Raw genomic sequence first — 45,561 nt, 5'->3', positions numbered from 1 at the left:
ACGACGAATTCAAAAGAATTCTGTCCCTCTCCCACTTTTAAATAATTATAAAGTTAATGCTTTGATTAAAATATCAGTATGCTCTTTAAGCTGATGATTGGGAATACCACCGAAACCAATAATAAACTTTGGGAGTGGTTCAATTTGATCATCATAGTTGTAGATATTTAATTTTAATTTTAGTTCTTCCGCATTGTGCAGGCATTGAGACATGGTAAGTCCATTATTTACTGTTAGTGTGAAATGCATTCCTGTTAATGCGCCTTCAATGTTTAGTTGTTCCTTATAGGGTTCCAATCGTTGCAATATATAATTTAGTTTCTCTCTATAAATTTTTCTCATTTTATTTAAATGACGTTCAAAACTTCCAGATGACATAAAATTCGCAATGATTTGTTGGATATGAACAGGGACGGTATTACTCTCTTTATAAGGCATAGATAAATAAGATTGTAATAATGTTTGAGGCAAAACGATATAAGCAATACGACAACTCGGATAAAGTGATTTTGAAAATGTACTAATATAGATTACTTTGTCTTTTTTATCTAAACTTTGTAAAGCAGGAATTGGTTTACCGTAATATCTGAATTCTGAATCATAATCATCTTCAATAATATATCTACTATGTTTCTGATGAGCCCATTTAATGAGTTGGGTACGTTTTTTTAAGTTCATGACATAGCCAGTTGGGAATTGATGAGATGGTGTGATATATACAATATCATTATTAGAATTAAGTACGTCAGTCATGTTTATTCCATCTTTCTCAACAGTTGCTTGAATATAATCGTGATTGTTTTTATCCAAAACATGTTTAATTGGTGGATAACTTGGTTTTTCTATTATGAATGACGATGTTTTAAGAATATCAGTAATCATGTTAAGTAATTGCTCAGTAGAAGACCCAATGATAATTTGATTTGGATGACATGACACACCTCTACTATTAAATAGATAATGTGCGATTTGTTGTCGTAAATTTAGTTCACCTTGTATGTCTCCTTTTTCTAAAAGCGCTAATTCATTATCTTCAAATGCTTCCTTTGCAAATTTTCTAAATAGATTTAGAGGGAAATATTCGGCATCTATCTCTGCTAAATTAAATGCATACTTATATTGGTTAGTGTCAATTGGATGCGCTTCTGTTTCAATAGATGGGCTATTAACATTAATGACAGGGAGAGACTGTATATCAGATACATAATAGCCGGAGCGGGGTTTAGAGTATATAAAACCTTCATCTAAAAGTAGTTGATAGGCATGCTCTATAGTTGTATGGCTAAGTGATAAATGTTCACTTAATTGGCGCTTTGATGGAAATTTATCTTGTGTTTGATATTGACCTTCGATAATTTGATTTTTCAGCTGCTCATATAATGCTATATATAATTTTTGCTTTTTCATTTTAAACTGACCCCTAATTTTATAAATAAATTGTACCTTTTTAAATATCAGTTTATAACTTAAAATGAATTTAATCAAATGTGAAAAGGGGTTAATATTATGTCTAAAATCGTAGGATCAGATCGAGTTAAACGAGGAATGGCTGAAATGCAAAAAGGCGGCGTTATTATGGACGTTGTTAATGCAGAACAAGCTAAAATTGCTGAAGAAGCTGGCGCAGTTGCCGTTATGGCTTTGGAACGTGTACCATCTGACATCAGAGCAGCTGGTGGGGTAGCACGTAGCGCTAATCCTAAAATTGTTGAAGAAGTAATGAATGCTGTTTCAATTCCAGTTATGGCAAAAGCACGTATCGGTCACATTACTGAAGCACGTGTATTAGAAGCTATGGGTGTAGATTATATTGATGAATCTGAAGTATTAACACCTGCAGACGAAGAATACCACTTAAGAAAAGATCAATTCACTGTTCCGTTTGTGTGTGGTTGCCGTAACTTAGGAGAAGCTGCACGTCGTATTGGTGAAGGTGCTGCGATGTTACGTACTAAAGGTGAACCGGGTACAGGTAACATCGTTGAAGCTGTAAGACATATGAGAAAAGTTAATTCAGAAGTTAGTCGTTTAGTTGTTATGAATGACGATGAAATTATGACTTATGCTAAAGAATTAGGTGCACCATATGATGTGTTAAAACAAATTAAAGATCATGGACGCTTACCTGTTGTTAACTTTGCAGCTGGTGGTGTTGCTACACCTCAAGATGCTGCTTTAATGATGGAATTAGGCGCTGATGGTGTATTTGTTGGTTCAGGTATTTTTAAATCAGAAGATCCTGAGAAATTTGCTAAAGCAATTGTTCAAGCTACGACGCATTACCAAGATTATGAACTTATCGGTAAATTAGCTTCAGAATTAGGCACAGCAATGAAAGGTTTAGATATTAATCAAATTTCATTAGAAGAACGTATGCAAGAGCGTGGTTGGTAATTTATGAAGATTGGTGTATTAGCATTGCAAGGTGCCGTACGTGAACACATTCGTCATATTGAACTTAGTGGTCATGAAGGTATTGCAGTTAAAAAGATTGAACAATTAGAAGAAATAGATGGATTAATTCTTCCAGGTGGAGAATCTACTACACTAAGAAGATTAATGGATCTATATGGTTTTAAAGAAAAGTTACAACAGTCTGATTTACCAATGTTTGGTACATGTGCAGGCCTTATCGTACTTGCAAAAGATGTCGAAGGTGAAACTGGCTATTTGAAAAAGTTGAATATCACTGTTGAACGTAATTCATTTGGCAGACAAGTGGATAGTTTTGAAGCAGAGTTAGATATTAAAGGTATAGCTGAAGACATTGAAGGTGTATTTATTAGAGCACCTCATATTGCTAGTGTTGAAGAGGGCGTAGAAATATTAAGCTCTGTGGGCGAAAAGATTGTAGCAGTCAAACAAGGAAAATATTTAGGTGTATCATTCCATCCTGAATTAACGGATGATTATAGAGTGACACAATACTTTATCGATCATATGGTCAAATAAAAGAATAGTAGGTAATGGAGAGACGCATTTGAGTGTTTCCATCTATGAAAATACCCTAGAACTTCTAATCGTCAGAAGTTCTAGGGTATTTAATTTCAATATTAGATAAAGAATCCAGCGATTGCTGCTGAAATAAATGATACCAATGTTGCACCTAATAATAATTTAAGTCCAAAACGTGCTACGACGTCACCTTTTTCAGAGTTAAGTGATTTGATAGCACCTGAAATGATACCAATTGAACTGAAGTTAGCGAATGATACTAAGAATACTGATGTAACACCTTTAGCATGTTCAGAAATATCTTTTAAGTTTCCTAATGATTGCATTGCAACGAATTCATTAGATAATAATTTAGTTGCCATAATTGAACCAGATTTAACTGCATCTTCCCATGGTACACCAGCTAAAAATGCTAATGGTGCGAAGACAAATCCAATTAACGTTTGGAAATCCCATGTAATTGCGCCACCAGAAACAAAGCTAAAGATACCACTAACGATACCATTTAATAATGCGATGATGGCAATATAACCTATTAACATCGCACCAACGATTACTGCAACTTTGAACCCGTCTAAAATGTATTCTCCCAACATTTCAAAGAATGATTGCTTTTTAGTTTCGCTTTCGTCTACTAATAGTTTATCGTCTTCTTCATTAACTTTATAAGGATTGATGATAGAAGCAATAATGAAACCACCAAATAAGTTTAATACTACTGCTGTAACAACGTATTTAGGCTCAATCAATGTGAAGTAAGCACCGATAATTGACGCTGATACTGTCGACATTGCTGAAGCGGTCAATGTGTACAAACGTTGTTTAGGTATGTAAGGTAATTGTTGTTTTAATGAAATAAACACTTCCGATTGACCTAAGATTGCAGCAGCTACTGCGTTATAAGATTCTAAACGTCCCATACCATTAATTTTAGAGATTAAGAATCCTAAAACATTAATAATCCATGGTAAGATTCGAGTGTATTGCAAGATACCAATTAATGCTGAAATAAATACAATTGGTAGTAATACGCTAAAGAAGAATGGTGGGTTTTTTGGATCGACAAATTTGAATCCGCCAAACACAAAGTTAACCCCTTCTGCAGCTTTTTGTAATAAGTAGTTAAATCCTTCCGAAATGCCCCCAATAACTGTAATACCTGCTGTCGTTTTTAATAAAATAAACGCAAATACAAGTTGGATGACTAATAAAAGACCAACATATTGCCAGCGAATATTTTTTCTGTCAGAGCTAAACAAAAATGCAAGTGCCAAAAAGAAAATTATCCCAATAATCCCAATAAGAATATGCATAATTCTACTCCTTTAAATTTTTCTTAATTAATATAATACATTAAATTCTTGCATGTAACATCATTATTTTAGAAAATTAAAAAACAAATTGGTTGAAAAAGGTCAAAGATGCTCATATAATATAGTCAAAGAAGGTCAAAAGAGGTGGTAAATCATGCACAACATGTCTGACATCATAGAACAGTACATTAAAAAGTTATTTGAAGAAAGTAATGAAGACGTGGTAGAAATTCAACGAGCTAACATTGCTCAGCGTTTCGACTGTGTACCTTCTCAACTAAATTATGTTATTAAAACTAGATTCACAAATGAACATGGTTATGAAATAGAAAGTAAACGTGGTGGCGGAGGTTATATCCGAATCACTAAAATTGAAAATAAAGATGCAACGGGGTATATTAATCACCTATTGCAAATCATTGGGCCATCTATTTCTCAACAACAAGCGTATTATATTATAGATGGTTTGTTAGATAAGGGACTCATCAGTGAAAGAGAAGCAAGAATGATTCAAGTAATCGTAGATCGTGAAACATTAAAAATGGACGTGGTTGCTCGAGATATCATTAGAGCCAACATATTAAAACGCGTATTACCAATCATTAATTATTATTAGTAGAAAAGCGAGGTGTCTATGTGTGCTTTGTGAAAACTGTCATTTAAATGAAGCAGAGGTTAAACTCACAGTAAAAAGTAAAGAAGGCACTTCTGAGAAATGGGTATGTTCTATATGTGCGCAGGGTGAAAATCCTTGGCAACAAAATGAAAATACATCGCCACATTCTCAGTTTCAAGACGATATTGAAGAAGCTTTCGTCGTCAAACAAATATTGCAACATTTAGCAACTAAGCATGGAATTAATTTTCATGAAGTGGCTTTTCAAGAAGAGAAGCGATGTCCAACATGCAACATGACTTTAAAAGATATTGCACATGTAGGGAAATTTGGTTGTGCAAATTGTTATGCTACATTTAAAGATGACATTGTAGATATAGTAAGACGTGTGCAAGGTGGGCAATTTGAGCACGTAGGTAAAACGCCTCGTTCTTCTCATAAGAAACTTGCCATCAAAAAACAAATCGAAGAAAAAACGAAGTATCTCAATGTATTAATTGATGAACAAAACTTTGAAGAAGCTGCTATCGTTAGAGACGAAATAAAAGCATTGAAAGACGAGAGCGGGGTGGAACGTAATGAGTGATATGAATACGCATATCAGTGAATGGATGAAGCAAACGGAAGAATCTCCAATTGTGATGTCTTCCAGAATCCGATTAGCTAGAAATTTAGAAAATCACGTCCATCCACTCATGTTTCCCTCAGAACAAGATGGCTTTAGAGTGATAAATGAAGTGCAAGATGTATTGCCTGATTTGTCTCTCATGCGATTAGATACAATGGATCAACAAAACAAGATGAAACTTGTTGCTAAACATTTAATTAGTCCTGAACTTATTAAACAACCGGCATCAGCAGTGTTATTAAATGAAGACGAATCAATCAGTATTATGATTAATGAAGAAGACCATATACGCATACAAGCAATGGGAAATGATTTGTCATTACATGATTTATATAACAAAGCGAGTGATATTGATGATACGTTAGATCAATCGCTAGACATTAGTTATGATGAACATTTAGGGTATTTAACAACATGCCCAACCAATATTGGTACAGGTATGAGAGCAAGTGTAATGCTACATTTGCCAGGGTTATCCATCATGAAACGTATGAATCGTATTGCACAGACCATTAATCGTTTTGGTTTTACGATTCGAGGTATATATGGAGAAGGCTCGCAAGTTTATGGCCATATCTATCAAATTTCAAATCAATTAACACTTGGTAAAACTGAAGAAGAAATTATAGATAACTTAACTGAAGTTGTTCAACAAATTATAAATGAAGAAATGCAAATTCGTGAACGCTTAACGCATTATAATGAATTGGAAACGTTAGACCGTGTTTATCGGTCGTTGGGTATCTTACAGAACAGTCGAATTATTTCAATGGAAGAAGCTTCCTATCGTTTAAGTGAAGTGAAATTAGGTATCGATTTAGGGTATTTAACATTGAAAGACTTTAAATTTAATGAATTAATGGTAAGTATTCAATCAGCGTTTATTTATAACGATGAAGATGAAACAATCTCTGTAAATGAGAAGAGAGCAGATATATTAAGAGAATATACACAATAGGAGGTACAGAAATATATGCTATTTGGTAGATTAACTGAACGTGCACAACGTGTCTTAGCACATGCGCAAGAAGAAGCTATACGTTTAAATCATTCTAATATAGGTACAGAACACTTACTACTTGGCTTAATGAAAGAGCCAGAAGGTATAGCCGCTAAAGTATTAGAGAGTTTCAATATTACCGAAGATAAAGTGATTGAAGAGGTTGAGAAATTAATCGGCCATGGACAAGATCAAACAGGAACATTGCATTATACACCTAGAGCCAAGAAGGTAATTGAACTTTCAATGGACGAAGCTAGAAAGTTACATCATAACTTTGTAGGTACAGAACATATTTTACTAGGTTTAATTCGTGAAAATGAGGGCGTAGCTGCGCGTGTGTTTGCTAATCTAGATTTAAATATTACAAAAGCGCGTGCTCAAGTGGTTAAAGCATTAGGAAGTCCTGAAATGAGCAATAAAAACGCTACAGCAAATAAATCAAATAATACACCTACATTAGATGGATTAGCACGTGATTTAACTGTGATTGCCAAAGATGGAACACTAGATCCTGTTGTGGGTAGAGACAAAGAAATTACGCGTGTGATTGAAGTATTGAGTCGTCGTACTAAAAATAACCCAGTACTAATTGGCGAACCTGGGGTAGGTAAAACTGCAATTGCAGAAGGTCTTGCACAGGCGATTGTTAATAATGAAGTGCCTGAAACATTAAAAGATAAACGTGTCATGTCACTTGATATGGGAACAGTTGTAGCAGGTACTAAATATCGTGGTGAATTTGAAGAACGTTTGAAAAAAGTAATGGAAGAAATCCATCAAGCTGGTAACGTTATTCTATTTATTGATGAATTGCACACATTAGTTGGTGCTGGAGGTGCAGAAGGCGCAATTGATGCATCAAATATATTAAAACCAGCATTAGCTCGTGGTGAATTACAATGTATTGGTGCTACAACATTAGATGAATACCGTAAAAACATCGAGAAAGATGCAGCGTTAGAACGTCGTTTCCAACCCATTCAAGTTGATGAACCTTCTGTTGAAGATACAATCGCAATTTTAAAAGGATTACGAGATCGTTATGAAGCGCATCATCGTATTAATATTTCTGATGAAGCACTTGAAGCGGCTGCTAAATTAAGTGATCGCTATATATCTGATCGTTTCTTGCCTGACAAAGCAATTGATTTAATTGACGAAGCAAGTTCCAAAGTAAGACTGAAAAGTCATACAACACCTAACAACTTGAAAGAAATTGAGCAAGAAATTGAAAAAGTAAAAAATGAAAAAGACGCTGCAGTTCACGCTCAAGAATTCGAAAATGCGGCTAATTTACGTGATAAACAAACGAGACTTGAAAAACAATATGAAGATGCTAAAAATGAATGGCAAACAACGCAAGGTGATAAATCTACATCACTATCTAAAGAAGATATTGGCGAAGTGATTGCAGGCTGGACAGGCATACCACTTACAAAAATCAATGAAACAGAGTCAGACCGATTATTGAATCTTGAACAAACATTACATGATAGAGTGATTGGTCAAAATGACGCTGTAACATCTATAAGTAAAGCAGTACGTCGCGCACGTGCAGGATTGAAAGACCCTAAACGTCCAATCGGTAGCTTTATCTTCTTAGGACCAACTGGTGTAGGTAAGACGGAACTAGCTAGAGCGTTAGCAGAATCAATGTTTGGCGAAGAAGATGCAATGATTCGTGTTGATATGAGTGAGTTTATGGAAAAACATGCAGTGAGCCGTTTAGTTGGAGCGCCTCCTGGCTACGTAGGTCATGATGAGGGTGGCCAATTAACTGAAAAAGTTAGACGTAAACCTTATTCAGTTATTTTATTTGATGAAATTGAAAAGGCACATCCAGATGTGTTTAACATCTTATTACAAGTGCTAGATGATGGTCATCTAACGGATACTAAAGGACGTCAAGTTGATTTCCGTAATACTGTGATTATTATGACATCAAATGTTGGTGCACAAGAATTACAAGATCAACGCTTTGCAGGTTTCGGTGGTGGCTCTGACGGTCATGACTATGAAACGATTCGCAAGACAATGTTGAAAGAATTAAAAAATTCATTCCGTCCAGAATTCTTAAACCGTGTAGACGACATTATCGTATTCTATAAACTTTCTAAAGATGAATTGAAAGAAATTGTTACAATGATGGTTAATAAATTAACACAACGTCTTTCTGAACAAGATATTAATATTGTAGTAACCGACAAAGCGAAAGAAAAAATTGCGGAAGAAGGTTATGATCCAGAGTATGGTGCACGTCCATTAATCAGAGCTATTCAAAAAACAGTTGAAGATAACTTAAGTGAATTAATTTTAGATGGCAACCAAATCGAAGGTAAAGAAGTCGTGATTGATCATGATGGCGATGAATTTAAATATAATATCAATGAAAAAAATAATAATGTTTCAGATTCAGACGAAGATAGTGACGTAACTGAAACAGAAGCATAATTTAATAAAATGAACGTTAGGCCTAGCTGTTTTTAGGATAAAAATAGTATAGGGTTATAACGCAAAGTACGTGCTAACTAATGAAGATGAGATAATATTTATATAGTGCGTTTCTTAGCACTCGTCATTTATCTGGGAGTGGGACATGAATTCTTAATGGATTCTGTTCCACTCCTATTACTTTTTGAAATATAATGTAATGATTTCAACTGAAATAAAATGATTATCTATATACGTCATTTCGAACAATAAATATCAATATATTTATATAAAATGCTTAAGTTTACATTTGTCATTGTGCAACGTTACATATAAAATAGATTTGTTCAAAGAAAAATCGGAGGTGCAATTTTGGCCAAAAAGAAAGTGATTTTTGAGTGTATGGCTTGTGGCTATCAATCTCCAAAATGGATGGGAAAATGTCCTAATTGTGGTTCATGGAATCAAATGGAGGAAATTGTTGAAAAAGCTTCAAATCCCAAACACGGCGTTAAGACATCAACATCTAGCGCAAAGGTCCAGAAATTAAATGATATTAAGAATGAAGTGACGCCAAGAGTTCAGACAGAATCAAAGGAATTTAACCGCGTTTTAGGTGGTGGTATTGTAAGTGGTTCTTTAGTGTTAATAGGTGGAGATCCTGGTATTGGGAAATCAACACTATTACTACAAATTTGTGCATCACTATCACAAAAATTAAATGTACTGTATATTACGGGTGAAGAATCACTTAATCAAACTAAATTACGAGCTGATCGTTTAGATGAAGATTCTAGTAATTTAAACGTGCTGGCAGAAACGGATTTAGAAGTGATATATCAAACGGTTCAACAAGCACAGCCAGATATTTTAGTGGTCGATTCGATCCAAACCATATATCATCCAGAGATTAGTTCGGCACCTGGCTCTGTATCTCAAGTTCGAGAAAGTACGCAGAGTTTGATGAATATTGCCAAACAAATGAATATCGCCACATTTATCGTTGGTCATGTAACCAAAGAAGGTCAAATTGCAGGACCACGTTTATTAGAACATATGGTTGATACTGTGTTGTACTTTGAAGGAGATGAGCATCATGCTTATCGTATCTTGAGAGCAGTTAAGAACCGTTTTGGTTCTACTAATGAAATGGGCATATTTGAAATGAAACAAAGCGGATTGAAAGGGGTACATAATCCGTCAGAAATGTTCTTGGAAGAGCGGTCTACTAATGTACCTGGATCAACAATTGTAGCAACGATGGAAGGTACGCGACCATTGCTAATAGAAGTTCAAGCGTTAGTGACACCTACCACATTTAATAACCCTAGACGTATGGCTACAGGAATTGATCATAATCGTTTGAGTTTATTAATGGCAGTATTAGAGAAAAAGGAAAATTATTTATTACAACAACAGGATGCTTATATTAAAGTGGCAGGTGGTGTTCGATTAACAGAACCAGCAGTTGATTTAAGCGTTATTGTAGCGACAGCTTCAAGTTTCAAAGATAAGGCAGTGGATGGACTGGATTGTTATATTGGAGAAGTAGGTTTGACTGGTGAAGTGAGACGTGTTTCTCGAATTGAGCAACGTGTTCAAGAAGCGGCTAAATTAGGGTTTGAACGAGTTGTTATTCCACAAACTAATATTGGTGGATGGCAATTCCCTGAAGGTATTAAAGTAGTAGGCGTCTCTACTGTACATGAGGCGCTTAAATATGCTTTTAAAGCGTAACATAAGCTGAAAAAGAGGTGAGACTTTTGAAAGTATTAAAAGGCATTGTAATCATTATATATATTATCTTAGGTATGGCACTTGGTATTTTGCTAATACCTGAAATACTCAAAGATTTTAATATTAATGGTTATCCATTTTTAAATAATTATTATATTGACGGCTTAATAGGTATCGTAGTATTTTTCTTGATTTTTGGCTTCTTTATTAATAAAGTAACAAGAACTTTCAAAGCCGTTGAACATTGGATTATGCAACGTAGCGCAGTTGAAATTTTATTTGCAACACTCGGACTTATCATTGGCCTATTTATTTCAGTAATGGCCTCGTTTATTCTAGAAATGATTGGAAATACGATACTGAATCATCTTATACCACTTATTATTACTTTATTGCTATGTTATTTAGGCTTCCAATTTGGTTTGAAGAAGCGTGACGAAATGCTCATGTTCTTGCCGGAAAACATGGCGCGTTCTATGTCTAAAAGTAATATTAGTGCCGTACCTAAACTATTAGATACAAGCGCAATTATCGATGGTCGTATCTTAGATGTCATTCGATGTGGTTTTATCGATGGCGAAATACTTATTCCGCAAGGTGTCATTAATGAACTTCAAGTCGTTGCTGATGCGAATGATAGCGTGAAGCGTGAAAAAGGGCAACGTGGATTAGATATATTAAATGAATTATATGATTTAGATTATCCGACACGTGTGATACATCCACAAAAGTCTCACAGTGATATCGATGAACTATTAGTGAAATTAGCACAGAAATATCATGCGCATGTGATTACTACCGATTTTAATTTAAATAAAGTATGTCACGTTCAAGGAATTAAAGCGTTGAATGTGAATGACTTGTCTGAAGCAATTAAACCAAATGTACATCAAGGCGATCGCATTAATATTCTATTGACTAAAATGGGTAAAGAACCTGGTCAAGGTGTTGGCTATTTAGATGACGGTACAATGGTAGTGGTTGATAATGCGAAACCACTTGTTGGTAAGCATGTAGACTTAGAGGTCATCAGTTTATTGCAAACATCATCAGGTCGTATTATTTTCGCTAAAAAAGTTGACGATTCGGAATCATGATTCATAGAATAGGTTTGATGATGACAATAAAATATGTGTAAATGACTAGGTTTCATGTGAAACGCTAAATGTTGAGCGTACGCTTTTCAAATAGCAAAGCATGAAACCTATTTATGTAATGTGAGTGAATGTGCAACTAAGTGTGGTAAGTGGAAACATGTGACTTATCAAAGTATTGATTTAATGCTACAATAATGAAGAAATGCGAACTTTTATCTAAGATGAATGTAAAGTGGAAAGTTATTCGGAAACACGTCTAAAATGATAGTTTGGAATAACTTTTTTCTAATGGTTTGAAGATGTTTCTGAATGGTGTATGACTGCTCGGTTAAATTACAGAGCGCGTCACCTATATTAGATAAAGCGTATGAATTCGATGGTAAAACAGAATTAATAATTATAGGAGTGAATACGATGAGTGAACGCATTAGAGTGAGATATGCGCCAAGTCCAACTGGATATTTACACATTGGTAATGCAAGAACTGCATTATTTAACTATTTATTTGCTAAACATTACGATGGTGATTTCGTAGTGCGTATTGAAGATACAGATAGTAAACGTAATCTTGAAGATGGTGAGTCATCTCAATTTGATAACTTGAAATGGTTAGGTTTAGATTGGGATGAATCTATCGATAAAGATAAAGGTTATGGTCCTTATCGTCAATCTGAACGCGGTGACATCTATAATCCACTTATCCAGCAATTATTGGATGAAGATAAAGCTTATAAATGTTATATGACTGAAGAAGAACTTGAAAAAGAACGTGAAGAACAAATTGCACGTGGTGAAATGCCACGTTATGGTGGCCAACACGCACATTTAACTGAAGAGGAACGTCAACAATTTGAAGCTGAAGGACGTCGCCCATCAATTAGATTCCGTGTGCCTCAAGATCAAACGTATACGTTTAATGACATGGTGAAAGGTGAAATTTCATTCGATTCAAATAACATAGGAGATTGGGTTATCGTTAAAAAAGACGGCATACCTACGTATAATTTTGCTGTAGCCATCGATGATCACTATATGGAAATTTCTGATGTTATTCGTGGGGATGACCATGTTTCTAACACACCTAAACAACTTATGATTTATGAAGCGTTTGGTTGGGAACCACCACGTTTTGGTCATATGTCATTAATTGTTAATGAAGAACGCAAAAAACTAAGTAAACGTGATGGTCAAATTTTACAATTTATCGAGCAATATCGTGACTTAGGTTACTTACCAGAAGCATTATTTAACTTTATTACATTATTAGGTTGGTCTCCAGAAGGCGAAGAAGAAATCTATTCTAAAGAAGAATTTATTAAGATCTTTGATGAGAAACGTCTTTCTAAATCACCAGCAATGTTCGATAGACAAAAATTAGCTTGGGTTAATAACCAATATATGAAAACGAAAGATACGGATACTGTATTTGAACTTGCATTACCGCATCTTATCAAAGCTAATTTAATCCCAGAATCTCCAAGTGAAGCTGATAGAGAATGGGGTCGCAAATTAGTTGCACTTTACCAAAAAGAAATGAGTTATGCAGGCGAAATTGTACCGTTATCTGAAATGTTCTTCCATGAAATGCCTGAATTAGGTGAAGAAGAGCAAGAGGTTATTAATGGGGAACAAGTACCAGAATTAATGTCACATCTATATGGTAAATTAGAAGCTTTAGAACCATTTGAAGCGGGTGACATCAAAAAGACAATTAAAGAAGTACAAAAAGAAACAGGTATTAAAGGTAAACAATTATTCATGCCAATTCGTGTTGCCGTAACAGGTCAAATGCATGGTCCTGAATTACCAAATACTATTGAAGTACTAGGTAAAGACAAAGTATTATCACGATTAAAAAAATACGTGTAAATGGTGTAAAGCATATACGTGAACAAGATGAACTTTTCATTTAGCTAACACTTGAAATTTTACATTAAAGCAAATAAGATAAAGTTAAACATGGTAAAGTCATGTTAATGTTGATATTACAAGCGCAAAGGATTAGTAAATATTAGACTATGATTTCAGAGAGTGTACGGTCGCTGCGAGTACACCATAGACGATATTGAATGCACCTTTGTTTGATCAACTAAATAAAGTCAATGAGTATGATAAAGTTAACTTTATCACCTATAGGTAGGGTGAAGTACTAGCTTAATTTTATCTAGAATACAGAGTGGAACCGTGCAGTAGCGCCTCTAGCATCTTAGTGTTAGGGGTGCTATTTTGTTTATCTATTATGTATATCAGTAGTGTGTATATTGATTTTGATAAATTTTTAACTTTTTAAAAAACTGAGGGGGCGACAGTCTTGATAAAAAGAATTAGAGACGATGTGAAAATGGTGTTTGAACAAGACCCAGCAGCGCGTACAACATTTGAGGTGATTACAACTTATGCTGGATTACATGCAGTATGGAGTCATCTAATTGCGCATAAACTATATAATAAAAAACGTTATGTACTTGCGAGAATCATATCTCAAGTATCACGTTTCTTTACAGGGATTGAAATACATCCAGGTGCTAAAATTGGCAAACGCTTATTCATAGACCATGGTATGGGCGTTGTCATTGGTGAAACTTGTACAATTGGTGATAATGTAACTATTTATCAAGGTGTCACACTAGGTGGTACAGGTAAAGAAAAAGGAAAACGTCATCCTGATATTGGCGATAACGTATTAATCGCAGCGGGATCAAAAGTGCTAGGTAATATTCAAATTGATTCAAATGTAAATATTGGTGCGAATTCAGTAGTATTACAATCAGTTCCAAGTTATACGACTGTCGTCGGTATTCCAGGACATATTGTTAAACAAGAAGGTAAACGTATTGGTAAAACATTTGATCATCGTAATTTACCTGACCCATTATTTGAACAAATTAAGCAACTAGAAAAACAACTAGAAAAAGCTAAGAACGGAGAGATTAAAGATGATTACATTATATAATACTTTGACACGTCAAAAAGAGACATTTGAACCGATTGAACCAGGTAAGGTGAAAATGTATGTTTGCGGTCCGACGGTATACAATTACATTCATATTGGTAATGCGCGTCCAGCTATTAATTATGATGTGGTGCGTAGATATTTCGAATATAAAGGGTATGAAGTGATTTATGTTTCAAATTTCACTGATGTAGACGATAAATTAATTAACCGTTCGAAAGAATTGAATGAGAGTGTGCCAGATATTGCAGATAAATATATTAAAGCATTTTATGAAGATGTTGGCGCATTAAATGTTAAGAAAGCTACTTCAAATCCTCGTGTAATGAATCATATGGACGAGATTATTGATTTTATTAAAGATTTAGTTGACGACGGTTATGCCTACGAGAGTGATGGCGATGTATATTTTAGAACGCGTCAATTTGAGGGGTACGGTAAATTAAGTCATCAGTCATTAGATGATTTAAAAGTAGGCGCAAGAATTGAAGCTGGAGAACAAAAAGAAGATGCGCTAGATTTCACATTATGGAAAAAAGCAAAACCTGGTGAAATTAGTTGGGAAAGTCCTTTTGGTGAAGGACGTCCAGGTTGGCATATTGAATGTTCTGTAATGGCGTTTCACGAATTAGGTAAAACAATTGATATTCACGCCGGTGGTTCTGATTTACAATTCCCACATCATGAAAATGAGATTGCCCAATCAGAAGCACATAATCACGCGCCATTTGCAAATTACTGGATGCATAACGGCTTTATAAATATTGATAACGAAAAAATGAGTAAATCATTAGGTAACTTTATTTTAGTGCATGACATTATTAAAGAAGTAGATCCTGATGTATTACGATTCTTTATGATTAGCGTACATTATAGAAGTCCTATTAATTATAATTTAGAACTGGTTAATGCAGCTAAGAGTGGTTTAGAGCGTATCCGAAATAGTTATCAATTGATAGAAGAACGTGAAACGATTGCGACAGATATTGTTGACCAATCTAATTATATTGATCAAATCGATGCTATTTTAGAACAATTTGAGACTGTTATGGATGATGATTTCAATACTGCCAACGCAGTTACTGCTTGGTATGATTTGTCTAAACTTGCGAATAAATACGTTTTAGAAAACAATACATCTACGCAAGTCATTTCAAGACTTAAAGAAGTTTATCAAATATTCAGTGATGTGCTCGGTGTGCCACTTAAAGGTAATGAATCAGATATGTTACTTGATGAAGATATTGAAAAACTCATCGAAGAACGTAATGAAGCGCGTAAAAATAAAGACTTTGCACGTGCAGATGAAATTAGAGATATGCTTAAAGAACAAAATATTATACTAGAAGATACGCCACAAGGTGTACGCTTTAAACGTGGATAGTATGGATATTAAATTATTAAATCCATTAACATTAGCCTACATGGGTGACGCAGTATTGGACCAGCACGTGCGTGAATATATTGTTCTTAAATTACAAAGTAAGCCCAATCGATTACATCAAGTTTCGAAAAGTTATGTGTCTGCTAAAAGTCAGGCACAAACTTTAGAAACATTGTTTGAAATGAATTGGTTCACTGATGAAGAACGAGACATTGTTAAAAGAGGTCGCAATGCTAAAAGTCACACTAAGGCTAAAAATACAGATATTCAAACTTACCGTAAAAGTTCTGGGTTAGAAGCAGTCATTGGATTTTTATATTTAGATCATCAAGAAGAAAGATTGAAAAATTTACTTGATATGATTGTACAAACAGTCAATGAAAGGTAGTGAAGACAGTGGAAGATATCGTTATTGTCGGTAGACATGCTGTTAAAGAAGCGATTGTTTCTGGCCATACAATTAATAAAATTTGGATTCAAGAAGGTATTAGAAAGCAACAAATTAATGATATTTTACAAAATGCAAAAGCACAAAAATTAATTGTGCAAACTGTGCCAAAATCCAAATTAGATAATTTAGCAAATGCACCTCATCAAGGTGTCGCTGCACTGATTGCCCCATATGAATATGCGGATTTCGATCAATTTATACAATCGCAAAAAGATAAAGAAGGTTTATCAACGGTTGTAATTTTAGATGGCTTGGAAGACCCACATAACTTAGGTTCAATATTAAGAACGGCAGATGCTAGTGGTGTTGATGGTGTTATTATTCCTAAAAGACGTTCAGTTGCGCTGACACAAACTGTAGCTAAAGCATCCACTGGTGCGATCCAACACGTTCCGGTTATGCGTGTTACAAATTTAGCTAAAACCATTGATGAATTAAAGGAACATGGCTACTGGGTGGCTGGTGCTGAAGCGGATAATGCCACAGACTATAGAGATATGGCGGCGGATATGCCATTAGCTATCGTTATAGGTAGTGAAGGTCAAGGTATGAGTAGATTAGTTAAAGATAAATGTGATTTTTACATCAAGATACCAATGGTTGGACATGTGAATAGCCTTAATGCATCTGTAGCTGCGAGTCTAATGATGTATGAGGTCTATCGTAAACGTCATCAAATTGAGGACAACGCATGAAAGATAGATATTTAATTATTGATGGCTACAATATGATTGGACAGTCACCGGAACTCGGTAAGATTGCAAAGCATAATTTGCAAGAAGCACGCGAACAATTATTAGATGCCATTGCTAACTATAATGCTGTTGTCGCTGATGAAGTTGTATGTGTGTTTGATGCATATGAACAATCAGGTATAGAAAGAGAATACATTTATCATGGTGTAAAAACAGTATTTACTAAAGAAAAAGAAACAGCAGATAGCTATATCGAACGTTATGTTTATAACCTATATAACAAACACACAACACATATTACCGTTGTAACGAGTGATATGAGTGAGCAACATGCCATATTTGGTGCTGGCGCATATCGAGTATCTTCGAGAGAAATGTGGCGTGATTTAAGAGAGAATGAAATCACGGTCAGTAAGTCTTTGGATAATTTCACAGAAAGTAAACCAAGAACTCGAATTTCATTATCAAATGATGTATTAGCAGAATTTGAAAAAATAAGACGCGGGAATCATAACAAAGATTGAAATTGCCCACTTGTCTTTTGAAAATAACATCGTATAAACTTTCTCTAACTTAATTTGAAAGGGAAGGTTTATGGCGCATCAATTCAAACAACTAGAGGAGACATTTAAAGCGTTTCAAAATAGTCATTGCAGTCTCGAACGAGAAAGATTATTTATAGAAATAGTAAATCATATACAACCGAAGCTTATTCAAAAGTTTAAAAGTTCTAGAGTACAGAATGAAGAAATAGAAGATTTAGTACAAGAATCACTAATCAGAATTTACCTAGCACTCCATACATTTGATTTTAGTACGAATGTTCCTTTCGAACATTATTTAAACTGTATTGTACGTTCAATGCGAAATGATTTTTGGAGAAGAAAGTATACCGAAATGAATAAACGAGATAGTATGATTAATGACTATGTCATCGAATATAGATTGAACCAATCTATCAAACGTATTGAAGAAGCATGTATGTTACATGAGCAACGTAAAATGCTAACGCGTAGTTTAACAGCACTAAGTCAGTTTGAACGTTGCGTAGCACAATTACTAATGTCTGATTATACGCCTAATGAAATTGCGAAACATTTAGGTATTAAAGATAAAGTGGTTTACAATAGTATTCAACGTTGTAAAATAAAAATGAAGTGTTATTTATTGAAGCATCATTAGTAAGTTGTAATAGCATTTATATAGCGGTGCTAGTTTGACATTTAATGTTTGATTTATGTATAGTATACTGGTATTAAAATGAGCAAAGGTGAACTGAATTGAAAAAAGTACCTTTAATTTGTGAAGTTTGTGGTACAAGAAACTATAATGTACCGAAAAAAGAAACTTCTGCAACGAGATTAGAATTAAAAAAATATTGTTCGAGATGTAATGCGCATACGATTCACAAAGAGTCTAAATAATAGTGGAACTATTACGATTAGAGGTAGCGGTTAACTAACTGTGAGTATGGAGGTAATTTTGATGGCTAAAGATAAGGGCACAAACAAAGAAAAAGATAGTTTCTTCCAAGGCGTTAAAAGTGAAATGGAAAAAACAAGTTGGCCAACAAAAGAAGAACTTTTTAAATATACTGTGATTGTAGTTTCTACAGTAATCTTCTTTATGGTCTTTTTCTGGGTGTTAGATATAGGTATTGGTAATTTAATTGAATTATTTAGATAAGAATAAGGAGTGACAACATGTCTGAAGAGGTTGGCGCAAAGCGTTGGTATGCTGTGCATACGTATTCTGGATATGAAAACAAGGTTAAGAAGAATTTAGAAAAAAGAGTAGAATCAATGAATATGACAGAACAGATTTTTAGAGTTGTCATACCTGAAGAGGAAGAAACACAAGTTAAAGATGGGAAAGCTAAAAAACTACTTAAAAAAACATTCCCTGGTTATGTACTTGTAGAATTAGTAATGACTGATGAATCTTGGTATGTAGTACGTAATACACCAGGTGTTACAGGATTCGTTGGTTCAGCTGGTGCAGGTTCTAAACCAAATCCATTACTTCCTGAAGAAATGAGATTCATCTTGAAACAAATGGGATTGAAAGAAAAAACAATTGATGTTGAATTAGATGTCGGTGAACAAGTTCGTATTAAATCTGGACCATTTGCTAATCAAGTAGGAGAAGTTCAAGAGATTGAACCTGACAAGTTCAAATTAACAGTATTGGTTGATATGTTCGGAAGAGAAACACCAGTTGAAGTTGAATTTGATCAAATCGAAAAATTATAATCAAGTAATTATGGAAAAATATTGAACAACTAAAAAGATGAAATTTTACTATTGCTTTTTAAGTTGGTTCAGTGTTAAAATAATGTGGTCGCGTTTTTATAGCGCTCATTTCGTCACGAAATGTTTATGAGTGGGAGGGCAAAACTGAGCCCTGTGACCACATCACGATATCAAGGAGGTGCACATCGTGGCTAAAAAAGTAGAAAAAGTAGTTAAATTACAAATTCCTGCAGGTAAAGCGAACCCAGCACCACCAGTTGGTCCAGCATTAGGTCAAGCAGGTGTGAACATCATGGGATTCTGTAAAGAATTCAACGCACGTACGCAAGAACAAGCAGGTTTAATCATTCCGGTAGAAATCAGTGTTTATGAAGATCGTTCATTTACATTCATTACTAAAACTCCACCGGCTCCAGTACTACTTAAAAAAGCAGCTGGCGTAGAAAAAGGTTCTGGTGAACCTAACAAAACTAAAGTTGCTACAGTAACTAAAGATCAAGTACGTGAAATTGCTCAAACTAAAATGCAAGACTTAAATGCTGCAGACGAAGAAGCAGCTATGCGTATTATCGAAGGTACTGCACGTAGTATGGGTATCACTGTACAATAATTAAAGAATATTAAGTTAGTTTAATTTTGAAATAAACTGATAGACGATAGCAGGTAACAGAAATGACAACGACAATATTGTCTATGATTGGTCTGGATGACTAGTAATTTCTTATGAGATTACTCAAACATTAGACATTCATCTGTTATCTGCTCTTAACTTGTGTTAGACACAAGTAAGCGTGGGAGGAAATTCCGCTAAAACCACTAAAGGAGGAACAATAAATGGCTAAAAAAGGTAAAAAGTATCAAGAAGCAGCTAATAAAGTTGATCGTACTAAACACTATAGTGTTGAAGAAGCAATCAGCTTAGCTAAAGAAACAAGCATTGCTAACTTTGACGCATCAGTTGAAGTTGCTTTCCGTTTAGGAATTGATACACGTAAAAATGACCAACAAATCCGTGGTGCAGTAGTGTTACCAAACGGAACTGGTAAATCACAACGTGTATTAGTATTTGCTAAAGGTGACAAAATCACTGAAGCAGAAGAAGCAGGCGCAGATTACGTAGGTGAATCTGAATACGTACAAAAAATCCAACAAGGTTGGTTCGACTTTGACGTAGTAGTAGCTACTCCAGACATGATGGGCGAAGTTGGTAAATTAGGTCGTGTATTAGGACCTAAAGGTTTAATGCCAAACCCTAAAACTGGTACAGTAACTATGGACGTTAAAAAAGCTGTTGAAGAAATCAAAGCTGGTAAAGTTGAATACCGTGCTGAAAAAGCTGGTATTGTACATGCTTCAATCGGTAAAGTTTCATTTAGCGATGAAAAATTAGTTGAAAACTTCAAAACGTTACAAGATGTTTTAGCTAAAGCTAAACCATCATCAGCTAAAGGTACTTACTTCAAATCTGTTGCTGTAACTACAACAATGGGTCCTGGAGTTAAAATTGATACTTCATCATTCAAATTATAATTAAGTGTAAACTTATTGAAAATAGAACCTGTGACTTTTTGAAAGTCGCAGGTTATTTTTATGTATAGATATAAATTAAGTCCTGTAAAAAGTGTCGCATGAAGATGACGCGTAAAACATCTGTATGCACAGGCTATTAAAAGTCATCTATAAACATTAGTGGTCGTATGTGGATGTAACATAACGCTTAATTTCTACAATGACTATAACTTTTGCTCGGTTGATTACAAAAAAATTGAAAAAGTTATTGACATATTACAACAATGAGGTTATATTATTTATTGTGATTATTTTACCTAAGACAGTAGGAGTTAACCATTAACTTAAAACATCATCCTGCCGAGGCTAAAATTGACTTGAACGTGTGATCATATAAATGATCTTTCAAGCGCTTTTTGCCGTGGGTAGAAAGTGCTTTTTTTATTGAGAAATTTAAAAAGCACCAAAAATAAAAATGGAGGTGTCTGAATGTCTGCTATTATCGAAGCTAAAAAACAACAAGTTGATGTTATTGCTGAACAACTTAAAAATTCAGTTTCAACTGTTATCGTCGACTACCGTGGCTTAACTGTTGCAGAAGTAACTGAATTACGTTCACAATTACGTGAAGCTGGTGTTGAATATAAAGTTTATAAAAACACTATGGTTCGTCGTGCAGCTGAACAAGCAGGTATCGAAGGCTTAGATGAATTCTTAACAGGTCCTACAGCTGTTGCAACTTCAACTGAAGATGTAGTAGCACCAGCGAAAGTTATCGCAGGATTTGCTAAAGAACATGAAGCTTTAGAAATCAAAACAGGCGTTATGGAAGGTAACCTTATTTCAGCAGAAGAAGTTAAAACTGTTGGTTCATTACCTTCACACGATGGTCTTGTTTCTATGCTTTTATCAGTATTACAAGCTCCAGTACGCAACTTCGCTTATGCGGTTAAAGCTGTTGGAGAACAAAAAGAAGAAAGCGCTGAATAATTGCGCATAAAATTTTAAAATAATTGGAGGAAATATAAAATGGCTAATCAAGAACAAATCATTGAAGCAATTAAAGAAATGTCAGTATTAGAATTAAACGATTTAGTAAAAGCAATTGAAGAAGAATTTGGTGTAACAGCAGCAGCTCCTGTAGCAGCAGCTGGTGCAGCTGGTGGCGGAGACGCAGCAGCAGAAAAAACTGAATTTGACGTTGAGTTAACTTCAGCTGGATCTTCAAAAATCAAAGTTGTTAAAGCAGTTAAAGAAGCAACTGGCTTAGGCTTAAAAGATGCTAAAGAATTAGTAGATAACGCTCCTAAAGTAATCAAAGAAGGCGTTGCTAAAGAAGAAGCTGAAAAACTTAAAGAACAATTAGAAGAAGTTGGAGCTACTGTAGAATTAAAATAATTCTAGTATCTTAACTTAATATCGAAAGTTAGTATATTCGATGTATTTATAACAGTACATTGATATAATTAACTTGAATTCTTTGAGAAATTAAAACCCCGTTATCACGATAACGGGGTTTTACTTCATTTTCTAGTAAAATAAAGATGAACAATGAAAAAAAGAGGTGGCGTTATGGGACACTATTATGATGAAAATCCTGATGTACAAAGTGATGAAAGAGTCATTCACTATCATTACCATAAACATCAATTAAATCTAACTACAGATGCAGGCGTATTCTCAAAAGCGCAAGTAGATTTTGGATCAGATACTTTAGTACAAACCTTTTTAAATGAACATCCTCCTGGTCCAAGTAAAGCAATTGCTGATGTCGGGTGTGGCTATGGCCCGATTGGATTAATGATTGCTAAAGTTTCACCGCATCATCAAATTACCATGGTTGATGTTAATCATCGTGCGTTAAGTCTTGCTGAAAAGAATAAAAAAGCAAATCAAATTGATAACGTCATTATTAAGGAAAGCGATGGTTTATCGCAATTGAAGGATTGTCATTTCGATTATGTGCTAACAAATCCTCCTATTAGAGCTGGAAAAGAAGTTGTTCATCGTATTTTCGAAGAAGCATATCAACAGCTCAATGCTCAAGGTGAGTTGTACGTTGTGATCCAAAAGAAACAGGGTATGCCTTCTGCTAAGAAGAAAATGGAAGAGATTTTTAATAATGTCGAAATTGTTAATAAGAACAAGGGATACTACATTTTGAAAAGCCGAAAAGGTTGATTTCAAAAGTGTATTCTGATATAGTTATAAAATGTAAAAATTTATGTTCAATAAGTGTGTACTTTTACGCGAAAAGAGTATGATAAACAAGAATAAATGTAGAATCGAAAATGGTGTCATCAACTGTGTTGCCGTTTTCTTTTTGTCTTGTTATACGAAATTTTCATGCGTATTGGTTCATCACACAATATTTGAGGGGTGAATCTGTTTGGCAGGTCAAGTTGTCCAATATGGAAGACATCGTAAACGTAGAAATTATGCGAGAATTTCAGAAGTATTAGAATTACCAAACTTAATAGAAATTCAAACTAAATCTTACGACTGGTTCCTAAAAGAAGGTTTATTAGAAATGTTCCGTGATATCTCTCCAATTGAAGATTTCACAGGTAACCTTTCATTAGAATTTGTAGATTATCGATTAGGTGAACCAAAATATGATTTAGAAGAATCAAAAAACCGTGACGCTACTTATGCTGCACCTCTTCGTGTTAAAGTACGTCTAATAATTAAAGAAACTGGCGAAGTTAAAGAACAAGAAGTATTCATGGGTGACTTCCCATTAATGACAGATACAGGTACATTTGTAATCAATGGTGCAGAACGTGTAATCGTGTCTCAATTAGTACGTTCACCATCCGTTTACTTCAATGAGAAAATTGACAAAAACGGTCGTGAAAACTACGATGCAACAATTATTCCTAACCGTGGTGCATGGTTAGAATATGAAACGGATGCGAAAGATGTAGTATATGTACGTATTGATAGAACACGTAAATTACCGTTAACAGTATTATTACGTGCTTTAGGTTTCTCTCACGATCAATCAATTATTGATTTATTAGGAGACAGTGAATACTTACGTAATACACTTGAAAAAGACAGCACTGAAAATACTGAACAAGCATTATTAGAAATATACGAACGTTTACGTCCTGGTGAGCCACCAACAGTTGAAAATGCGAAAAGTTTATTATATTCACGCTTTTTCGACCCTAAACGTTATGATTTAGCAAGTGTTGGTCGTTACAAAGCAAATAAAAAGTTACACTTAAAACACCGCTTATTTAACCAAAAATTAGCAGAACCAATCGTCAATAGCGAAACTGGTGAAATTGTTGCTGAAGAAGGTACAGTATTAGATCGTCGTAAATTAGACGAAATTATGGAAGTTTTAGAAACAAATGCTAATAGTGAAGTGTTTGAATTAGAAGGTACAGTTATTGATGAACCTGTTGAAATTCAATCAATTAAAGTTTACGTTCCAAATGATGAAGAAGGTCGTACAACTACTTTAATTGGTAATGCTTTACCTGATTCAGAAGTTAAATGTATTACACCAGCAGATATCATTGCGTCAATGAGTTATTTCTTTAACTTGTTAAATGGTATTGGTTATACAGACGACATTGACCATTTAGGTAACCGTCGTTTACGTTCAGTTGGTGAATTATTACAAAACCAATTCCGTATCGGTTTATCAAGAATGGAACGTGTTGTGCGTGAAAGAATGTCAATTCAAGATACAGATTCAATCACACCACAACAATTAATTAATATTCGTCCTGTAATTGCTTCTATTAAAGAGTTCTTCGGTAGCTCTCAATTATCACAATTCATGGACCAAGCTAACCCGTTAGCTGAGTTAACACATAAACGTCGTCTATCTGCCCTAGGACCTGGTGGTTTAACACGTGAACGTGCTCAAATGGAAGTGCGTGACGTTCACTACTCTCACTATGGACGTATGTGTCCTATCGAGACACCAGAGGGACCAAACATTGGTTTGATCAACTCACTTTCAAGTTATGCACGTGTGAATGAATTTGGTTTCATTGAAACACCATATCGTAAAGTAGACTTAGACACTAACTCTATTACAGATCAAATCGACTACTTAACAGCTGATGAAGAAGATAGCTATGTAGTTGCCCAAGCGAACTCTCGCTTAGATGAAAATGGCCGTTTCTTAGATGATGAAGTAGTGTGTCGTTTCCGTGGTAATAACACAGTTATGGCCAAAGAGAAAATGGACTACATGGACGTATCTCCAAAACAAGTAGTATCAGCTGCGACAGCATGTATTCCATTCCTTGAAAACGATGACTCTAACCGTGCCTTAATGGGTGCGAACATGCAACGTCAAGCAGTACCATTGATGAACACTGAAGCACCATTTGTTGGTACAGGTATGGAACACGTTGCTGCACGTGACTCAGGCGCTGCAATTACTGCTAAACATAGAGGTCGTGTTGAACATGTTGAATCTAAAGAAATCTTAGTTCGTCGATTAGTAGAAGAGAACGGCATTGAACATGAAGGTGAATTAGATCGCTATCCATTAGCTAAATTCAAACGTTCAAATACAGGTACGTGTTATAACCAACGTCCAATTGTTACAGTTGGCGACGTTGTTGAGTACAATGAAATTTTAGCTGACGGACCATCTATGGAATTAGGTGAAATGGCGTTAGGACGTAACGTTGTAGTTGGTTTCATGACTTGGGACGGTTACAACTATGAGGATGCTGTTATTATGAGTGAACGTCTAGTTAAAGATGACGTTTATACTTCAATTCATATTGAAGAATATGAATCAGAAGCGCGTGATACTAAACTAGGACCTGAAGAAATCACTCGTGACATTCCAAACGTGTCAGAAAATGCACTTAAAAACTTAGATGATCGTGGTATTGTCTACGTTGGTGCTGAAGTTAAAGACGGTGACATCTTAGTAGGTAAAGTAACGCCTAAAGGTGTGACTGAATTAACAGCTGAAGAAAGATTATTACATGCTATCTTCGGTGAGAAAGCACGTGAAGTACGTGATACATCATTACGTGTACCTCACGGTGCCGGTGGTATCGTTCTTGATGTTAAAGTGTTTAATCGTGAAGAAGGCGATGATACTTTATCACCAGGCGTTAACCAATTAGTACGTGTATACATCGTACAAAAACGTAAAATCCACGTTGGGGATAAAATGTGTGGTCGTCACGGTAACAAAGGGGTTATCTCTAAGATTGTACCTGAAGAAGATATGCCTTACTTACCAGATGGACGTCCAATCGATATCATGTTAAACCCACTTGGTGTACCATCTCGTATGAACATCGGACAAGTATTAGAACTACACTTAGGTATGGCTGCTAAAAACTTAGGCATCCATGTTGCATCTCCAGTATTCGATGGTGCGAACGATGATGATGTATGGTCAACAATCGAAGAGGCAGGTATGGCGCGTGACGGTAAAACAGTCTTATACGATGGTAGAACAGGTGAACCATTCGATAATCGTATTTCTGTTGGTGTTATGTACATGCTTAAACTTGCACACATGGTTGACGACAAACTTCATGCGCGTTCAACTGGTCCATACTCACTTGTAACGCAACAACCACTTGGTGGTAAAGCACAATTCGGTGGACAACGTTTTGGTGAGATGGAGGTATGGGCACTAGAAGCTTATGGTGCTGCTTACACATTACAAGAAATCTTAACTTACAAATCTGACGATACTGTAGGACGTGTTAAAACTTACGAAGCTATCGTTAAAGGTGAAAACATCTCTAGACCAAGTGTTCCAGAATCATTCCGTGTATTGATGAAAGAATTACAAAGTTTAGGTTTAGATGTCAAAGTTATGGATGAACATGATAATGAAATCGAAATGGCGGATGTTGATGATGAAGATGCAACTGAGCGCAAAGTAGATTTACAACAAAAAGATGTTCCTGAAACACAAAAAGAAACTACTGACTAATTAGAAATAGAAGTTATCTAACATAAGGGATATGAAACTCAGTTCGATTTAATTCTGAAACATGGATAAATCGTACTGATTTCCTCCCTATATTCATAATGACTTGTTTTAGTTTCAATAGATGTAAATCAATCAAATAGCACAGCTAATCTAAATTGAAGGAGGTAGGCTCCTTGATTGATGTAAATAATTTCCATTATATGAAAATCGGTTTAGCCTCACCTGAAAAAATCCGTTCATGGTCATACGGTGAAGTAAAAAAACCAGAAACAATCAACTATCGTACATTGAAACCAGAAAAAGATGGTCTTTTCTGTGAAAGAATTTTTGGACCTACAAAAGACTGGGAATGTAGTTGTGGTAAGTACAAACGTGTACGCTACAAAGGCATGGTCTGTGACAGATGTGGTGTAGAAGTAACTAAATCTAAAGTACGTCGTGAAAGAATGGGACACATTGAATTAGCTGCTCCAGTTTCACATATTTGGTATTTCAAAGGTATTCCAAGTCGTATGGGTCTTTTATTAGACATGTCTCCTAGAGCATTAGAAGAAGTGATTTACTTCGCTTCATATGTTGTTGTAGATCCAGGCCCAACTGGCTTAGAGAAAAAATCTTTACTATCTGAAGCTGAATTCAGAGATTATTATGATAAATATCCAGGCCAATTTGTCGCTAAAATGGGTGCTGAAGGTATTAAAGATTTATTAGAAGAAATCAACTTAGACGAAGAATTAAAATCATTACGTGACGAATTAGAATCTGCAACAGGTCAAAGATTGACACGTGCGATTAAACGTTTAGAAGTTGTTGAATCATTCAGAAACTCTGGTAATAACCCAGCATGGATGATTTTAGATGTACTTCCAATTATTCCACCAGAAATCCGTCCAATGGTTCAGTTAGATGGTGGACGTTTCGCAACAAGTGATTTAAATGACTTATACCGTCGTGTAATTAACCGTAACAACCGTTTGAAACGTTTATTAGACTTAGGTGCTCCTGGCATCATCGTTCAAAACGAAAAACGTATGTTACAAGAAGCTGTAGATGCTTTAATTGACAACGGTCGTCGTGGTCGTCCAGTTACTGGTCCAGGTAACAGACCATTGAAATCTCTTTCACATATGCTGAAAGGTAAACAAGGTCGTTTCCGTCAAAACTTACTTGGTAAACGTGTTGACTATTCAGGTCGTTCAGTTATTGCAGTTGGACCAAGCTTGAAAATGTATCAATGTGGATTACCTAAAGAAATGGCCCTTGAATTGTTCAAACCATTCGTAATGAAAGAATTAGTTCAACGTGAAATTGCTACGAACATCAAAAACGCTAAAAGTAAAATTGAACGTATGGACGATGAAGTTTGGGACGTATTAGAAGATGTTATCAGAGAACATCCTGTATTACTTAACCGTGCACCTACACTTCACAGATTAGGTATCCAAGCATTCGAACCTACATTAGTTGAAGGTCGTGCTATCCGTCTTCACCCACTTGTAACAACAGCTTACAACGCGGACTTTGACGGTGACCAAATGGCTGTTCACGTTCCTTTATCTAAAGAAGCACAAGCTGAAGCACGTATGTTAATGCTAGCTGCGCAAAACATCTTGAACCCTAAAGATGGTAAACCTGTTGTAACACCATCACAAGATATGGTACTAGGTAACTATTACCTTACTTTAGAACGTAAAGATGCAGTAAACACTGGCACAATCTTTAATGATACTAATGAAGTGCTTAAAGCATATGCAAATGGTTATGTACATTTACACACTCGTATTGGTGTGCATGCGAAATCATTTAATAACCCTACATTTACAGAAGCTCAAAACAACAAAATTTTAGCTACTTCAGTAGGTAAAGTGATCTTCAATGAAATCATTCCTGATTCATTCGCATTTATTAATGAACCTAGCCAAACTAATCTTGAAGGTAAAACACCGGATAAATACTTTATTGATCCAACTCAATTAGGTGAAGGTGGACTTAAAGCTTACTTTGAAGAACAAGAACTTATTGAACCATTCAATAAAAAATTCTTAGGTAATATTATTGCCGAAGTCTTCAATAGATTTAGCATCACTGACACATCTATGATGCTTGACCGTATGAAAGATTTAGGTTTCAAATTCTCATCTAAAGCGGGTATTACTGTTGGTGTAGCAGATATTGTTGTACTTCCAGATAAACAAGATATCTTAGATGAACATGAAAAATTAGTTGAACGCGTATCTAAACAATTTAACCGTGGTTTAATTACTGAAGATGAACGTTATAATGCGGTTGTTGAAATTTGGACAGATGCCAAAGATCAAATTCAAGGCGAATTAATGCAATCACTTGAGAAAACAAACCCAATCTTCATGATGAGTGACTCTGGTGCCCGTGGTAACGCATCTAACTTTACTCAGTTAGCTGGTATGCGTGGTTTAATGGCCGCTCCATCAGGTAAAATTATCGAGTTACCTATCACATCTTCATTCCGTGAAGGTTTAACGGTATTAGAATACTTCATCTCTACTCACGGTGCGCGTAAAGGTCTTGCCGATACAGCCCTTAAAACAGCTGACTCTGGTTACCTTACTCGTCGTCTTGTTGACGTTGCACAAGATGTTATCGTTCGTGAAGAAGACTGTGGTACAGATCGTGGTTTACTCGTTTCTGATATCAAAGAAGGTACAGAAATGATCGAACCATTCATCGAACGTATTGAAGGACGTTACTCTAAAGAAACAATTCGTCATCCTGAAACGGATGAAATTATCATTCGTCCAGATGAATTAATTACAGCTGAAATTGCTAAGAAAATCACTGATGCAGGCATTGAACAAATGTACATCCGCTCAGCATTTACTTGTAACACACGTCACGGTGTTTGTGAAAAATGTTACGGTAAAAACCTTGCAACAGGTGAAAAAGTTGAAGTGGGTGAAGCAGTTGGTACAATCGCTGCACAATCAATCGGTGAACCTGGTACCCAACTTACAATGCGTACATTCCATACAGGTGGTGTAGCAGGAAGCGATATCACTCAAGGTCTTCCTCGTATCCAAGAGATTTTCGAAGCACGTAATCCTAAAGGTCAAGCCGTGATTACTGAAATCGAAGGTGTCGTTGAAGATATTAAATTAGCTAAAGACCGTCAACAAGAAATTGTTGTTAAAGGTGCTAATGAAACAAGATCTTACTTAGCTTCAGGTACTTCTAGATTGAAAGTAGAAATCGGTCAATCAGTTGAACGTGGTGAAGTGTTAACAGAAGGTTCAATCGAGCCTAAGAACTTCTTAGCCGTTGCTGGTTTAAATGCAACTGAAAGCTACTTACTTAAAGAAGTTCAAAAAGTTTATCGTATGCAAGGTGTAGAAATCGACGATAAACACGTTGAAGTAATGGTAAGACAAATGCTACGTAAAGTTAGAATCATTGAAGCTGGCGATACTAAGTTATTACCTGGTTCATTGGTTGATATTCATAACTTTACAGATGCAAACAGAGAAGCATTTAAAGAACGTAAACGTCCAGCAACAGCTAAACCAGTATTGCTTGGTATTACTAAAGCTTCTCTTGAAACAGAAAGCTTCTTATCAGCAGCGTCATTCCAAGAAACAACACGTGTGCTTACAGATGCAGCTATCAAAGGTAAACGTGATGACTTACTTGGACTTAAAGAGAACGTTATTATCGGTAAGTTAATTCCAGCTGGTACTGGTATGAGACGTTATAGCGACGTTAAATACGATAAAGCGGAAACACCAGTTACTGAAACTGAAGAAGCCGAAGTTATTGAATAAACTATAAAATAAAGCCTATTAGGAATTATTTTCATAATTGACGAGACGGGACATATCTAACTTTTAAAGAGGTAGTCTCGCTCTCGTTCTTTAATTTTTAAAATGAGTAAAAAGTCTACAAAAAATGTTGACTTGATACTTCAATAAGTGTTATTATTGTAAAGGTTGATGCAAGCAGAACTTTGGAGGATATTTTAATGTCTAATGAAAAAGTTGCACGCTTTAACAAACAACACTATGTAGTTGGTCTTAAAGAAACGCTTAAAGCGTTAAATAGAGATCAAGTTGCATCTTTGATTATTGCTCAAGACGTTGAGGTACATTTGTTAGCTCACGTATTTAGTTTAATCAATCATAAAAATATACCTATCACTTATTATCAAAGCAAACATGCTTTAGGTAACTATGTAGGTATTAATGTTAATGCAACCATTGTTGCGTTATTGAATGAGAATTAGTAAGTATTTTGCTTACTAAATTTTATTTAACCTAAAAATGAACCACCCGGATGTGTGGAATTAAAAAGTGAAGAGAGGAGGACATTTCAATGCCAACTATTAACCAATTAGTACGTAAACCTAGACAAAGCAAATCTAAAAAATCAGATTCACCAGCTTTAAACAAAGGTTTTAATAGTAAAAAGAAACAATTTACTAACTTAAACTCACCTCAAAAACGTGGTGTTTGTACTCGTGTAGGTACTATGACACCTAAAAAACCTAACTCAGCGTTACGTAAATATGCACGTGTGCGTTTATCAAACAATATTGAAATCAACGCATACATCCCTGGTATCGGCCATAACTTACAAGAACACAGTGTAGTACTTGTACGTGGTGGACGTGTAAAAGACTTACCTGGTGTGCGTTACCACATCGTACGTGGTGCACTTGATACTTCAGGTGTTGACGGACGTAGACAAGGCCGTTCATTATACGGAACTAAAAAACCTAAAAATTAAGTTTAAGATTGTGTAAATTTTAATTTCAATTTTTAATAATATACTATAATAGGAAGGGAGGATTTTAATTATGCCTCGTAAAGGATCAGTACCTAAAAGAGACGTATTACCAGATCCAATTCATAACTCTAAATTAGTTACAAAATTGATCAACAAAATCATGTTAGATGGTAAACGCGGAACAGCACAAAGAATTCTTTATTCAGCATTTGACCTTGTAGAACAACGCAGTGGTCGTGATGCTTTAGAAGTATTTGAAGAAGCAATCAACAATATTATGCCAGTATTAGAAGTAAAAGCTCGTCGTGTGGGTGGTTCAAACTACCAAGTACCAGTTGAGGTTCGCCCTGAACGTCGTACGACTCTAGGATTACGTTGGTTAGTAAACTACGCGCGTCTTCGTGGTGAAAAAACTATGGAAGATCGTTTAGCTAACGAAATCTTAGATGCTGCTAATAATACAGGTGGTGCCGTTAAGAAACGTGAGGACACTCACAAAATGGCTGAAGCGAACAAAGCATTCGCTCACTACCGCTGGTAAGATTAAAGCTTTAACCCTGAGTGTGTTCCGTCACATTGGTTTACCAAATAAGATGGCTCATGCTTAGGGCATCGCCATATTCAATAGTACTTATTCAGTAATTACTGGAAGGAGAAAAACAATGGCTAGAGACTTTTCTTTGAAAAACACTCGTAATATCGGTATCATGGCTCACATCGATGCTGGTAAAACAACTACGACTGAACGTATTCTTTACTATACAGGTCGTATCCACAAAATTGGTGAAACACACGAAGGTGCTTCACAAATGGACTGGATGGAACAAGAACAAGACCGTGGTATTACAATCACATCAGCTGCTACAACAGCTCAATGGGATGGCCACCGTGTAAACATTATCGATACTCCAGGACACGTAGACTTCACTGTAGAGGTTGAACGTTCATTACGTGTACTTGATGGTGCGGTTACTGTACTTGATGCGCAATCAGGTGTAGAACCTCAAACTGAAACAGTTTGGCGTCAAGCTACAACATACGGTGTACCTCGTATCGTATTCGTAAACAAAATGGATAAATTAGGCGCTAACTTCGATTACTCTGTAAGCACATTACATGATCGTTTAGATGCTAACGCTGCACCTATCCAATTACCAATTGGTGCCGAAGACGAATTTGAAGCTATCATTGACTTAGTTGAAATGAAATGTTTCAAATATACAAACGACTTAGGTACTGAAATTGACGAAATTGAAATTCCTGAAGATCACAAAGAAAGAGCAGAAGAAGCTCGTTCTAATTTAATCGAAGCAGTTGCTGAAACTAACGACGATTTAATGGAAAAATATCTTGGTGACGAAGAAATTTCAGTTGAAGAATTAAAAGATGCTATCCGTCAAGCAACTACTGACGTAGAATTCTACCCAGTACTTTGTGGTACAGCATTCAAAAACAAAGGTGTTCAATTAATGCTTAACGCAGTAATTGACTACTTACCATCACCTTTAGATGTTAAACCAATTGTTGGTCACCGTGCTGACAATCCTGAAGAAGAAGTAATTGCTAAACCAGACGATTCAGCTGAATTCGCTGCATTAGCATTTAAAGTTATGACTGACCCTTATGTTGGTAAATTAACTTTCTTCCGTGTATATTCAGGTACTTTAACATCAGGTTCTTACATTAAGAACTCAACTAAAGACAAACGTGAACGTGTAGGTCGTTTATTACAAATGCACGCTAACTCACGTCAAGAAATCGATACTGTTTACTCAGGCGATATCGCTGCTGCAGTTGGTCTTAAAGATACAGGTACTGGTGACACATTATGTGGTGAAAAGAATGACATTATCTTAGAATCAATGGAATTCCCTGAACCAGTTATCCACTTATCAGTAGAACCTAAATCTAAAGCTGACCAAGATAAAATGACTCAAGCTTTAGTTAAATTACAAGAAGAAGACCCTACTTTCCATGCACACACAGATGAAGAAACTGGACAAGTTATCATCGGTGGTATGGGTGAGTTACACTTAGACATCTTAGTTGACCGTATGAAGAAAGAATTCAACGTTGAATGTAATGTAGGTGCGCCAATGGTTTCATACCGTGAAACATTCAAGCAATCTGCACAAGTTCAAGGTAAATTCTCTCGTCAATCTGGTGGTCGTGGTCAATACGGTGATGTTCACATTGAATTCACACCAAACGAAACTGGCGCAGGTTTCGAATTCGAAAACGCTATCGTTGGTGGTGTAGTTCCTCGTGAATACATTCCATCAGTTGAAGCTGGTCTTAAAGATGCTATGGAAAACGGTGTCTTAGCTGGATATCCATTAATCGATGTTAAAGCTAAATTATTTGATGGTTCATACCATGATGTCGATTCATCAGAAATGGCCTTCAAAATTGCTGCATCATTAGCACTTAAAGAAGCTGCTAAAAAATGTGATCCAGTTATCTTAGAACCAATGATGAAAGTAACAATCGAAATGCCTGAAGAATACATGGGCGATATCATGGGTGACGTAACAGCTCGTCGTGGACGTGTTGATGGTATGGAACCTCGTGGTAATGCACAAGTTGTTAACGCTTATGTACCACTTTCAGAAATGTTCGGTTATGCAACTTCATTACGTTCTAACACTCAAGGTCGCGGTACTTACACAATGTACTTCGATCACTATGCAGAAGTTCCAAAATCAATCGCTGATGATATCATCAAAAAAAATAAAGGTGAATAATTAAACTTGTTTTAACTAGATTTTCTAGGTAAAATACAGCGTATGCTTATTCTTTAAGCAAACACCTTTATGAATTGATTTTTTACTGAAAATGCATTATAAATGAATTATGAATTCTAACAATCATTATGTCTCATGATGGTGAGAAACTATCATGAGAGATAATATTGAAATAACTTTTACTAGAATAGGAGAGATTTAATAATGGCAAAAGAAAAATTTGATCGTTCAAAAGAACATGCCAATATTGGTACTATCGGTCACGTTGACCATGGTAAAACTACTTTAACAGCTGCTATCGCAACTGTATTAGCTAAAAATGGTGACACTGTAGCACAATCATATGATATGATTGACAACGCTCCAGAAGAAAAAGAACGTGGTATCACAATCAATACTGCACACATCGAATACCAAACTGACAAACGTCACTATGCTCACGTTGACTGCCCAGGACACGCTGACTATGTTAAAAACATGATCACTGGTGCTGCTCAAATGGACGGCGGTATCTTAGTAGTATCTGCTGCTGACGGTCCAATGCCACAAACTCGTGAACACATTCTTTTATCACGTAACGTTGGTGTACCAGCATTAGTAGTATTCTTAAACAAAGTTGACATGGTTGACGATGAAGAATTATTAGAATTAGTTGAAATGGAAGTACGTGACTTATTATCTGAATACGACTTCCCAGGTGACGATGTACCTGTAATCGCTGGTTCAGCATTAAAAGCTTTAGAAGGCGATGCTCAATACGAAGAAAAAATCTTAGAATTAATGCAAGCAGTTGATGAGTACATTCCAACTCCAGAACGTGATTCTGACAAACCATTCATGATGCCAGTTGAGGACGTATTCTCAATCACTGGTCGTGGTACTGTTGCTACAGGCCGTGTTGAACGTGGTCAAATCAAAGTTGGTGAAGAAGTTGAAATCATTGGTATCCATGACACTTCTAAAACAACTGTTACTGGTGTAGAAATGTTCCGTAAATTATTAGACTACGCTGAAGCTGGTGACAACATCGGTGCATTATTACGTGGTGTTGCTCGTGAAGACGTACAACGTGGTCAAGTATTAGCTGCTCCAGGTTCAATCACACCTCACACAAAATTCAAAGCAGACGTATACGTTTTATCTAAAGACGAAGGTGGACGTCACACTCCATTCTTCACAAACTATCGTCCACAATTCTATTTCCGTACTACTGACGTAACTGGTGTTGTTAACTTACCAGAAGGTACTGAAATGGTTATGCCTGGCGACAACGTTGAAATGACAGTAGAATTAATCGCTCCTATCGCGATTGAAGACGGTACTCGTTTCTCAATCCGTGAAGGTGGACGTACTGTAGGATCAGGCGTTGTAACTGAAATCATCGAATAATTTTAATTATTCTTTATTTCAAAGACTCCCTTTAAGGGAGTCTTTTTTTTGGTAACAGCACAGAAATTAAATAATTTCGTTGTCTCTTCCCAGCTTGATTAGCTTGTAGAACTTCTTGATGAAATTCTCTTTGCTGGGGCACCGCCGTCAAGTATGACTAGATTTGAAAAACTCTTGATTTAAGCGCATTTTAAAATTAAATCAGTCAGCTACTGCCTAAATGTTTAAAGAGGCTAAGACAATTCATTTTGTTTTAGTCTCTTTATTATATGCTCAAAAATAAGCACTATTGTGTTTCTATATGATTAATAACTATGGCTATCACAGTTTGTTATATATAAATATTACTTCCTTTTATATGAAAATAGGAGTGGGACAGAATTCATTTTAAATTCGTTGTCCACTCCCAGCTTGCTTAGCTTGTAGAATTTCTTGATGAAATTCTCTTTGTTGGGGCCCCGCCCGCAAGGATGACTAGAACTGAGAAAAGCTCGAATTAAGCGCCTTCTCAGTTCAGTCAGCTACTGTGAATTTGCAAAATAGCTTCATTATATTATTTTTGTCCCAGCCTCATTGTTCCATTAAGTTAAACGATTCAATTTTAAAACACATTTTCAATTTCTAATATTTTCAAGAACGCACTAGCAGCATACTTAAATGCAGCTTCATCTATATCAAAATGTGGGTTATGATGTGGTGCAGTAATACCTTTATCTTTATTACCACATCCAGTTAAGAAGAATGCCCCTGGGCGGACTTTTAAATAGTGAGAAAAGTCTTCACCAATCATCATTAACTCAGATTCATTGAAGCGTAGATGTAAGTCATTTGCAGCTTGTTTGACTACCTCATATGCATTGACATGATTGTGTACTGGTAAATAGCCACGAATGTATTCTAAGTCGTAAGTGATATCATTAGCTAGAGCCAAGCCTTGTAATAGTTTATCCATCTTATGTTGAATGTGTGATTGTAATTCTGTATCAAATGTGCGCACAGTTCCCTTACAAAAAGCACTATCGGGAATAACACTATCAGACGATCCAGCTTGAATCATTCCGAATGTAAGAACAGCTTCTTTAACAGGATCGATTGTTCTAGATATAATTTTTTGCGCACTGAGAATAAACTCAGCCATAATTACAATGGGGTCAATGGTTTCATGCGGTTTAGCGCCATGGCCCCCTTTACCTTTAATTGTAACCGAGAATTCATCTGGTGATGCCATAATCGCACCAGGTCTTGAATAAATCGTACCTGTACTATAGCCACTCCATAAATGGGTACCATAAATTTTATCAACACCATTTAAGCAACCATCATCAATCATTTCTTGAGAGCCACCTGGCATAATTTCTTCACCATATTGGAAGATAAAGACCACATTTCCTTTTAATAAATGGCGGTGTTCATGCACAATCTCAGCGACGCCTAATAATATCGCAGTATGACCATCATGACCACATGCATGCATCAATCCATCATTCTTAGATTTGTAAGGTACATCGTTAAGTTCTTGTACAGGTAGTGCGTCGAAGTCAGCACGAAATGCAATCGTTGGCCCTTCTTCTTTACCTTTGAATGTTGCTTTAATGCCATTACGTCCAATAGGTGATTCAATTTTACAATCAAGATGACTAAGCTGATTTAGAATATAGTTATGCGTCCAAGTTTCCTCGAAAGAAGGTTCAGGATATTGATGCATATAGCGACGCATCTGAATCATTCTATTTTCCTTATTACTGGCTAATTGAAACCAATCTAACACATGAACCACTTCTTCCTAATTATTATGAATTTTAGTATATCAAATTCTAATTCAACTCAATAGATTAATTCGGTATTTTCTGGAAAATGAAGGTAAATATACATGTTGTATGAACAGTTGTACATGACGTAAAGAATATTCAATATATTGAATTAACTGGAATGATAGTGCTTTCATGTTCAAGAAAAATCAGTTATGATTATGTTGATAAATAAATGCAAAGGGGATATGAATATGGTTCAATCACTACACAACTTTTTAGAAGAAAATATTCAATATTTAAAAGACAATGGATTATATAACGAAATCGATTCAATCGAAGGTGCGAATGGTCCAGAAATTACAATCAATGGGAAACAATATATTAATTTATCATCAAATAACTATTTAGGACTAGCAACAAACGAAGATTTAAAATCTGCAGCTAAACATGCAATTGATTCACACGGTGTTGGTGCTGGTGCTGTACGTTCAATTAACGGTACATTAGACTTACATGATGAGTTAGAAGAAACATTAGCTAAGTTCAAAGGTACTGAAGCTGCTATTGCTTATCAATCAGGATTCAACTGTAACATGGCAGCTATTTCAGCAGTAATGAACAAAAATGACGCAATCCTTTCAGATGAATTAAACCACGCATCTATTATTGATGGATGTCGTTTATCTAAAGCTAAAATCATCCGTGTTAACCACTCAGATATGGATGATTTAAGAGCGAAAGCGAAAGAAGCTGTTGAATCAGGTCAATATAATAAAGTTATGTACATCACAGATGGTGTATTTAGTATGGACGGAGACGTTGCTAAATTACCTGAAATCGTTGAAATTGCTGAAGAATTTGGCTTAATTACTTACGTTGATGATGCGCATGGTTCAGGTGTAATGGGTAAAGGTGCTGGTACAGTTAAACATTTCGGTTTACAAGATAAAATCGACTTCCAAATCGGTACACTTTCAAAAGCAATCGGTGTAGTTGGTGGTTATGTAGCAGGTACTAAAGAACTTATCGACTGGTTAAAAGCTCAATCAAGACCATTCTTATTCTCAACTTCATTAGCCCCTGGAGATACTAAAGCAATTACTGAAGCTGTGAAAAAATTAATGGCTTCTACTGAATTACACGATCAATTATGGGATAATGCGAAATATTTAAAAGATGGCTTAGCTAAACTTGGCTTCAATACTGGTGAATCAGAAACACCAATTACGCCAGTTATTATTGGAGACGAAAAAGAAACACAAGAATTTAGTAAACGTCTTAAAGACGAAGGTGTATATGTTAAATCTATCGTCTTCCCAACAGTACCACGTGGCACAGGACGTGTAAGAAATATGCCTACAGCAGCGCATACGAAAGAAATGTTAGATAAAGCAATTGCTGCCTATGAAAAAGTTGGTAAAGAACTAGGTACAATTAAATAATGATATAAGAGAGAGTCATTTTTAGGCTGGGACGATTATGATCGTTTCAGTCTATTTTTATTGTGATTTAACAAAGATAACTCAAAATGTCGTTTGCTAATAGATGAGGTGGAGATATTTATTTTGGTAAAATAATGTTATAGTTCATCATCTTATAATGTGAAATATCAAATTAACATATAATTTAGAAAGTGGTGTGTTAATGCTAAATCTAAGACAGTTAAGCTATTCAGATAAAGTTGCTTTAATGAAGTACCTCCAAGAATGGTATGTTCATGATGAACCCATAGTGCCTTCCAACACAGACTTGTCGAAGTATGAGTCATTTGAGCACATGGTAGACCATTTAAATAATATAGAGGTTGATGATGATTGGGTACCAACGACCACACTATTTTGCTTTGAAAATGGAGCTATTGTTGGTGCAGTCGATATTCGTCATCACTTAAATCGACGCTTAGTAAACATTGGCGGACATGTGGGTTACGGCGTGTGTCAGTCACGTAGAGGACACGGCATTGCTTCATTTATGTTGCAAGAGGCGAAGCTATTGTTAAAAGAATTAGGTGTAAACAAAGTATTAATGACTACAAATCCTAAGAACACTGCCTCACAAAAAGTGATTAAAAAACATGGCGGATATGAAATCGAACCATATGTCAAAAAGAATGGTAATTTAGTAAGTCGATTTGAAATTTCTAATGAATGAAGGTTGGATGAATGAAAGATTTAAAAGTAGTATATGCATTGATACAAGATGAAGCAGGAAATATTTTACTCGTTCATAATACAGATGGTGGTGGCTGGTCACTACCCGGTGGCAAAGTTGAGTATGGAGAAACGTTAGTTGAAGCATTGAAACGTGAAGTTAGAGAAGAAACAGGCTTAGCTATTGAAGTTAAAGACGTGGTTAGTATTAATGAAGGTAAATCGACACAAATGAATGTCCATACGCTTTTTATTATGTTTAAAGCACAAGTACATGATTATACAACAGAAATTCAAATGAAAGATGAAATTTCAACATTACGTTGGTTGCCAATCGAAGAAGCGGATGAAAAGTTAGTATATTACCATCATAGTTTGCGTGTATTTCTAAATAATCACGCTACTTATTATGATGAAGGACTTGTAGATTAAAGTGGGAAACGAAGCGCTTCAATCAAAATGAATAGTTTAAGCAAGTTAAATTAGCCTTTTCATCCTATCAACATACGTGAATTAAAAGTGTTACATAATAAGATGATAAATGAGTGGCTTGACGGGTAAATAATGAATAACGACAAAGCATTTGATGGAGGAATTAATATGTTAGTTTTGAATGAGCAAGATCAACGAGCATTACTAGATATGAAAGAAGTGATTGATGAAGTTGCCAATTCGTTAAAAGCATTCTCAGAAGGTAAGACAGAAACGCCACTACGCTATGTTCTACCATTTAATGATGATAATCGCTATTTAGTCATGCCAGCTTTATCCGATGATCTTAAAATCGTTGGCATCAAAACCGTTACATTTGCGCCTGATAACCCTAAAAAGGGTAAGAAAACGATAACAGGTTCAGTCCTTTTAAGTGACTATGAGACGGGAGAAACGCTTGCTGTGTTAGATGGTAGTTATTTAACACAAATACGTACTGGCGCAATTTCAGGCGTAGCAACGCAATACTTGGCTCGCAAAGATGCTAAAACGTTATGTGTCATTGGTGCTGGTGATCAGGCTAGAGGTTTAATTGCAGCAGTTATGGCTGTGAGACATATCGATATGATTCACTTTTCAAGTCGTACGACATCGAATGCGGAAGTATTAGCACAAGAAGTAGCGGAAACATATCATGTCGCAACGAAAGTCTTTGATCAAGCGGATGATGCCATGGAAGAAGCGGACATTGTAGTAACTGCTACAAATTCGAATAATCCCGTATATGCTCATACTTTACATCCAGGTGTTCACTTAAATGCAGTAGGCTCTTTCAAACCAGATATGCAGGAATTACCTACTGAATCAATGATGGTAGCTAACAAAATTGTGGTTGAATCTACTGAAGCTGCAATGGAAGAAACAGGCGATTTAAAGGTACCTCAAGAAGAAGGAATTATCACACAAGCATCTTTACATGGCGAACTTGGTGATATTGTTGCAGGTAAAATTTCAGGACGTGAGAGTGATGAAGAAGTGACACTCTTTAAATCTGTTGGCCTTGCTATTGTAGATATAGTGGTTGCTAATTATTTTTATAAAAAAGCGATTGAAAAGCAGGATAAATAGTTGGGTGTCATAACAATCTTAATATAAAGACAACAAACCGTGAGTGAGACAATGCATTTAGTGTCCCATTCACGGTTTATTATCTATCAAAAATTATGCTGATTTTTTGCGTTGACGACAATATATCAATCCAGTTCCAGTTACAACAAGTAAGATTGCGATACCATGTTCTGATGTATCACCTGTATTACCTGTATTAGGTAGCTGTGTTAATGATTCATTATAGAGCGCCATTGTTTGAATTGCGTTGCTCGTGTGATGATTTTGCTGATGCATCATATGGTACGCACCTGCATGCTGTTCAAAGGCGTGATTTGATAATTGAATCACTTTGTTGTAATGATTTGAAGCTACAGGATAACCACAATGATGATGTGTAGATGTATGGTTAGTGTTGATGACCATTGGCTGTGCATCATTATGGTGATGCTTCCCATTAGTACATGATGGCATTTGCATTTGTTGATGACCACCATTAGCTACGTTAGGAAGTTCGATGATATTTCCGTTGGCTTGATGTGTATCTTTATGCGCTGGTTGTTGTCCATGATGACTATTGTGTTTCGAGTCATCATTCGTATTATTATTTGGTGTTTGTTGACCGCTACCTGCGTGACCTGTTGAATGATTGTTACTATCTTGAGTTGCTTCACCAGTATTTGGCTGCTCAGCACTTTCAGGCTCTCCGTTGATAATACGTACAGGTTCAACTGTATCATATTTATTCAAATCGGTTTCTTTAATGTATTGCGCGACAACTTCATCTAATGAGATGCCTTCTTCACGTTGACCACCAAACATATCATAGCCATCACCTTGATTAGCCGTGAAATCATTTGTTGTTACATAATACGTTCGGTTAGGGTCTAAATCTTCATAGCGACCATTTTCTTTATTCAATACTTTAATTGCATTAATACGTTGTCCAGATGCTTTGTCGATATCGTAATATACTTTTAGTGAATCAGAAATTTGTAAGAAACCACCATTAGCAGTTAAGACTTTCTTACCATCTTGCATATCCGTTTCAGCACTTAAACTATGTTCAAATGCTTTTAACACATCTGAGCCCTTAACTTGAATTTGAGAAATTAAATTTCCGAATGGTAATACAGTAATAATATCATTTTCTGTAACTTTACCTTTGTCGATTGAAGCACGTATGCCACCGCCGTTAGTGATTGAGAAATCAGAAGGGTGTGAGAAATGTTTAGAGGCATATGCTTCCATAGCGTCTGTAATTAAATTCCCTAAATTGGTTTCTTGTGTACGTGCTTGTGCGCGTTCGCCATTTAACTTCACTGTATTATTAGGGATAACGACAGTGGATGTTGCTTTCAAGAACGCATCATTTGCTTTCTTAGTTTGTGCTTCGATTTGTGAGTCAGGTGTCACATGCTCAGCATCAGCGACATTAATTAATGATGCTTCGACATTCGTTGCTTGCTTATCTTTAAAATTAAAATCAATACGGCCTACATTTTCGAGGGCTGTTCCTGTTTGCGCGAGTATATTGTTAGCACCGTAGTGTTGACCGTGATCAATGACTGTATGTGAATGACCATCGATGACAAAGATAGGCTGTGTAAATGAACGGTCTTTCGTCAGCTGCTTGATTAAATAATCACCACGCCAACGTTCTTGTGTTGATTTATCCACACCCAAGTGTGATAAGACAACGAATATATCTACATGATCTTTAATTTGATTCATAGCTTGTTTGACACTGGTTAACGGATCTTTAAATTCTACACCTTCAACTGCGCTAGGTGATGTTTTAGTTTTGGTTTCAGGTGTTGTGACACCCACAATACCATAACGGATATTGTTTTTAGTTACGATTGTGGAAGGATTAAAAATACGTTTGCCATTTTTATAGATATTGGATGAAATGATAGGGAAATTTAACTGTTTCTGTAATTTAAGTAATTGGTCATAGCCAAAGTCAAATTCATGATTTCCGACAGTCATCGCATCGTAACCGACATTATTCATAGCTTTAGCCATTTCCTCACCTTTAGAGTTGTTAGAAACAGGTAATCCTTGAAATGCATCGCCAGAATCAACCATTAAATCAGGATGATATTTGTCTTTGAGTCCCTTTACTTTAGCCATTCCGATGACACGACCATCTTCTTCAACGAAACGACCATGAATATCATTTGTATGTAAAATTGTGTGTTTATCTTTGTTGTTAGAAGCTGTTGTTACTTTCTTATTCGCAGTAACATCATTCGTCTTCATAGCTGTTTGCTTTGAAGTAGCATCACTGTGTTTAGGTGCTTGCTTTGAAACAGGTGTTGCGTGTTGTGATATAGCAACATCATGACTTTGTTGTTGCGTTGCTTCTTCAGGCGATGAGGTAACTTTTGCTGGTGTAGATGCCTTTGGCGGTGTACCTTGTGCTGACTTAGAAGCTTCAGTTGTTGAAGATGATGTGTTTACCTTAGTATCTTGCGACGATTGAACTTCATTTGTAGTCGGTTCAGGCAATGCTTTTTCGTCTGAAAAGGCAGAACCCTGAGATGAAGCATTGTGTTTCTCTGAAGTTGTATGTTGTGTTGTAGACGTTGCAACATCACGATGTGGCGTCGTTTGAGACGACGATGTGATGTCATCATGATGTGAAATTACATCAGACTTTATTGCCGTATCCTTATTCGTCGAGTAAGCATTTACTGATGGTGCTTCTTGTGATGTTGTGTGTGATACTGCTGTGGTGTTGTTTGATTGGATTGATGCCGATTCAGCAGCATACGTTGTACCCATAGTGATACCAAATACGATAAAAAATAGTATTAAGATTGGAACAAGATATCGCTTCATATTTGCCTCCTTTATTATATGGAATTTACATTTTTATATTAGCATAAGTCACCCGTCTTAAAGCTTACGCATTCAATTATTTACGATAAATTTAAAAATGATTAATAAATCAAACACTACGATACCTAAGAATCTCTGACTTTTCAAAAAGAAATAGATTTATAAAGAATGTACTTTCTGAGTATACAAGAAAGCGCTTTTATATTATAATAAGCATGTAAATAGGGAATATGTACACCCTAAAAGGACAATTATTCGTGCTAAACACACAAAGGGAGTTTTTATTTATGGAAAGAATCGTTATTACAGGAGCGCTTGGTCAAATTGGTACTGAGCTGGTATTAAAATGTAGAGAAATTTATGGAAATGACAATGTCTTAGCTACGGATATTAGAGAACCGGAAGAGGACTCACCGGTTAATAATGGACCGTTTGAAGTATTGGATGTTACGAATCGTGAAGCGATGATGGCGAGTGTTGAGAACTTTAAAGCGGATACGTTAATGCATATGGCGGCTTTATTATCAGCAACTGCTGAGAAAAATCCATTATTAGCATGGGATTTAAATATGGGCGGTTTGATGAATGCATTAGAAACTGCTAGAACATATGAATTACATTTCTTCACACCAAGTTCTATTGGTGCGTTTGGTGATTCAACACCTAAGAAAGATACACCTCAAAATACAATCCAACAACCAACTACAATGTATGGTGTGAATAAAGTTGCTGGTGAATTATTATGCCAATATTATTTCACAAAATTTGGTGTCGATACGCGTAGTGTGAGATTCCCTGGACTTATTTCTCATGTTAAAGAACCAGGTGGCGGTACGACGGACTATGCGGTTGAAATCTATTTCGAAGCGGTAAGAAGCGGACGTTATACAAGTTATATTGCTAAAGACACATACATGGATATGATGTATATGGATGATGCGATTGATGCAATTATTAAATTAATGGAAGCAGATGCAGATAAATTAGTTACGCGTAATGGCTATAACTTAAGTGCTATGAGCTTTGAACCTGAAGAAATTAAAGCTGAAATCCAAAAGCATTATCCAGATTTTGCTTTAGATTATGAAGTGGATCCAGCACGTCAAGCAATTGCAGATAGTTGGCCAGATAATATTGATACAAGCTACTCTCGTAAAGAGTGGGGCTTTGATCCTAAATACGATTTAGCTGGTATGACTGAGTTAATGTTAAAAGCGATTGAAGAAAAAGAACAAAATAAATAAAGTGTGATGTGTTGAACTAGCAGGGTGGTAACACCCTGCTAGTTTTTTGTGAAAAGGGAGCCATAGATCGATAATCACTCACATAAGTTGAGATGCTTACATAGGGAGCTCGGTTGTAAAGAAATGCTTAGATGAACATTTACTCATTCTGTTGTGATGCTTGCCTAGGGGGATGGGT

39 protein-coding genes and 1 other annotated feature are annotated in these 45,561 nt (G+C 35.8%); of the genes, 35 read left to right on the top strand and 4 right to left on the bottom strand.

Going from position 1 to position 45,561, the window contains the following annotated elements:
* Positions 1 to 45: 45 nt before the first annotated feature.
* Positions 46 to 1,407 (bottom strand): MocR-like pyridoxine biosynthesis transcription factor PdxR, encoded by a 1,362-nt coding sequence (locus HMPREF3239_RS02830; protein ID WP_070854641.1) that lies wholly within the window; start codon positions 1,405 to 1,407, stop codon positions 46 to 48.
* A gap of 99 nt (positions 1,408 to 1,506) precedes the next feature.
* Between HMPREF3239_RS02830 and pdxS the strand changes: the two genes are divergently transcribed.
* Both pdxS and pdxT read left to right on the top strand, forming a co-directional pair.
* Positions 1,507 to 2,394 carry a pyridoxal 5'-phosphate synthase lyase subunit PdxS gene (pdxS, locus tag HMPREF3239_RS02825; protein WP_070854640.1) on the top strand — a complete coding sequence of 296 codons (888 nt, stop codon included), beginning with the start codon at positions 1,507 to 1,509 and terminating at the stop codon, positions 2,392 to 2,394.
* Between the two features lie 3 nt (positions 2,395 to 2,397).
* On the top strand, positions 2,398 to 2,952 hold the full coding sequence (gene pdxT, locus HMPREF3239_RS02820; protein ID WP_070854639.1) for a pyridoxal 5'-phosphate synthase glutaminase subunit PdxT: 555 nt from the start codon (positions 2,398 to 2,400) through the stop codon (positions 2,950 to 2,952).
* Positions 2,953 to 3,053: 101 nt separating this feature from the next.
* On the opposite strand, the gene HMPREF3239_RS02815 is transcribed toward pdxT, so the two are convergent.
* The gene (locus HMPREF3239_RS02815) at positions 3,054 to 4,268 is read right to left on the bottom strand and encodes a NupC/NupG family nucleoside CNT transporter (RefSeq protein ID WP_053030996.1); all 1,215 of its coding nucleotides are present in this window, start codon (positions 4,266 to 4,268) and stop codon (positions 3,054 to 3,056) included.
* Between the two features lie 154 nt (positions 4,269 to 4,422).
* Between HMPREF3239_RS02815 and HMPREF3239_RS02810 the strand changes: the two genes are divergently transcribed.
* The 28 genes from HMPREF3239_RS02810 to tuf all read left to right on the top strand — a co-directional run bounded on the left by HMPREF3239_RS02810 (position 4,423) and on the right by tuf (position 35,852).
* Positions 4,423 to 4,884, top strand: coding sequence for a CtsR family transcriptional regulator (locus HMPREF3239_RS02810; protein ID WP_053030998.1), 462 nt, complete (start codon positions 4,423 to 4,425; stop codon positions 4,882 to 4,884).
* A 22-nt stretch (positions 4,885 to 4,906) separates the two neighbouring features.
* Positions 4,907 to 5,470, top strand: coding sequence for a UvrB/UvrC motif-containing protein (locus tag HMPREF3239_RS02805; protein WP_053031000.1), 564 nt, complete (start codon positions 4,907 to 4,909; stop codon positions 5,468 to 5,470).
* On the top strand, positions 5,463 to 6,470 hold the full coding sequence (locus tag HMPREF3239_RS02800; RefSeq protein WP_070854638.1) for a protein arginine kinase: 1,008 nt from the start codon (positions 5,463 to 5,465) through the stop codon (positions 6,468 to 6,470). The genes HMPREF3239_RS02805 and HMPREF3239_RS02800 overlap by 8 nt, the downstream gene beginning before the upstream one ends.
* A 15-nt stretch (positions 6,471 to 6,485) precedes the next feature.
* The gene (locus tag HMPREF3239_RS02795; protein WP_070854637.1) at positions 6,486 to 8,966 is read left to right on the top strand and encodes an ATP-dependent Clp protease ATP-binding subunit; all 2,481 of its coding nucleotides are present in this window, start codon (positions 6,486 to 6,488) and stop codon (positions 8,964 to 8,966) included.
* Positions 8,967 to 9,317: 351 nt separating this feature from the next.
* The gene (gene radA, locus HMPREF3239_RS02790) at positions 9,318 to 10,682 is read left to right on the top strand and encodes a DNA repair protein RadA (protein WP_053031005.1); all 1,365 of its coding nucleotides are present in this window, start codon (positions 9,318 to 9,320) and stop codon (positions 10,680 to 10,682) included.
* A 74-nt stretch (positions 10,683 to 10,756) separates the two neighbouring features.
* Positions 10,757 to 11,779: a PIN/TRAM domain-containing protein gene (locus tag HMPREF3239_RS02785; RefSeq protein WP_371106756.1), complete on the top strand. Its 1,023-nt coding sequence runs from the start codon at positions 10,757 to 10,759 to the stop codon at positions 11,777 to 11,779.
* 414 nt (positions 11,780 to 12,193) lie between these two features.
* Complete coding sequence (gene gltX, locus HMPREF3239_RS02780) at positions 12,194 to 13,648, top strand: glutamate--tRNA ligase (RefSeq protein ID WP_070854636.1); 1,455 nt, start codon at positions 12,194 to 12,196, stop codon at positions 13,646 to 13,648.
* A gap of 442 nt (positions 13,649 to 14,090) precedes the next feature.
* Positions 14,091 to 14,732, top strand: coding sequence for a serine O-acetyltransferase (gene cysE / locus HMPREF3239_RS02775; RefSeq protein ID WP_070854635.1), 642 nt, complete (start codon positions 14,091 to 14,093; stop codon positions 14,730 to 14,732).
* Positions 14,716 to 16,116, top strand: coding sequence for a cysteine--tRNA ligase (gene cysS, locus HMPREF3239_RS02770; RefSeq protein ID WP_070854634.1), 1,401 nt, complete (start codon positions 14,716 to 14,718; stop codon positions 16,114 to 16,116). The genes cysE and cysS overlap by 17 nt, the downstream gene beginning before the upstream one ends.
* 1 nt (position 16,117) lies before the next feature.
* Positions 16,118 to 16,504 (top strand): Mini-ribonuclease 3, encoded by a 387-nt coding sequence (locus HMPREF3239_RS02765; protein WP_070854633.1) that lies wholly within the window; start codon positions 16,118 to 16,120, stop codon positions 16,502 to 16,504.
* 8 nt (positions 16,505 to 16,512) lie between these two features.
* A complete protein-coding gene (gene rlmB / locus HMPREF3239_RS02760; protein WP_070854632.1) occupies positions 16,513 to 17,262 on the top strand; it encodes a 23S rRNA (guanosine(2251)-2'-O)-methyltransferase RlmB in 750 nt (249 codons plus the stop codon).
* Positions 17,259 to 17,786, top strand: a complete 528-nt coding sequence (locus HMPREF3239_RS02755) for an NYN domain-containing protein (protein ID WP_053031016.1) — start codon at positions 17,259 to 17,261, stop codon at positions 17,784 to 17,786. The genes rlmB and HMPREF3239_RS02755 overlap by 4 nt, the downstream gene beginning before the upstream one ends.
* A gap of 70 nt (positions 17,787 to 17,856) precedes the next feature.
* A complete protein-coding gene (locus HMPREF3239_RS02750) occupies positions 17,857 to 18,444 on the top strand; it encodes a sigma-70 family RNA polymerase sigma factor (protein ID WP_070854631.1) in 588 nt (195 codons plus the stop codon).
* A gap of 98 nt (positions 18,445 to 18,542) precedes the next feature.
* Complete coding sequence (gene rpmG / locus HMPREF3239_RS12000) at positions 18,543 to 18,686, top strand: 50S ribosomal protein L33 (protein ID WP_080365550.1); 144 nt, start codon at positions 18,543 to 18,545, stop codon at positions 18,684 to 18,686.
* A gap of 61 nt (positions 18,687 to 18,747) precedes the next feature.
* On the top strand, positions 18,748 to 18,948 hold the full coding sequence (secE, locus tag HMPREF3239_RS02745) for a preprotein translocase subunit SecE (RefSeq protein WP_011276726.1): 201 nt from the start codon (positions 18,748 to 18,750) through the stop codon (positions 18,946 to 18,948).
* Positions 18,949 to 18,965: 17 nt separating this feature from the next.
* Positions 18,966 to 19,514, top strand: a complete 549-nt coding sequence (gene nusG / locus HMPREF3239_RS02740; protein WP_053031020.1) for a transcription termination/antitermination protein NusG — start codon at positions 18,966 to 18,968, stop codon at positions 19,512 to 19,514.
* Positions 19,515 to 19,701: 187 nt separating this feature from the next.
* Complete coding sequence (gene rplK / locus HMPREF3239_RS02735; RefSeq protein WP_001832298.1) at positions 19,702 to 20,124, top strand: 50S ribosomal protein L11; 423 nt, start codon at positions 19,702 to 19,704, stop codon at positions 20,122 to 20,124.
* A gap of 224 nt (positions 20,125 to 20,348) precedes the next feature.
* Positions 20,349 to 21,044: a 50S ribosomal protein L1 gene (gene rplA, locus HMPREF3239_RS02730; protein WP_011276724.1), complete on the top strand. Its 696-nt coding sequence runs from the start codon at positions 20,349 to 20,351 to the stop codon at positions 21,042 to 21,044.
* A 277-nt stretch (positions 21,045 to 21,321) separates the two neighbouring features.
* Positions 21,322 to 21,474, top strand: a sequence feature (ribosomal protein L10 leader region).
* Positions 21,475 to 21,512: 38 nt separating this feature from the next.
* Positions 21,513 to 22,013 (top strand): 50S ribosomal protein L10, encoded by a 501-nt coding sequence (gene rplJ, locus HMPREF3239_RS02725; protein WP_053031024.1) that lies wholly within the window; start codon positions 21,513 to 21,515, stop codon positions 22,011 to 22,013.
* Positions 22,014 to 22,052: 39 nt separating this feature from the next.
* The gene (gene rplL, locus HMPREF3239_RS02720; RefSeq protein ID WP_011276720.1) at positions 22,053 to 22,421 is read left to right on the top strand and encodes a 50S ribosomal protein L7/L12; all 369 of its coding nucleotides are present in this window, start codon (positions 22,053 to 22,055) and stop codon (positions 22,419 to 22,421) included.
* A 174-nt stretch (positions 22,422 to 22,595) separates the two neighbouring features.
* A complete protein-coding gene (locus HMPREF3239_RS02715) occupies positions 22,596 to 23,204 on the top strand; it encodes a class I SAM-dependent methyltransferase (RefSeq protein ID WP_070854630.1) in 609 nt (202 codons plus the stop codon).
* Positions 23,205 to 23,412: 208 nt separating this feature from the next.
* Entirely contained in the window at positions 23,413 to 26,964 is a 3,552-nt protein-coding gene (rpoB, locus tag HMPREF3239_RS02710; RefSeq protein WP_070854629.1) for a DNA-directed RNA polymerase subunit beta, read from the top strand.
* A gap of 200 nt (positions 26,965 to 27,164) precedes the next feature.
* Positions 27,165 to 30,758, top strand: a complete 3,594-nt coding sequence (rpoC, locus tag HMPREF3239_RS02705; protein WP_174841861.1) for a DNA-directed RNA polymerase subunit beta' — start codon at positions 27,165 to 27,167, stop codon at positions 30,756 to 30,758.
* A gap of 197 nt (positions 30,759 to 30,955) precedes the next feature.
* Complete coding sequence (locus HMPREF3239_RS02700) at positions 30,956 to 31,216, top strand: ribosomal L7Ae/L30e/S12e/Gadd45 family protein (RefSeq protein ID WP_053031031.1); 261 nt, start codon at positions 30,956 to 30,958, stop codon at positions 31,214 to 31,216.
* A gap of 89 nt (positions 31,217 to 31,305) precedes the next feature.
* The gene (rpsL, locus tag HMPREF3239_RS02695) at positions 31,306 to 31,719 is read left to right on the top strand and encodes a 30S ribosomal protein S12 (RefSeq protein WP_053031033.1); all 414 of its coding nucleotides are present in this window, start codon (positions 31,306 to 31,308) and stop codon (positions 31,717 to 31,719) included.
* Between the two features lie 70 nt (positions 31,720 to 31,789).
* Complete coding sequence (rpsG, locus tag HMPREF3239_RS02690) at positions 31,790 to 32,260, top strand: 30S ribosomal protein S7 (RefSeq protein ID WP_001137495.1); 471 nt, start codon at positions 31,790 to 31,792, stop codon at positions 32,258 to 32,260.
* Between the two features lie 121 nt (positions 32,261 to 32,381).
* Positions 32,382 to 34,463: an elongation factor G gene (gene fusA, locus HMPREF3239_RS02685; protein WP_070854628.1), complete on the top strand. Its 2,082-nt coding sequence runs from the start codon at positions 32,382 to 32,384 to the stop codon at positions 34,461 to 34,463.
* 204 nt (positions 34,464 to 34,667) lie between these two features.
* Complete coding sequence (tuf, locus tag HMPREF3239_RS02680) at positions 34,668 to 35,852, top strand: elongation factor Tu (protein ID WP_070854627.1); 1,185 nt, start codon at positions 34,668 to 34,670, stop codon at positions 35,850 to 35,852.
* Between the two features lie 601 nt (positions 35,853 to 36,453).
* Here the strand turns inward: tuf and HMPREF3239_RS02675 are convergent.
* Positions 36,454 to 37,620 carry a M20 family metallopeptidase gene (locus HMPREF3239_RS02675; protein ID WP_070854626.1) on the bottom strand — a complete coding sequence of 389 codons (1,167 nt, stop codon included), beginning with the start codon at positions 37,618 to 37,620 and terminating at the stop codon, positions 36,454 to 36,456.
* A 234-nt stretch (positions 37,621 to 37,854) separates the two neighbouring features.
* On the opposite strand from HMPREF3239_RS02675, the gene HMPREF3239_RS02670 reads away from it, so the two are divergent.
* The 4 genes from HMPREF3239_RS02670 to HMPREF3239_RS02655 all read left to right on the top strand — a co-directional run bounded on the left by HMPREF3239_RS02670 (position 37,855) and on the right by HMPREF3239_RS02655 (position 41,313).
* The gene (locus HMPREF3239_RS02670) at positions 37,855 to 39,045 is read left to right on the top strand and encodes a glycine C-acetyltransferase (RefSeq protein ID WP_053031038.1); all 1,191 of its coding nucleotides are present in this window, start codon (positions 37,855 to 37,857) and stop codon (positions 39,043 to 39,045) included.
* A gap of 202 nt (positions 39,046 to 39,247) precedes the next feature.
* Positions 39,248 to 39,754: a GNAT family N-acetyltransferase gene (locus tag HMPREF3239_RS02665; RefSeq protein ID WP_070854625.1), complete on the top strand. Its 507-nt coding sequence runs from the start codon at positions 39,248 to 39,250 to the stop codon at positions 39,752 to 39,754.
* 11 nt (positions 39,755 to 39,765) lie between these two features.
* Positions 39,766 to 40,185 (top strand): NUDIX hydrolase, encoded by a 420-nt coding sequence (locus tag HMPREF3239_RS02660; protein WP_053031042.1) that lies wholly within the window; start codon positions 39,766 to 39,768, stop codon positions 40,183 to 40,185.
* A gap of 168 nt (positions 40,186 to 40,353) precedes the next feature.
* Positions 40,354 to 41,313, top strand: a complete 960-nt coding sequence (locus HMPREF3239_RS02655; protein ID WP_070854624.1) for an ornithine cyclodeaminase family protein — start codon at positions 40,354 to 40,356, stop codon at positions 41,311 to 41,313.
* A 93-nt stretch (positions 41,314 to 41,406) separates the two neighbouring features.
* On the opposite strand, the gene HMPREF3239_RS02650 is transcribed toward HMPREF3239_RS02655, so the two are convergent.
* The gene (locus HMPREF3239_RS02650; protein WP_070854623.1) at positions 41,407 to 44,139 is read right to left on the bottom strand and encodes a 5'-nucleotidase C-terminal domain-containing protein; all 2,733 of its coding nucleotides are present in this window, start codon (positions 44,137 to 44,139) and stop codon (positions 41,407 to 41,409) included.
* Between the two features lie 287 nt (positions 44,140 to 44,426).
* Between HMPREF3239_RS02650 and HMPREF3239_RS02645 the strand changes: the two genes are divergently transcribed.
* Positions 44,427 to 45,383, top strand: coding sequence for an L-threonine 3-dehydrogenase (locus HMPREF3239_RS02645; RefSeq protein ID WP_053031048.1), 957 nt, complete (start codon positions 44,427 to 44,429; stop codon positions 45,381 to 45,383).
* The last annotated feature ends 178 nt before the right edge of the window (positions 45,384 to 45,561 follow it).

It is taken from the genome of Staphylococcus sp. HMSC34C02 (assembly GCF_001838705.1).
Taxonomy (GTDB): Bacteria; Bacillota; Bacilli; order Staphylococcales; family Staphylococcaceae; genus Staphylococcus; species Staphylococcus borealis.
Note: the sequence above shows the minus strand (reverse complement) of the source record. Positions and strands in the feature narration are given on the sequence as shown.

What these genes read in the sequence shown, in the direction of transcription:
- HMPREF3239_RS02660 (WP_053031042.1), top strand. Translation starts at nt 39,766, where the DNA reads ATGAAAGATTTAAAAGTAGTATATGCATTGATACAAGATGAAGCAGGA.
- cysS (WP_070854634.1), top strand. Translation starts at nt 14,716, where the DNA reads ATGATTACATTATATAATACTTTGACACGTCAAAAAGAGACATTTGAA.
- HMPREF3239_RS02795 (WP_070854637.1), top strand. Translation starts at nt 6,486, where the DNA reads ATGCTATTTGGTAGATTAACTGAACGTGCACAACGTGTCTTAGCACAT.
- HMPREF3239_RS02665 (WP_070854625.1), top strand. Translation starts at nt 39,248, where the DNA reads ATGCTAAATCTAAGACAGTTAAGCTATTCAGATAAAGTTGCTTTAATG.
- pdxT (WP_070854639.1), top strand. Translation starts at nt 2,398, where the DNA reads ATGAAGATTGGTGTATTAGCATTGCAAGGTGCCGTACGTGAACACATT.
- rpsL (WP_053031033.1), top strand. Translation starts at nt 31,306, where the DNA reads ATGCCAACTATTAACCAATTAGTACGTAAACCTAGACAAAGCAAATCT.
- rpoC (WP_174841861.1), top strand. Translation starts at nt 27,165, where the DNA reads ATGAAAATCGGTTTAGCCTCACCTGAAAAAATCCGTTCATGGTCATAC.
- fusA (WP_070854628.1), top strand. Translation starts at nt 32,382, where the DNA reads ATGGCTAGAGACTTTTCTTTGAAAAACACTCGTAATATCGGTATCATG.
- HMPREF3239_RS02830 (WP_070854641.1), bottom strand. Translation starts at nt 1,407, where the DNA reads ATGAAAAAGCAAAAATTATATATAGCATTATATGAGCAGCTGAAAAAT.
- HMPREF3239_RS02815 (WP_053030996.1), bottom strand. Translation starts at nt 4,268, where the DNA reads ATGCATATTCTTATTGGGATTATTGGGATAATTTTCTTTTTGGCACTT.
- HMPREF3239_RS02715 (WP_070854630.1), top strand. Translation starts at nt 22,596, where the DNA reads ATGGGACACTATTATGATGAAAATCCTGATGTACAAAGTGATGAAAGA.
- HMPREF3239_RS02655 (WP_070854624.1), top strand. Translation starts at nt 40,354, where the DNA reads ATGTTAGTTTTGAATGAGCAAGATCAACGAGCATTACTAGATATGAAA.
- HMPREF3239_RS02810 (WP_053030998.1), top strand. Translation starts at nt 4,423, where the DNA reads ATGCACAACATGTCTGACATCATAGAACAGTACATTAAAAAGTTATTT.
- HMPREF3239_RS02700 (WP_053031031.1), top strand. Translation starts at nt 30,956, where the DNA reads ATGTCTAATGAAAAAGTTGCACGCTTTAACAAACAACACTATGTAGTT.
- nusG (WP_053031020.1), top strand. Translation starts at nt 18,966, where the DNA reads ATGTCTGAAGAGGTTGGCGCAAAGCGTTGGTATGCTGTGCATACGTAT.
- HMPREF3239_RS02670 (WP_053031038.1), top strand. Translation starts at nt 37,855, where the DNA reads ATGGTTCAATCACTACACAACTTTTTAGAAGAAAATATTCAATATTTA.
- rplJ (WP_053031024.1), top strand. Translation starts at nt 21,513, where the DNA reads ATGTCTGCTATTATCGAAGCTAAAAAACAACAAGTTGATGTTATTGCT.
- pdxS (WP_070854640.1), top strand. Translation starts at nt 1,507, where the DNA reads ATGTCTAAAATCGTAGGATCAGATCGAGTTAAACGAGGAATGGCTGAA.
- HMPREF3239_RS02800 (WP_070854638.1), top strand. Translation starts at nt 5,463, where the DNA reads ATGAGTGATATGAATACGCATATCAGTGAATGGATGAAGCAAACGGAA.
- HMPREF3239_RS02785 (WP_371106756.1), top strand. Translation starts at nt 10,757, where the DNA reads ATGGCACTTGGTATTTTGCTAATACCTGAAATACTCAAAGATTTTAAT.
- HMPREF3239_RS02645 (WP_053031048.1), top strand. Translation starts at nt 44,427, where the DNA reads ATGGAAAGAATCGTTATTACAGGAGCGCTTGGTCAAATTGGTACTGAG.
- HMPREF3239_RS02750 (WP_070854631.1), top strand. Translation starts at nt 17,857, where the DNA reads ATGGCGCATCAATTCAAACAACTAGAGGAGACATTTAAAGCGTTTCAA.
- rpsG (WP_001137495.1), top strand. Translation starts at nt 31,790, where the DNA reads ATGCCTCGTAAAGGATCAGTACCTAAAAGAGACGTATTACCAGATCCA.
- HMPREF3239_RS02765 (WP_070854633.1), top strand. Translation starts at nt 16,118, where the DNA reads ATGGATATTAAATTATTAAATCCATTAACATTAGCCTACATGGGTGAC.
- secE (WP_011276726.1), top strand. Translation starts at nt 18,748, where the DNA reads ATGGCTAAAGATAAGGGCACAAACAAAGAAAAAGATAGTTTCTTCCAA.
- HMPREF3239_RS02755 (WP_053031016.1), top strand. Translation starts at nt 17,259, where the DNA reads ATGAAAGATAGATATTTAATTATTGATGGCTACAATATGATTGGACAG.
- tuf (WP_070854627.1), top strand. Translation starts at nt 34,668, where the DNA reads ATGGCAAAAGAAAAATTTGATCGTTCAAAAGAACATGCCAATATTGGT.
- HMPREF3239_RS02650 (WP_070854623.1), bottom strand. Translation starts at nt 44,139, where the DNA reads ATGAAGCGATATCTTGTTCCAATCTTAATACTATTTTTTATCGTATTT.
- rplA (WP_011276724.1), top strand. Translation starts at nt 20,349, where the DNA reads ATGGCTAAAAAAGGTAAAAAGTATCAAGAAGCAGCTAATAAAGTTGAT.
- gltX (WP_070854636.1), top strand. Translation starts at nt 12,194, where the DNA reads ATGAGTGAACGCATTAGAGTGAGATATGCGCCAAGTCCAACTGGATAT.
- rplL (WP_011276720.1), top strand. Translation starts at nt 22,053, where the DNA reads ATGGCTAATCAAGAACAAATCATTGAAGCAATTAAAGAAATGTCAGTA.